The organism is Streptomyces sp. UW30 (genome assembly GCF_008042075.1).
Lineage (GTDB): Bacteria > Actinomycetota > Actinomycetes > Streptomycetales > Streptomycetaceae > Streptomyces.
In genome coordinates this window covers 761,471-803,643 of the sequence record NZ_RDBN01000005.1, presented here as the reverse complement: position 1 = coordinate 803,643, position 42,173 = coordinate 761,471, and the positions used below count along the sequence as shown (strand labels likewise).

General features: G+C 70.0%; 39 protein-coding genes and 1 pseudogene. 15 read left to right on the top strand and 25 right to left on the bottom strand.

Going from position 1 to position 42,173, the window contains the following annotated elements; genetic code table 11:
• Positions 1–19 precede the first annotated feature (19 nt).
• The gene (glgB, locus tag EAO75_RS05355; protein ID WP_147993815.1) at positions 20–2,659 is read left to right on the top strand and encodes a 1,4-alpha-glucan branching enzyme; all 2,640 of its coding nucleotides are present in this window, start codon (positions 20–22) and stop codon (positions 2,657–2,659) included.
• A 66-nt stretch (positions 2,660–2,725) separates the two neighbouring features.
• Here the strand turns inward: glgB and EAO75_RS05350 are convergent, their stop codons facing one another.
• The 4 genes from EAO75_RS05350 to EAO75_RS05335 form a co-directional block, all read right to left on the bottom strand.
• Positions 2,726–4,942 (bottom strand): HelD family protein, encoded by a 2,217-nt coding sequence (locus tag EAO75_RS05350; protein ID WP_187284312.1) that lies wholly within the window; start codon positions 4,940–4,942, stop codon positions 2,726–2,728.
• 168 nt (positions 4,943–5,110) lie between these two features.
• Positions 5,111–5,425 (bottom strand): thioredoxin family protein, encoded by a 315-nt coding sequence (locus EAO75_RS05345; protein ID WP_147994301.1) that lies wholly within the window; start codon positions 5,423–5,425, stop codon positions 5,111–5,113.
• A gap of 14 nt (positions 5,426–5,439) precedes the next feature.
• Positions 5,440–5,829, bottom strand: a complete 390-nt coding sequence (locus EAO75_RS05340; protein ID WP_147993813.1) for a MerR family transcriptional regulator — start codon at positions 5,827–5,829, stop codon at positions 5,440–5,442.
• A gap of 29 nt (positions 5,830–5,858) precedes the next feature.
• On the bottom strand, positions 5,859–6,377 hold the full coding sequence (locus EAO75_RS05335) for an Lrp/AsnC family transcriptional regulator (RefSeq protein ID WP_187284311.1): 519 nt from the start codon (positions 6,375–6,377) through the stop codon (positions 5,859–5,861).
• A gap of 45 nt (positions 6,378–6,422) precedes the next feature.
• Between EAO75_RS05335 and EAO75_RS05330 the strand changes: the two genes are divergently transcribed.
• Positions 6,423–7,337, top strand: a complete 915-nt coding sequence (locus EAO75_RS05330) for an NAD-dependent epimerase/dehydratase family protein (protein ID WP_147993812.1) — start codon at positions 6,423–6,425, stop codon at positions 7,335–7,337.
• A 1-nt stretch (position 7,338) separates the two neighbouring features.
• Positions 7,339–8,235, top strand: coding sequence for an aldo/keto reductase (locus EAO75_RS05325; RefSeq protein WP_147993811.1), 897 nt, complete (start codon positions 7,339–7,341; stop codon positions 8,233–8,235).
• A gap of 286 nt (positions 8,236–8,521) precedes the next feature.
• Here EAO75_RS05325 and EAO75_RS05320 read toward each other — a convergent pair whose 3' ends face one another.
• Positions 8,522–9,910: a cation:dicarboxylate symporter family transporter gene (locus EAO75_RS05320; protein ID WP_147993810.1), complete on the bottom strand. Its 1,389-nt coding sequence runs from the start codon at positions 9,908–9,910 to the stop codon at positions 8,522–8,524.
• A gap of 207 nt (positions 9,911–10,117) precedes the next feature.
• Between EAO75_RS05320 and EAO75_RS05315 the strand changes: the two genes are divergently transcribed.
• The 4 genes from EAO75_RS05315 to EAO75_RS05300 all read left to right on the top strand — a co-directional run bounded on the left by EAO75_RS05315 (position 10,118) and on the right by EAO75_RS05300 (position 15,328).
• Positions 10,118–11,941: a sensor histidine kinase gene (locus EAO75_RS05315; RefSeq protein ID WP_261989150.1), complete on the top strand. Its 1,824-nt coding sequence runs from the start codon at positions 10,118–10,120 to the stop codon at positions 11,939–11,941.
• 285 nt (positions 11,942–12,226) lie between these two features.
• On the top strand, positions 12,227–13,603 hold the full coding sequence (locus EAO75_RS05310; RefSeq protein ID WP_147993809.1) for an extracellular solute-binding protein: 1,377 nt from the start codon (positions 12,227–12,229) through the stop codon (positions 13,601–13,603).
• Positions 13,604–13,613: 10 nt separating this feature from the next.
• Positions 13,614–14,483: a carbohydrate ABC transporter permease gene (locus tag EAO75_RS05305; protein ID WP_147993808.1), complete on the top strand. Its 870-nt coding sequence runs from the start codon at positions 13,614–13,616 to the stop codon at positions 14,481–14,483.
• Complete coding sequence (locus EAO75_RS05300) at positions 14,480–15,328, top strand: carbohydrate ABC transporter permease (RefSeq protein WP_410092211.1); 849 nt, start codon at positions 14,480–14,482, stop codon at positions 15,326–15,328. Before EAO75_RS05305 ends, EAO75_RS05300 begins: the two co-directional genes overlap by 4 nt.
• Here EAO75_RS05300 and EAO75_RS05295 read toward each other — a convergent pair.
• On the bottom strand, positions 15,318–15,764 hold the full coding sequence (locus EAO75_RS05295; RefSeq protein ID WP_147993806.1) for a PPOX class F420-dependent oxidoreductase: 447 nt from the start codon (positions 15,762–15,764) through the stop codon (positions 15,318–15,320). The genes EAO75_RS05300 and EAO75_RS05295 overlap by 11 nt on opposite strands.
• 177 nt (positions 15,765–15,941) lie before the next feature.
• On the opposite strand from EAO75_RS05295, the gene EAO75_RS05290 reads away from it, so the two are divergent.
• Positions 15,942–16,688 (top strand): helix-turn-helix domain-containing protein, encoded by a 747-nt coding sequence (locus EAO75_RS05290; protein ID WP_410092202.1) that lies wholly within the window; start codon positions 15,942–15,944, stop codon positions 16,686–16,688.
• Between the two features lie 34 nt (positions 16,689–16,722).
• On the opposite strand, the gene EAO75_RS05285 is transcribed toward EAO75_RS05290, so the two are convergent.
• Positions 16,723–17,748, bottom strand: coding sequence for an ATP-dependent 6-phosphofructokinase (locus EAO75_RS05285; protein WP_147993805.1), 1,026 nt, complete (start codon positions 17,746–17,748; stop codon positions 16,723–16,725).
• Positions 17,749–17,965: 217 nt separating this feature from the next.
• Between EAO75_RS05285 and pta the strand changes: the two are divergent.
• From pta to pyk, 3 genes and pseudogenes are all read left to right on the top strand, one after another.
• A pseudogene (pta, locus tag EAO75_RS47020) lies at positions 17,966–20,044 on the top strand (phosphate acetyltransferase); the annotation flags it as partial.
• Positions 20,045–20,086: 42 nt separating this feature from the next.
• Positions 20,087–21,325 carry an acetate kinase gene (locus tag EAO75_RS47015; RefSeq protein ID WP_261989186.1) on the top strand — a complete coding sequence of 413 codons (1,239 nt, stop codon included), beginning with the start codon at positions 20,087–20,089 and terminating at the stop codon, positions 21,323–21,325.
• Positions 21,326–21,411: 86 nt separating this feature from the next.
• Positions 21,412–22,842, top strand: coding sequence for a pyruvate kinase (pyk, locus tag EAO75_RS05275; RefSeq protein WP_147993803.1), 1,431 nt, complete (start codon positions 21,412–21,414; stop codon positions 22,840–22,842).
• 122 nt (positions 22,843–22,964) lie between these two features.
• On the opposite strand, the gene EAO75_RS05270 is transcribed toward pyk, so the two are convergent.
• The 4 genes from EAO75_RS05270 to EAO75_RS05255 all read right to left on the bottom strand — a co-directional run bounded on the left by EAO75_RS05270 (position 22,965) and on the right by EAO75_RS05255 (position 27,345).
• Positions 22,965–24,344 (bottom strand): hypothetical protein, encoded by a 1,380-nt coding sequence (locus EAO75_RS05270; RefSeq protein WP_147993802.1) that lies wholly within the window; start codon positions 24,342–24,344, stop codon positions 22,965–22,967.
• Positions 24,334–24,924, bottom strand: coding sequence for a DUF6114 domain-containing protein (locus EAO75_RS05265; RefSeq protein WP_147993801.1), 591 nt, complete (start codon positions 24,922–24,924; stop codon positions 24,334–24,336). The genes EAO75_RS05270 and EAO75_RS05265 overlap by 11 nt, the downstream gene beginning before the upstream one ends.
• A gap of 149 nt (positions 24,925–25,073) precedes the next feature.
• Complete coding sequence (locus EAO75_RS05260; RefSeq protein WP_147993800.1) at positions 25,074–25,709, bottom strand: DUF6230 family protein; 636 nt, start codon at positions 25,707–25,709, stop codon at positions 25,074–25,076.
• 661 nt (positions 25,710–26,370) lie between these two features.
• The gene (locus EAO75_RS05255; protein ID WP_147993799.1) at positions 26,371–27,345 is read right to left on the bottom strand and encodes a tetratricopeptide repeat protein; all 975 of its coding nucleotides are present in this window, start codon (positions 27,343–27,345) and stop codon (positions 26,371–26,373) included.
• A gap of 223 nt (positions 27,346–27,568) precedes the next feature.
• On the opposite strand from EAO75_RS05255, the gene EAO75_RS05250 reads away from it, so the two are divergent.
• Positions 27,569–28,204 carry a TetR/AcrR family transcriptional regulator gene (locus tag EAO75_RS05250; RefSeq protein WP_147993798.1) on the top strand — a complete coding sequence of 212 codons (636 nt, stop codon included), beginning with the start codon at positions 27,569–27,571 and terminating at the stop codon, positions 28,202–28,204.
• Between the two features lie 56 nt (positions 28,205–28,260).
• On the opposite strand, the gene EAO75_RS05245 is transcribed toward EAO75_RS05250, so the two are convergent.
• The 5 genes from EAO75_RS05245 to EAO75_RS05225 all read right to left on the bottom strand — a co-directional run bounded on the left by EAO75_RS05245 (position 28,261) and on the right by EAO75_RS05225 (position 32,678).
• Positions 28,261–29,961 carry a methylmalonyl-CoA mutase gene (locus EAO75_RS05245; RefSeq protein ID WP_147993797.1) on the bottom strand — a complete coding sequence of 567 codons (1,701 nt, stop codon included), beginning with the start codon at positions 29,959–29,961 and terminating at the stop codon, positions 28,261–28,263.
• A 151-nt stretch (positions 29,962–30,112) separates the two neighbouring features.
• A complete protein-coding gene (locus EAO75_RS05240) occupies positions 30,113–30,451 on the bottom strand; it encodes a DUF3817 domain-containing protein (RefSeq protein WP_147993796.1) in 339 nt (112 codons plus the stop codon).
• 43 nt (positions 30,452–30,494) lie between these two features.
• Positions 30,495–31,004, bottom strand: coding sequence for a MarR family winged helix-turn-helix transcriptional regulator (locus tag EAO75_RS05235; RefSeq protein WP_147993795.1), 510 nt, complete (start codon positions 31,002–31,004; stop codon positions 30,495–30,497).
• An 82-nt stretch (positions 31,005–31,086) separates the two neighbouring features.
• Positions 31,087–31,413 (bottom strand): antibiotic biosynthesis monooxygenase family protein, encoded by a 327-nt coding sequence (locus tag EAO75_RS05230; protein WP_147993794.1) that lies wholly within the window; start codon positions 31,411–31,413, stop codon positions 31,087–31,089.
• The gene (locus EAO75_RS05225; protein WP_147993793.1) at positions 31,410–32,678 is read right to left on the bottom strand and encodes a cytochrome P450 family protein; all 1,269 of its coding nucleotides are present in this window, start codon (positions 32,676–32,678) and stop codon (positions 31,410–31,412) included. The genes EAO75_RS05230 and EAO75_RS05225 overlap by 4 nt, the downstream gene beginning before the upstream one ends.
• A 198-nt stretch (positions 32,679–32,876) precedes the next feature.
• Between EAO75_RS05225 and EAO75_RS05220 the strand changes: the two genes are divergently transcribed.
• Positions 32,877–34,454 (top strand): FAD-dependent oxidoreductase, encoded by a 1,578-nt coding sequence (locus EAO75_RS05220; protein WP_410092201.1) that lies wholly within the window; start codon positions 32,877–32,879, stop codon positions 34,452–34,454.
• A gap of 37 nt (positions 34,455–34,491) precedes the next feature.
• On the top strand, positions 34,492–35,457 hold the full coding sequence (locus tag EAO75_RS05215) for an amidohydrolase family protein (protein ID WP_147993791.1): 966 nt from the start codon (positions 34,492–34,494) through the stop codon (positions 35,455–35,457).
• 60 nt (positions 35,458–35,517) lie between these two features.
• On the opposite strand, the gene EAO75_RS05210 is transcribed toward EAO75_RS05215, so the two are convergent.
• The 9 genes from EAO75_RS05210 to EAO75_RS05170 all read right to left on the bottom strand — a co-directional run bounded on the left by EAO75_RS05210 (position 35,518) and on the right by EAO75_RS05170 (position 41,710).
• Entirely contained in the window at positions 35,518–35,841 is a 324-nt protein-coding gene (locus EAO75_RS05210) for a TcmI family type II polyketide cyclase (RefSeq protein ID WP_147993790.1), read from the bottom strand.
• Positions 35,826–36,281 (bottom strand): SRPBCC family protein, encoded by a 456-nt coding sequence (locus EAO75_RS05205; RefSeq protein WP_147993789.1) that lies wholly within the window; start codon positions 36,279–36,281, stop codon positions 35,826–35,828. Before EAO75_RS05205 ends, EAO75_RS05210 begins: the two co-directional genes overlap by 16 nt.
• 1 nt (position 36,282) lies before the next feature.
• Positions 36,283–36,549 carry an acyl carrier protein gene (locus tag EAO75_RS05200; protein ID WP_147993788.1) on the bottom strand — a complete coding sequence of 89 codons (267 nt, stop codon included), beginning with the start codon at positions 36,547–36,549 and terminating at the stop codon, positions 36,283–36,285.
• Between the two features lie 18 nt (positions 36,550–36,567).
• On the bottom strand, positions 36,568–37,818 hold the full coding sequence (locus tag EAO75_RS05195; protein ID WP_147993787.1) for a ketosynthase chain-length factor: 1,251 nt from the start codon (positions 37,816–37,818) through the stop codon (positions 36,568–36,570).
• On the bottom strand, positions 37,815–39,086 hold the full coding sequence (locus EAO75_RS05190; protein ID WP_147993786.1) for a beta-ketoacyl-[acyl-carrier-protein] synthase family protein: 1,272 nt from the start codon (positions 39,084–39,086) through the stop codon (positions 37,815–37,817). Before EAO75_RS05190 ends, EAO75_RS05195 begins: the two co-directional genes overlap by 4 nt.
• Positions 39,083–39,547, bottom strand: coding sequence for a cupin domain-containing protein (locus EAO75_RS05185; protein WP_147993785.1), 465 nt, complete (start codon positions 39,545–39,547; stop codon positions 39,083–39,085). Before EAO75_RS05185 ends, EAO75_RS05190 begins: the two co-directional genes overlap by 4 nt.
• Positions 39,548–39,592: 45 nt before the next feature.
• On the bottom strand, positions 39,593–40,702 hold the full coding sequence (locus tag EAO75_RS05180) for a SchA/CurD-like domain-containing protein (RefSeq protein WP_147993784.1): 1,110 nt from the start codon (positions 40,700–40,702) through the stop codon (positions 39,593–39,595).
• Positions 40,703–41,075: 373 nt separating this feature from the next.
• Positions 41,076–41,369 (bottom strand): MTH1187 family thiamine-binding protein, encoded by a 294-nt coding sequence (locus EAO75_RS05175; protein ID WP_147993783.1) that lies wholly within the window; start codon positions 41,367–41,369, stop codon positions 41,076–41,078.
• Positions 41,366–41,710, bottom strand: a complete 345-nt coding sequence (locus EAO75_RS05170) for a DUF3817 domain-containing protein (RefSeq protein WP_147993782.1) — start codon at positions 41,708–41,710, stop codon at positions 41,366–41,368. Before EAO75_RS05170 ends, EAO75_RS05175 begins: the two co-directional genes overlap by 4 nt.
• Before the next feature lie 276 nt (positions 41,711–41,986).
• Between EAO75_RS05170 and EAO75_RS05165 the strand changes: the two genes are divergently transcribed.
• Positions 41,987–42,173, top strand: a 187-nt coding sequence (locus tag EAO75_RS05165) for an AIM24 family protein (RefSeq protein WP_147994298.1), incomplete at its 3' end; no start/stop codon positions are given.

The following is a 42,173-nucleotide window of genomic DNA, read 5'->3' as shown; positions in this document are numbered from 1 at the left end:
CGCCTAGGAGGCCCCGCCCGTGACCCCCCGCACCACTCCCTCCAGCGGCTCGGAAGCCGAGAACACGACCGAGCAGTCGGTCGAGACGACGAGCGTCGCCAAAAGGGCGACGACCAAGGCCGCCGAGGCCGCGGAGGCCGTGCGGAAGGGGACGGCGAAGAAGGCGGCGGCGAAGGCCGCCGGGCAGAAGAAGGCTGCCGCGAAGCGGACGGCCGAGAAGAAGGCCCCGGCGAAGAAGGCGGCCGCCGAGAAGGCCGTCGCGAAGAAGGCGGGGGCGAAGAAGGCCACCGCGAAGACGACGGCCTCGAAGAACACGGCCTCGAAGAGCACGGCGGCGAAGAGCACCGCCTCCAAGAGCACCGCCGCCAAGAAGGCCGCCGGCAAGAAGATCCCCGCGCAGAAGGCGACGCAGAAGAAGATCCCCGCGCAGAAGGCCGTCACGAGGCCGGCCGAGCCCGTGGAGGTCGCCGTCTCCCCCGCCCTCGACGCGGCCGACCGCGACCGGCTGCTCACCGGCACGCACCACGACCCGCACTCCGTCCTCGGCGCGCATCCGGTGCCCGGCGGTGTCGCCTTCCGGGCGTTGCGGCCGTACGCCCTGTCGGTGACCGTCGTCGCGGGGAGCCTGCGGGCCGAACTGCACGACGACGGGGAGGGATTCTTCTCGGGGCTGCTGCCGCTGCTGGAGGTGCCGGCGGACTACCGGCTCCTCGTCGCGTACGAGGGGTCGGTGCGGGAGACCGAGGACGCGTACCGCTTCCTGCCGGCGCTCGGCGAGCTCGATCTGCATCTGATCGGTGAGGGACGGCACGAGGAGCTGTGGCGTGCCCTCGGCGCCGAGCCGATGACCCACATGGGCGTGACCGGCACCCGCTTCACGGTGTGGGCGCCGAACGCCCGGGGCGTGTCCCTGGCCGGGACCTTCAACTTCTGGGACGGCACGGGGTATCCGATGCGCTCGCTCGGCGGCACCGGTGTGTGGGAGCTGTTCGTGCCCGAAATCGGCGAGGGCGAACTGTACAAGTTCGAGATCACCCGGCCCGACGGCTCCAAGACGCTGCGCGCCGACCCGCTGGCCCGCCATACGGAGGCCCCGCCCAACACTTCGTCCGTCGTGTACGCCTCGCGGCACGAGTGGGGCGACGCGGCGTGGCTGGCCAGGCGCGGGCAGGTCCCGACGCATGAGGCACCCTTCTCGGCGTACGAGGTTCATCTGGCCTCCTGGCGACCCGGTCTGACCTACCGCCAGCTGGCCGAACAGCTCCCCGCGTACGTCAAGGACCTGGGCTTCACGCACGTCGAGCTGATGCCGGTCGCCGAGCACCCCTTCGGCGGCTCGTGGGGCTACCAGGTGACCGGCTTCTACGCGCCCACGGCCCGGCTCGGCACGCCGGACGACTTCAAGTTCCTGGTCGACGCGCTGCACCAGGCGGGGATCGGCGTGCTGATGGACTGGGTGCCGGCGCACTTCCCGCGCGACGACTGGGCGCTGGCCGAGTTCGACGGGCGTCCGCTGTACGAGCACGAGGATCCGCTGCGGTCCGCGCACCCCGACTGGGGCACGCTGGAGTTCGACTTCGGCCGGCGCGAGGTGCGCAACTTCCTGGTCGCCAACGCCCTGTACTGGTGCGAGGAGTTCCACATCGACGGGCTCCGGGTGGACGCGGTGGCGTCGATGCTCTACCTGGACTACTCGCGCGAGCCGGGCCAGTGGGTGCCGAACGAGCACGGCGGGCGGGAGAACCTGGACGCGGTGGCGTTCCTGCAGGAGATGAACGCGACGGTGTACCGGCGGGTGCCGGGGGTCGTGACGATCGCGGAGGAGTCGACGGCCTGGGACGGCGTGACGCGCCCGACGCACGTGTCCGGTCCCGGCGGTTTCGGCGGCCTGGGCTTCGGGCTGAAGTGGAACATGGGCTGGATGCACGACTCGCTGGAGTACATCGCCAAGGAGCCGGTGCACCGCAGGTACCACCACAACGAGATGACGTTCTCGATGGTGTACGCCTACAGCGAGAACTACGTCCTGCCCATCTCCCACGACGAGGTCGTCCACGGCAAGCGGTCGCTGGTGTCGAAGATGCCGGGCGACTGGTGGCAGCAGCGCGCCAACCACCGTGCCTACCTGGGCTTCATGTGGGCCCACCCGGGCAAGCAACTGCTCTTCATGGGGCAGGAGTTCGCGCAGGGCGCCGAGTGGTCGGAGGCGCACGGGCCGGACTGGTGGCTGCTGGACCCGGCGTACGGGGCGGAGCCGGACCACCGGGGAGTGCGGGACCTGGTCCGCGACCTGAACACGGTCTACGTCCACACGCCGGCCCTCTGGCAGCGGGACACCGACCCTTCGGGCTTCCAGTGGGTGGTCGGGGACGCCGCCGACGACAACGTCTTCGCGTTCCTGCGCTACGACGCGGAGGGGGCTCCGCTGCTGGCGGTGTCGAATCTGTCGCCGGTCGTCCGGCACGAGTACCGGCTCGGGGTGCCCGATGATGTCCCGGCATGGCACGAGACGCTGAACACGGATGCGGGGCGGTACGGCGGCAGCGACGTCACCAACCCCGACCCGATCAAGCCGGAGCCCGTGGCCTGGCACGGCCGTCCGGCCAGCATCCGGCTGACGTTGCCTCCGCTGGCGACGGTCTGGCTGCGGCCGGCTTAGTTTTTCGCCCCCGCCGCTCCTCGAACGCCGGAGGGGCTGAWWTCAGCCCCTCCGGCGTTTCACGTTTCAGGCGGTGGTCAGCGCCTTCGGCAACCGCCCTGTATGCAGCACGCCCAACCGCTGCGTAGCCCGCGTCAGCGCCACATAGAGATCGCTGGTGCCGTACAACCCCGGTTCCACCACCAGCACGGAGTCGAACTCCAGGCCCTTCGACTGGCGGGGGTCGAGGAGGACGACCGACTGGGTGAGGTCGGGCTCCGTCCCCGCCGTCACCCCGTCAAGCCGCGCCGCCAGCTTGCCGTGCAGATGGCGCGGGGCGATGACCGCGAGTCGGCCCTCGGCAGGCGTGAGCTCCTCTGCGGCCTTGGCCACCGCGCCGGGCAGGTCGTCGGTGGCGCGCACCCAGGGACGTACACCTGTGGACCGTACGGAACTCGGCGGTTCGAAGTCCGGGTTCTCCGCCCGGACGACCGCCGCCGCCAGCTCCATGATCTCAGCCGGTGTGCGGTAGTTGACGCCGAGGCGGGTGTGCTCCCAGCGGTCCTCGACGTACGGCTGAAGGATCTTCTGCCACGAGCCGACGCCCGCCGCCTCCGCCGTCTGGGCCGGGTCGCCGACCAGGGTCATCGAGCGGGTGGGGGTGCGCCGCATCAGCAGCCGCCAGGCCATCGGCGACAGCTCCTGCGCCTCGTCGACGATGATGTGCCCGAACGCCCAGGTGCGGTCGGCCGCCGCGCGCTCGGCGGCGCTGCGGTGGTCGTCCTGCTCCTGGCGCTCGGCGAACCGCTCGGCGTCGATGATGTCGTGCGCGGACAGGACCTCGGAGTCCTCCTCGTCCTTGTCCTCGAACTCATAGGTGCGCGAGGCGTACGAGACGTCCAGCACGCCCTGTGCGTACGCGACCTGCGTCTCCCGCTCCCGCTCGGCCAGCGCCCGCTTCACCCGGTCGTCCTCGCCGAGCAGTTCGGCCGCTTCGTCGAGCAGCGGTACGTCCGCCACCGTCCATGCCCGTGTCACGGGCCGGCGGATCGCGGCCACGTCCTCGTCGGGCAGATAGCCGACGGGGTCGGCGAGGAAGTCCGCGACCAGGCGTTGCGGGGTCAGCCGCGGCCACAGCTGGTCGACGGCCGCCCACACCTCGGGGTTCTCGGCGAGCTCGTCGCGGATCTGGGTGACGTCGGTGGTGTCGAGGAGGCTGCTGCCGTCGTACGGGTCGGTGCCGACGCGCTCGGCGTACAACTCGGTGAGGGTGTTGAGGATGTGGCCCTCGAAGTGCTCCCGCGCCGCGTTGTGCGGCAGCCGCGCGGCACGGGCCCTCTCGCGCGCCACCTTCACCAGGCCGTCGTCGAGCATCAGGATCTCGCGGTCGTGCTCGATCGCGATCACCGGGTCGGGCAGCGCCTGCCAGTCCCGTACGACCTCGGCGAGCACGTCCGCCATAGCGGCGCGGCCCTTCACCGCGGCCGCCTCCCGGGTGTCGGTGGCCGTCGCCTTCACGCCGGGGAACAGCTCGCCGACGGTGGCCAGCAGCACGCCCGTCTCGCCCAGCGAGGGCAGGACCTCGCCGATGTAGCCGAGGAAGGCGGGGTTGGGGCCGACGATCAGGACCGCGCGCTTGGCGAGCAGTTCACGGTGTTCGTAGAGGAGGTAGGCGGCGCGGTGCAGGGCGACGGCCGTCTTGCCGGTGCCCGGACCGCCCTCCACGACCAGCACGCCGCGGTGCGGCGCCCGGATGATCTCGTCCTGCTCGGCCTGGATGGTCTGCACGATGTCGTTCATCCGGCCGGTGCGCGCGGAGTTCAGCGCGGCGAGCAGGACCGCGTCGCCCGTCGGGTCCTCGTGCCCGGTGCGCTCGCGGTCCCCGAGGTCGAGGATCTCGTCGTGCAGGGCGGTGACCGTACGGCCGCCGGTGGTGATGTGCCGCCGGCGCCTGAGCCCCATCGGGGTGTGGCCGGTGGCCAGGTAGAAGGGCCGGGCGACGTCCGCCCGCCAGTCGACGAGGATCGGCGTGCGGTCGGCGTCGTCGGTGCGCAGGCCGATCCGGCCGATGTGGTGGGCGACGCCCGAGGAGAGGTCGATCCGGCCGAAGCACAGCGATCCGTCCACGCCGTTCAGCGCGGCCAGCAGCCCCGAGCGCTCGGCGACGAGGATGTCCCGCTCCAGCCGGGCCTGCATGGGCGTGTTGCCCTGGGCGAGCGCGTCCGTGACGGAGTTCTCGGTGTCACCGCGCAACGCGTCCACGCGCGCGTACAGGTCGTCGATGAATTCCTGCTCGCGCCGCATTTCACCGTCTTGAAATTCGGTGTTTGACAATTCTGCTCCCGCCCGGATATACTGTGCTCACTGAACTTCACCGCGACCGAATTCACGCGAAGTCGCGAACCATTGAATATACGCAAAGAAATCCCCCGAGCGCAATTGCTCGGGGGATTTCTTGTGTTCCGCGCGGAATCACAGCACGTCGGCGAGCTCCTCCAGCAGTCGCCGCTTGGGCCGGGCGCCCACCATCGCCTTCACCGGCTCACCGCCCCGGAAGACCATGAAGGTCGGCATCGACAGCACCTTGTATGCGTTGGTGGTGTCCGGGTTGGTGTCCACGTCCAGCTGCACGACCTTCAGCCGCTCGCCCTCTTCCGCGGCCAGGGCGCTGAGCACCGGCCCCATCTGACGGCACGGCGGGCACCAGTCGGCGGTGAACTCCACCAGCACCGGCAGCTCCGCCCCGATCACCTCCGCCTCGAAGTCCGCGTCCGTCACCTCGGCCACGCCCGCCGCTCTGATCACAGCTCCTGCCCTCCCAGTTCGCACAACGGTGGTGGTTCCCCCTCGGCCATCGCCAGCCGCAGGCCGATCTTGACCCGCACGGCCTGCAACTCGCCGATCAGCGCGTCGAGCTCGTCCAGCTTGCGCCGGTAGACCGCGAGCGAGGCGGGACACGAGTCGCCCTCCGGGTGCCCGGCCCGCAGACACTCCACGAAGGGCCGGGTCTCCTCCAGGTCGAACCCGAAGTCCTGCAAGGTCCTGATCTGCCGCAGCAGCTTCAGGTCGTCCTCGTCGTACGTCCGATACCCGTTGCCGCCGCGCCGCGCGGGCAACAGCCCCCGCGACTCGTAGTAGCGCAAGGTGCGCGTCGTGGTCCCGGCCCGCGCGGCCAGCTCGCCGATTCGCATGCCTACGAACGTAATCCTTGACGCCGACGTCAGGGCAACCGCGGCAGGAGCGGCTTTCCCGGCAGCGGGGAGGACAGCACGATCGACGTCGTCGTCCTGCCCAGCGCCGAGATCTGTTCGAGGATCTCCTCCAGGTGGACGGTGTCCTCGACGGCGACCTTGAGGATCCAGCAGTCCTCTCCGACGACGTGATGGACCTCGACGATCTCGGGGCGGTCGATCAGCTCCAGGGTGCGGGGATGACGCAGGGTGTAGCCGCCGTGCGGGTTGACCCGGATGAAGGCCTGGATGCCGTAGCCGAGCCGGGCGGGGGCGATCCGCGCGCCGTATCCCGTGATCGCGCCCGCCGCCTCCAGCCGCCGCACCCGCTCGGTGACCGCCGCCGGGCTGAGGCGTACCCGCCGGCCGAGCTCGCTGAGCTTGATCCGGCCGTCGGTCTGGAGGAGCTCCAGGATCTGCCGGTCGAGGGCGTCGAAGGCCACCGATGTTTCGGCGGCGGACGGGCGCAACTGCCGTTGTTCTTTCGGCGCGGTGACCGGATCTCCCATGTCTTCCCCTTCAGGACGTGGTGCATGGCCGGGAGAATTATGGTCATGGGAAGCGCACGAGAGGTACTGGTCATCGGCGGCAGCCGCTACTTCGGCAAGCGACTGATCGCACGGCTGCTGGCCGCCGGGGACCGGGTGACGGTGCTCAACCGCGGGTCGTCGGCGCCGCCGCCTGGCGTGGTTCATCTGGTCGCCGACCGCGACGACGAGAAGTCCCTGACGGCGGCGCTGGGTTCGCGGACCTTCGACACCGTGGTCGACCAGGTCTGCTACACCCCGCGCCAGGCGGCGATCGCCCGCCGGGTGTTCGCCGGCCGCACCCGTCGCTATGTGCTGACGTCGACCGTGGAGGTGTACGAGTACGAGGACTCGATCGCCCCCGTGCGCGAGACGGACGTGGACCCGCTGGGCGTACCCGTCGACCTCGAACTCCCCTGGGACGACCCGGAGTTCCTCGACCATCACTACGGCGAGGGCAAGCGGCAGGCGGAGGCGGTGTTCGCCGCCGACCCGGCGTTTCCGTACACGGCGGTGCGGGTCGCCCATGTGCTGGGCGGGGACGACGACTTCACGGGCCGTATGGCGCACTACGCGAGCCGCATCCGCGCCGGCGCGCCGATCGCCGTACCGGCGGTGAACCATCCGGCGACGTACATCCATGTCGAGGAGATCGCGGACTTCCTGTTCTGGGCGGTGGGCCAGGATTTCACCGGCCCGGTCAACGCGGCCTCGCACGGTCTGCTCACCACCGAGGAGCTGTGCGCCGAGATCGCCGCGCACCACCCGGACGGGCGGACCGTCTTCCAGCCCGTCGAGGTCGGCGAGGTCTCCCCCTTCTCCTTCACCCGCGCCTACGGCATGGACAACTCCCGCGCCACACGGCTCGGTTTCCGCTTCACGCCCGCCCGGCAGTGGCTCCCGAAGGCCGTCGCCGAGACCCTCGGAAAGGACGGCGGCTGACATGCGCCACCGCACGCTCGGTTCCCTGCGCGTGAGCGCGATCGGCCTCGGCGCGATGCCGCTGTCCATCGAGGGGCGCCCCGACGAGCGGCGCGCCCTGGCCACCGTGCACGCCGCCCTCGACTCGGGGGTGACACTCCTGGACACGGCGGACTCCTACCATCTGCCCGGCGCCGAGCCCGGCCACAACGAACTTCTCGTGGCCCGCGCGCTGGCCGCGTACGGCGTCGACACGGACGACGTGCTGGTGGCCACCAAGGGTGGCCGGGGCCGACCGGCCGACGGCAGCTGGACGGTGTACGGCGACCCGCGCCGGCTGAAGTCCGCCGCCGAGGCGTCGCTGCGGCGGCTCGGCGTCGAGGCGATCGGGCTCTACCAGCTCCACAAGCCCGATCCGGCCGTTGCGTTCGAGGAGTCGGTCGGCGCGCTGCGCGAGCTGCTCGACGAGGGCAAGATCCGCCTGGCCGGCGTCTCGAACACGGACGTGGACCAGATCCGAACGGCCCACCGGATCCTCGGCGACCGGCTGGTGTCGGTGCAGAACCGGTACTCGCCCGCCGTACGGGACAGCGAGGCCGAGCTCCGCCTGTGCGCGGAGCTCGGGCTGGCGTTCCTGCCGTGGAGCCCGCTCGGCGGCATCTCGCGCAGCTCGCTGGACGGGCCGTCGGGGTGCGAGGAGGACACGCGCCTCGGTGCCTTCCGTGCCGTGGCGCAGGCGCACGGTGTCAGCCCCCAGCGGGCGGCCCTGGCCTGGCTGCTGGCCCGGTCTCCCGCCGTGATCCCGATTCCGGGTGCGAGCCGCCCGGAGACGATCCGGGACTCGGCGGCCGCGGCCGACCTGGTGCTGAGCGCTCAGGAGCTGGAACGGCTCGACGGTGCGACGGTTTCCGCCGGTTGACGCCAGCCGTCCTCGTCACGGTTCTCCTCCACTCTCCGCCACGCCGAGCAGGCGGCGGGTGAGGTGGCGCACCGATGACCGGGCGGCTGAGTGACGGGGGAACAACTCAGCCGCCCGGCGCCATGGCCGGACGCCCGGCCCCGGTTCAGGCGGGGCCGGACGTCCGGAGTTCTGTGGGGCCGAAGGCCCCCTCAAGGGGCGCGGGGAACTGCGCGACCAGCCACGAACACCCCGCAGCCTGCCACCGACAGGACCCCCCGAGCTCCATTCGGTCCCGGCGGAGCACCTACGCCTTGGCGAGCTCCTTGTCACCGCCCTGCTCCGGCACATCCGCCGGAGCCGCATCGTGGGCGTCGTCCAAGAGCGTCGCCTCGTCGAACGGGATCTGGCCGGCGAGCACCTGGTCGACCCGCCCGCGGTCGATCTCCTTCGTCCAGGTACCGATCAGCACCGTGGCGACGGCGTTGCCCGCGAAGTTCGTCAGGGCGCGCGCCTCGCTCATGAAGCGGTCGATGCCGACGATGAGGCCGATGCCGTCCACCAGGGCGGGCTTGTGCGACTGGAGGCCGCCCGCCAGGGTGGCCAGGCCCGCGCCCGTCACACCGGCCGCGCCCTTCGAGGCGACCAGCAGGAAGAGCAGCAGCGGGATCTGCTCGCCGATCGACATCGGCGTACCCATGGCGTCGGCGATGAACAGGGACGCCATGGTCATGTAGATCATGGTGCCGTCGAGGTTGAAGGAGTAGCCGGTCGGGACGGTGATGCCGACCACCGGCTTGCTCACGCCGAGGTGCTCCATCTTCGCGATGAGGCGGGGCAGCGCCGACTCGGAGGAGGACGTCGACAGGATCAGCAGGAACTCACGGCCCAGGTACTTGAAGAACGTGAGGATGTTCAGGCCGGCGACGATCCGCAGCAGCGTGCCGAGCACGATGAAGACGAAGAGGAAGCAGGTGACGTAGAAGCCGAGCATCAGCACCGCGAGGCTCTTCAGCGCCTCCAGACCGGCGGAACCGGTGACGGCGGCGATGGCGCCGAAGGCACCGATCGGCGCGGCCCACATCACCATGCCGAGGATGCGGAAGACGAGCCGCTGGATGTGCTGCACACCGCGCAGGATCGGCTCCCCGGACGAGCCCATGGCCTGGAGCGCGAAACCGGCGAGCAGGGCGACGAGCAGGGTCTGCAGGACCGATTCCGAGGTGAAGGCGGAGACGATCGTGGTCGGGATGATGCCGAGCAGGAACTCGGTGGTGTCCTTGGCCTCGGCGTCGACCTGCGCATGACCGGCGTCCTTGACGGCGTCGGTGACCGCGAGGCCGGTGCCCGGCTCCAGGATGTTGCCCACGACGAGACCGATGGCGAGGGCGACCAGCGACATCGCGAGGAAGTAGACCAGCGCGATACCGCCGACGGCGCCGACCTTGGCGGCCTTCCGTACCGAGCCGATACCCAGGACGATCGTGCAGAAGATGATCGGCGAGATCATCATCTTGATCAGGGCCACGAAGCCCGTACCGATGGGCTTCAGCTCGACAGCGAAGTCGGGAGCGGCGAGACCCACGGTGATACCGAGGGCGACCGCGATGATCACCGCGATGTAGAGGTAGTGCGTGCGGTCGCGTTTGGCGACGGGTGCGGCAGGTGCCGTATCGGGGGAACTGGCGGCGGCCACGGCTGCCCTCCTTGACGTCTTCGTCGGTTTCTCACCGGCGTGCGGCTCACGTCCGGGGTGGGGGGTTCGCTGATCGGCTGCCGAGCCCCGGGGGGACGAGGGGGACGGGGTCGTATTCAGCGATGCGGTGACTATCTCCCGCCGTGTGAGGGCGGTCACCCTTCCGTTCATTTAGTTCACAATCAGCCATGGAGGCAGACTGACGACATGCGCATCCCCGTCCCGAGACCCCGCAGCCTGGCCGGCCAGCTCTTCGCGATGCAGGCCGTGCTCATAGCGGTGCTCGTCGCCGGGTACGCGGTGTTCACCTACGTCAGCGACACCGGCCAGGCCGAGGACGCCGCGGGGCGCCAGGCGAAGGCGGTGGCCCAGTCGATCGCCGACGCCCCGTCCGTGCGGGAGGCGATCCGCACCGCCGACCCGACGGCCGAGCTCCAGCCGTACGCGCTGCGAGTCCAGCGCGACGCCGAGGTCGACTTCGTCACGATCATGAACACCAAGGGGATCCGCTGGACGCATCCCGACGAGAAGCAGATCGGCCAGCACTTCCGCGGCCACACCCAGCGCGCCCTGCGGGGGGAGCCCTTCACCGAGACGTACACCGGCACGCTGGGGTCGTCCGTGCGGGCGGTCGTGCCGATCTACGACGGAGGGCGGGACCCTGCCCACATCGTGGGGCTGGTCAGCGCGGGTATCCGGGTCGAGGCGATCAGCAAGCGGGTGCAGGACCAGCTGACGGCACTGATCGGCGTCGCTGCGGGCGCCCTCACGCTGGGCGCGATCGGTACGTACGTCATCAACGCGCGGCTGCGCCGGCACACCCACGGCATGAACGCGGCCGAGCTGAGCCGGATGCACGACTACCACCAGGCCGCGTTGCACGCGGTGCGCGAGGGGCTGCTGATGCTGGACGGGCAGTTCCGGGTGGCGCTGATCAACGACGGCGGGCGGGAGCTGCTCGGGGTGGCCGGGGACGTGGTGGGGCGGTCGGTCGCTGAGCTCGGGCTGCCGGCCCCGCTGACCGGGGCGCTGCTGGCGTCCGAGCCGCGGGTGGACGAGGTGTATCTGACGTCGGAGCGGGTGCTGGTGGTGAACACCTCGCCGGTGTCGGGCGGTGAGCGGCGCGGCACGGTGGTGACACTGCGGGACGTCACCGAACTGCAGTCCCTGATGGGCGAGTTGGACTCCGAGCGCGGCTTCACGCAGGCCCTCCGCTCCCAGGCGCACGAGGCGGCGAACCGCCTGCACACGGTCGTGTCGCTGATCGAGCTGGGGCGGGCGCACGAAGCGGTGGAGTTCGCGACGGCGGAGTTGGAACTGGCCCAGGCGCTCACCGACCAGGTCGTCGCGGCGGTGAGCGAGCCGGTGCTGGCGGCGCTGCTGCTGGGGAAGACCGCCCAGGCGAACGAGCGGGGCGTCGAGCTGGTGGTGTCGGAGGACAGCCGGCTGGACGACAGCCTGCTGCCGGACGACCTGCCCGCCCGGGATCTCGTGACGATACTGGGCAACCTGATCGACAACGCGGTCGACGCGGCGCAGGGAAGTGTGGGGGCACGGGTGACGGTGACGGCGTACGCCGAGGGCGGCGAGCTGGTGCTCCGGGTCTCGGACACCGGCGCCGGGGTGGATCCCGCACTCGGCGAGGCGGTCTTCCAGCGCGGCTTCTCGACCAAGCCGGCCGGCCCCGGCGGCCGCGGCCTGGGACTGGCCCTGGTACGACAGGCCGCGATCCGACACCAAGGCGTGCTGTCGGTGGCGGAGGCCGACGGGGGTGGAGCGGTATTCGAGGTACGACTGCCACTGGCGGAGGGCGCGGGCACCGCGGAGGGCGCGGGCACCGCGGACGGGGCGGGGGCCGCGCCCGCCCGACGTACATCATGTGCGCGTCCGCCGCCACCGGGTCGTCCTCCACGACCAGAACACGAATCGCCTGCTCGGCCGTCATACGTCACCTCTCGAAACCGCCGCGCCATGGGCACCGGCACCGTCCACCGAGCCACTTCCCCCGCCGGAACCGGTGCCTTCGCCTGAACCCGCCTGGTCCGCGGGGCCGGATCCTTGAGCGCTGCCGGACCCGCGGGCGGAGCGTGCCCGGTCAGCGGAGTCTGCCTGGTCCGTGGGGCCGCGTCCTTCACCGGTGCCGGACCCGTGGGCGGGGACGGGACGATAGGGCCGSGACACCGCTTCCGTCGGCCGCACCTCCTCGAAACCGCCAACGCCAAACCCTCGCACAGGCATTGACCTGACTAGACCACTCAACCTACGTTCACCGGGCAGCCATCCCCGCGCCACGACGAAGTGCGCCCGCAGGAGGTCATGCCCGTGCGCCCCACCGCCTCCCTCCCCACACTCCTCGCCCTGACCCTCGCCGCCTCAGCCACGCTCACCGCGTGCGGCGGCGGCTCCGGCAGTGACCCGGACACCATCAAGGTCTCCTTCAAACAGTCCACGGACAACTCCATCAAGGTGATGGACACCTTCCTCGCGGACATCAAGAAGCAGTTCGAGAAGGCGAACCCCGGCAAGAAGGTCGAGTTCGTCCCCATCAAGGCCCCGGACTCGGAGTACTACACCAAGCTCCAGCAGATGCTCCGCTCCCCCAAGACCGCCCCCGACCTGGTCTACGAGGACACCTTCCTCATCAACTCGGACATCACCAGCGGGTACTTGAAGCCTCTCGACCCGTATCTCGCCAAGTGGCAGGACTGGAACCAGTTCATCGACACGGCGCAGGCCGCGGCCAAGGGCGAGGACGGCAAGACGTACGGCGTCCCGGACGGCACCGACACCCGGGGGCTGTGGTTCAGCAAGGACGTCTTCGAGAAGGCCGGCCTGCCCGCCGACTGGCAGCCGAAGACCTGGGACGACGTCCTGGACGCCGCCCGCACGATCAAGGACAAGGTCCCCGACGCCATCCCGCTCAACGTGTACACGGGCAAGCCCGTCGGCGAGGCCGCCACCATGCAGACCTTCGAGATGCTGCTGTACGGCACGAACGACGGTACGGCGGACCCGCTCTACGACAAGTCCGCCAAGAAATGGGTCGCCGGCAGCCAGGGCTTCAAGGACTCCTTGTCGTTCGTCGAGACCGTCTACAAGGAGAAGCTCGGCCCGGACGTCTCCGACGCCCTCGACCCGAACGTCGGGACCCGCGTGCGCGGCGAGTGGCTGCCGCAGGGCAAGCTCGGCATCGCCCTGGACGGCTCCTGGCTCCCGCAGGACTGGCTCCCCGGCAGCGGTCACGAGTGGCCCGAGTGGTCCGACGAGCTCGGCCTCGCCGCCATGCCGACGCAGAACGGCCAGGCCCCCGGCAAGGTGAGCATGTCCGGCGGCTGGACCTGGTCCATCCCGGCCAAGGCGGGCAACCCGGACCTGGCCTTCGAGTTCATCAAGACCATGCAGACGAAGGCGAACGCCCAGAAGTGGTACGTCGCCAACTCCGGCATCGCCGTACGCGAGGACGTCGCGGGCGACCCGTCGTACATCGATGCCCAACCCGGCATCAAGTTCTTCACGGACCTGGTCGCCAGCACCCACTACCGCCCAGCGTTCCCGGCGTACCCGAAGGTCTCCACCGCGGTCCAGGAGGCGATGGAGGGTGTGACGACGGGCGACATGTCGGTGGACGACGCGGCCAAGGGCTACGACGAGGAGCTGAAGTCGGCGACGGACGACCAGGTGATCGAGAAGTGAGCCCCTGTTCATGACGACGGTCCGAGCCCGCACCCTCGCCCGAGCCCTCCCCGTCTCCCCCGCCGTCGTCCTCCTGCTCCTCTTCCTCGCCGGCCCCATCGCCTACTGCGCCTTCATCGCGTTCACCGACCTCCAACTCACCGGCCAGGCCGAGGAGTCGTTCGTCGGCGTCGACAACTTCCGTACGGCGTTCGGTGACGAGGCGTTCCTGAACGCGGTCTGGCTCACGCTCGTCTTCACCGTCATCTCGGCGCTGGTCGGCCAGAACACGCTGGGGCTGGGCCTGGCGATGCTGATGCAGCGTGCCTCGAAGCCCGTCCGCACGCTCACCGGCGGCATCGTCATCACGGCGTGGGTCCTGCCGGAGGTGGTCGCCGGTTTCCTGCTCTACGCCTTCTTCCGCCGCGAGGGCACCCTGAACGCCATCCTGGACTGGCTCCGACTCCCCACCCAGAACTGGCTGTTCACCCTGCCGATCCTGGCGGTGTCGTTCGCGAACGTGTGGCGGGGGACGGCGTTCTCGATGCTCGTCTACTCGGCGGCCCTGAACGAGATCCCCAAGGAGATCACCGAGGCGGCACAGGTCGACGGCGCCGGCGGCTGGCGTCGTCTGTGGCACATCACGCTGCCGATGATCCGCCGCTCCATCGGCACGAACCTCATGCTCATCACCCTCCAGACGCTGTCCGTCTTCGGCCTGATCTGGGTGATGACGAGGGGCGGCCCGGGCGGCAAGAGCCAGACGCTGCCGCTGTTCATGTACGAGGAGGCGTTCCAGAAGAGCATGATCGGCTACGGCACCGCGGTCGCCCTGCTGCTGTTGGTGGTGGGCTCGCTGTTCTCGCTGGTCTACCTGCGTCTGCTGCGAACGGAGGTCTGACGCCCGTGCCCCGCCCTCTCTCCGCCCGCACCAGCACCCACCGCCTGGCCGCCGACGCCGGCCTGCTCGTGCTCGCCGCCGCGTTCGTGCTCCCGCTCGCCTGGGTGGTGCTCTCCGCGCTCGACCCGCACGCCAACCTCCAGGTGAAGCTCCCGGACGGCCTCACCTTGGACAACTTCGACGCGGTCCTGACTCCGGAGATCACCTTCACGCCGCTGCTCAACAGCCTGCTGCTGTGCGGCGGCGGGACAGCTCTGACGGTGGCGTGCGCGGCGCTCGCCGCCTATCCGCTGTCCCGGTTCCGGTCGCGCCTCAACCGCCCGTTCCTGCTCACGATCCTGTTCGCGACGAGCCTGCCCATCACGGCGATCATGGTGCCGGTGTACGCCCTGTTCGTGCGGGTCAACCTGATCGACACCATGCAGGGCACGATCTTCTTCTTCGCCGCCTCCCAACTGCCGTTCGCCATCTGGCTGATGAAGAACTTCATGGACGGGGTGCCGAAAGAGCTGGAGGAGGCCGCCTGGACGGACGGGGCGTCCTCGCTCCAGTCGCTGGTGCGGATCGTGCTGCCGCTGATGGGCCCGGGAGTCGCCGTCGTCACGGTGTTCTCGTTCGTGATGATGTGGGGGAACTTCTTCGTCCCCTTCATGCTGCTCCTGACGCCCGACCAGATGCCGGCCGCCGTCAGCATCAACGAGTTCTTCGGGAACCGGGGGATGGTGGCGTACGGGCAGTTGGCCGCGTTCTCGATCGTGTACTCGACGCCGGTGATCCTGCTGTACGTGCTGATCGCCCGGCGGCTGGGCAGCGGGTTCGCGCTGGGCGGGGCGGTCAAGGGGTGACGTCCGGCAGTACGCCCGCGCGGAACGCCTCCACGCCCACGACCCTGCGCACCCGCAGTGGCTCGATCAGCAGCATCACGCGCCGCTCTCCGGGCAGCAGCCACGGATAGCGCTCCTCCCCGATGTACTTCTGCGCGAGCCGGTCCATCGCCCGTTCCGCCGTCTCCCCCTCCACGAACCGTACGACCCGCCCCCGGATCTCGGCACGGTCGTACGGGTTCTCCGGGTCGTGGTGGCTCAGCGAGACGGCTGGATTGAGCCGCAGGTTGTCCACCTTCACGCGCCCCATGGAGGTGTTGACCATGACGTACTGGTCTTCGATGTCCGCCCACATGGGCGAAACTTGCGGCATCCCGTCGGGGTCCACCGTCGCGAGGTGCCAGAAGTTCGGCGCGAGGAGACGCTCGCGAATATGCCCGTTGAGCTTGCCGTTCACCGGCGGTCACCACCTTCCGGGGCCGCCACGGTGACGCCCCGGCGCCATCCTGGCCGCCGCCCCGCCGGGTCGACAGACGATCTTCGGCCAGCGGCGAACCGGCCAGTAGCCGTAGCTTCCTACAATCCGTGATCCTGGCTGAACAGACCGTAGTCACCCCACCTCGTCGGCTCTACGTTGTGGCGCGTGCGTCGACCCCCAGCTCAACCGAACCAGCCACCCAACCGCTCCAGCCACCGCAATCCGCCCACTCCCCCGTTCAACGCCCCCGCCGCCCGCAGACTCCGCGCGGCCCTCAGCATGGGCCCCGGACACGTCGCCTACGGCATGCGCGTCTCGTACGGCCTCCCCTATGTCACCGAGGACCTCGTCATCGCCTGGGAACGCGAGCTCGCCTCCCCCAGCAGCAGCGAGCTCACCGCCCTCGCCGGCGTGCTGTGGTGCTCGCCCGGTGAACTGCTCGGCAAGCCGCGGACCCTGCGCGAGCACCGCATCGCGCGCGGTCTCGCGCCGGAGGACGTGGCCCGTGCCGTCGGGCACGAGGTGCTCACGTATCTGCGCATGGAGGAGAACGACGACTGGCGTGGCACCGACCGCCAGTCCGCCGCCCTCGCCGAGGTCCTCGGCCTGACCATCCCCGACTTCATCACCGTCACCGGCCGCGAGACCCGGCTCGCCGAGATGCTGCGCAGTGCCGTGACGACGCGCTGGCAGGCGTATGTCCGCCCGGTCGGCAAGATGGTGCTCCTGGACCGGCGCCTGCTGGAGACAGCGCTCCAGGAGCTGCACCAGAACTATCAGGGGCAGATGACCGCCACCCTCAGCTGGGGCGGCGGCAACGGCGACTCCAGCGCGGCCGGCCGTGAGTTCCTGGACCGGATCGTGGAGCGCTTCTGGGCGACGGTCCAGGAGTACGGCCCGTGATCGCCCAGTGGCCGTTCGCCAGAAGGCGGAGGTGTTAGAACACCGACTCCGCCTCGTCCATCCGGTCCTTCGGCACCGTCTTCAGCTCGGTGACCGCCTCGGCCAGCGGCACCATCACGATGTCCGTGCCGCGCAGCGCGGTCATCTTCCCGAACTCGCCCTGGTGCGCGGCCTCCACCGCGTGCCAGCCGAAGCGGGTGGCGAGCACACGGTCGTACGCGGTCGGCGTGCCGCCGCGCTGGACGTGGCCGAGAATGACCGGCTTGGCCTCTTTGCCGAGGCGGCGCTCCAGCTCGAAGGCGAGTGCCGTGCCGATGCCCTGGAAGCGCTCGTGACCGTACTGGTCGATGTCGCCCTTGCCGTAGTCCATGCTGCCGTCGGCCGGGTGGGCGCCCTCGGCGACGCAGATCACCGCGAACTTCTTGCCGCGCGAGAAGCGCTCCTCGACCATCTTCACGAGGTCGGCGGGGTCGAACGGGCGCTCCGGCAGACAGATGCCGTGCGCGCCGGCGGCCATGCCGGACTCCAGCGCGATCCAGCCCGCGTGGCGGCCCATGACCTCGACGACCATCACGCGCTGGTGGGACTCCGCCGTGGTCTTCAGGCGGTCCATGGCCTCCGTGGCGACCCCTACGGCCGTGTCGAAGCCGAACGTGCGGTCCGTCGAGGAGATGTCGTTGTCGATCGTCTTCGGCACGCCGACGACGGGCAGGCCGGCGTCGGACAGCATGCGCGCCGCGGTCAGCGTGCCCTCGCCGCCGATCGGGATCAGGGCGTCGATGCCGAAGGCACGGGCGATGTCGGGGGCGTTCTCACAGGCCTCGCGCAGCCGGCCCCGCTCCAGTCGCGACGAGCCGAGGATCGTGCCGCCGCGGGCCAGGATGCCGCTGACGCCCTCCAGGTCGAGGTGGCGGTAGTGGCCGTCGAGCAGGCCGGCGAATCCGTCCTCGAAGCCGATCACGTCGTCGCCGTACTGGGCGACGGCTCGGTGCACGACCGACCGGATCACGGCGTTCAGGCCGGGGCAGTCGCCGCCTGCGGTGAGAACTCCGATACGCATCGTGCTGTGTCTCCTGCTCGCTGTTGACACCGGTGAGCCAGTCCGATTGTTTCACGTCCCCGAGGACCCTGTCCGACCCCCGATCCTGACGGGCGCCTTATCCACCGCCAAAGGTATTGTCAAGAGGGTTTCGCCAAGCCCGCTGGGCGTTTTTGCGACCCTGGAACCCGCCCCGGGAACCCGTCCGGACCACCACACGACGAAACGGAGAGCACACGTGACGCGCAGCGTGTACGTGACCGGTATCGACCGCGGCGACGGCCGGCAGGTCGTCGAACTGGGAGTCATGGAGCTCCTGACCCGGCAGGTCGACCGGGTGGGGGTGTTCCGGCCGCTGGTGCACCACTCCCCGGACCGGCTGTTCGAGCTGTTGCGCGCCCGCTACCGCCTCTCCCAGGACCCGGCGACGGTCTACGGCATGGACTACCACGAGGCGTCCGCCCTCCAGGCCGAGCGTGGCACCGACGAGCTGGTCTCCACCCTCGTCGACCGGTTCCACGCCGTCGCCCGCGACTACGACGTCGTCCTCGTCCTCGGCACCGACTACGCCGACACCCAGCTCCCGGACGAGCTGTCCCTCAACGCCCGGCTCGCCAACGAGTTCGGCGCGTCCGTGATATCCGTCGTGGGCGGCCGCAAGCAGACGACCGAGTCGGTGCTCGCCGAGACGCGCAACGCCTACCGGGCGTACGAGAACCTGGGCTGCGACGTGCTGGCGATGGTCGCCAACCGGGTCGCCCGCGCCGACCGGGACGAGATCGCCCGGCAGTTGGAGTCAAGGCTGCCCGTGCCCTGCTACGTCGTCCCGGACGAGCCCGCCCTGTCCGCGCCGACGCTCGCGCAGATCGCCCAGACCCTGGACGCGAAGGTCCTGCTCGGCGACGACTCGGGGCTCGCGCGCGACGCCCTGGACTTCGTGTTCGGCGGCGCGATGCTGCCGAACTTCCTGACCGCCCTGACCCCGGGCTGCCTGGTCGTCACCCCGGGAGACCGCGCCGACCTGGTCGTCGGCTCGCTGGCCGCGCACAGCGCCGGCACCCCGCCGATCGCCGGTCTGCTGCTCACCCTGGACGAGCGTCCCGGCGACGAGATCCTCACCCTCGCCGCGCGCCTGGCCCCCGGCACTCCGGTGCTGTCGGTGCCCGGCTACAGCTTCCCCACCGCCGAGCAGCTCTTCTCCCTGGAGGGGAAGCTGAACGCGGCCACCCCGCGCAAGGCGGAGACCGCGCTCGGCCTCTTCGAGCGGTACGTCGACACCGGCGAGCTGCTGGGGCGGGTCTCGGCGCCGAGCTCCGACCGGGTCACGCCGATGATGTTCGAGCACAAGCTGCTGGAGCAGGCCCGCTCGAACCTGCGCCGCATCGTGCTGCCCGAGGGCACCGAGCCGCGCGTCCTGCACGCGGCCGAGGTGCTGCTGCGGCGCGGGGTGTGCGAACTGACCCTCCTCGGGCCGGTCGACCAGATCCGCAAGCGGGCCGCCGACCTCGGCATCGACCTGGGCGACACCCAGCTGATCGACCCGGCCACCAGCGAGCTGCGCGACTCCTTCGCCCAGAAGTACGCCGAGCTGCGCGCCCACAAGGGGGTCACCGTCGAGCTGGCCTACGACGTCGTCTCGGACGTGAACTACTTCGGGACCCTGATGGTGCAGGAGGGGCTGGCCGACGGCATGGTGTCGGGGTCCGTCCACTCGACCGCGGCCACCATCCGGCCCGCCTTCGAGATCATCAAGACCAGGCCGGACGCCGGCATCGTCTCGTCCGTCTTCTTCATGTGCCTCGCCGACAAGGTCCTCGTCTACGGCGACTGCGCGGTGAACCCGGACCCGAACGCCGAGCAGCTGGCCGACATCGCCATCCAGTCGGCGGCCACCGCCGAGGGGTTCGGCGTGGAGCCGCGCATCGCGATGCTGTCGTACTCGACGGGTACCTCGGGTTCGGGCGCCGATGTGGACAAGGTCCGGGAGGCGACCGAGCTGGTGCGCCGGCGGCGGCCCGATCTGAGCGTCGAGGGGCCCATCCAGTACGACGCCGCCGTGGAGCCGTCCGTCGCGGCGACCAAGCTGCCGGAATCCGAAGTGGCCGGGCAGGCAACGGTTCTGATCTTCCCGGACCTCAATACAGGTAACAACACCTACAAGGCCGTGCAGCGCTCGGCCGGCGCGATCGCCGTCGGCCCGGTGCTCCAGGGTCTGCGCAAGCCGGTCAACGACCTGTCCCGGGGCGCCCTCGTCCAGGACATCGTCACGACCGTCGCCATCACGGCGATCCAGTCCCAGCCCCCCCGCCCCGTCCCTCCACGCCCCCGCCCCGTCCCTCCACGAGAAGGCCGTCGCCCAGTGAGCTCGTCCCGCGTCCTCGTCCTCAACTCCGGCTCCTCGTCGGTGAAGTACCAGCTGCTGGACATGCGTGACAGCAGCCGGCTGGCCATGGGCCTCGTCGAGCGCATCGGCGAGCAGGTCTCCCGGCTCAAGCACACCCCGCTGGCGGGCGGCGGCGGGAGCCGCGAGTGGACCGGCCCGATCGCCGACCACGACGCCGCCCTGAAGGCCGTGGCGGCGGAGCTGGCCAAGGACGGCCTCGGGCTCGGCTCCCCCGAGCTGGCCGCGATCGGCCACCGGGTGGTGCACGGCGGCAAGCACTTCACGGAGCCGACCGTGGTCGACGACGCGGTGCTCGCCGAGATCGAGCGGCTCATCCCGGTGGCCCCGCTGCACAACCCGGCCAACCTCACGGGGATCCGCACGGCGCAGGCGCTGCGCCCCGACCTGCCCCAGGTCGCCGTCTTCGACACCGCGTTCCACACGACGATGCCGGAGTCGGCCGCCCGCTACGCGATCGACGTGGAGACCGCGGACCGGCACCGCATACGCCGGTACGGCTTCCACGGCACGTCGCACGCGTATGTCTCCCGGGCCACCGCGAAGCTGCTGGGCAAGGCGCCCGAAGAGGTGAACGTGATCGTGCTGCACCTCGGCAACGGCGCGTCCGCCTCGGCCGTGCGGGGCGGCAAGTGCGTGGACACCTCCATGGGGCTGACGCCCTTGGAGGGGCTCGTGATGGGTACGCGATCGGGTGACCTGGATCCCGCTGTCATCTTCCATTTGGCGCGTGTTGGCGATATGTCCATCGCGGAAATCGACACTCTTCTCAACAAGAAGAGCGGATTGATCGGCCTGTGCGGCGACAACGACATGCGGGAGATCCGTCGCCGGATCGACGAAGGTGACGAGCGGGCCCAATTGGCCTTCGACATCTACATTCACCGGCTGAAGAAGTACATCGGCGCCTATTACGCCGTGCTCGGCCGGGTGGACGCGATCGCGTTCACGGCCGGCGTCGGCGAGAACGCGGCACCGGTGCGGGAAGCCGCCGTGGCGGGCCTGGAACAGCTGGGCCTGGCGGTGGACGCGGAACTGAACGCCGTACGCGGTGACGAGCCGCGGCTGATCTCACCCGCGGGCGCGAGGGTGGCGGTCGCCGTGGTGCCGACGGATGAGGAACTGGAGATCGCGACGCAGACCTACGCACTGGTCGGCCGCACCGATATGCGGGACCGCGGCGTGGGCAACGACTGAGTAACACGGCTGAGCAAAGCACAGCTCATTTGTATCTTCCACCAGACGGAATATTCCGCGGCGAAACAAACCGATAGGATCGTCCCATGCGCCGTTCGAAAATCGTTTGTACTCTCGGCCCCGCGGTCGACTCCCATGAACAGCTTGTCTCGCTGATCGAGGCGGGCATGAATGTGGCCCGCTTCAACTTCAGCCACGGCACGCACGAGGACCACCAGGGGCGGTACGAGCGCCTGCGGGCCGCCGCCGCGGAGACCGGGCGTGCCATCGGTGTGCTCGCCGACCTCCAGGGGCCGAAGATCCGCCTGGAGACCTTCGCCGAGGGCCCGGTGGAGCTGGAGCGCGGTGACGAGTTCGTCATCACGACCGAGGACGTCCCGGGTGACAAGCACATCTGCGGAACGACCTACAAGGGCCTGCCCGGCGACGTCGACAAGGGCGACCAGATCCTCATCAACGACGGCAACGTCGAGCTGAAGGTCACCGAGGTCGAGGGTCCCCGCGTACGGACGATCGTCATCGAGGGCGGCGTCGTCTCCGACCACAAGGGCATCAACCTGCCCGGCGCGGCCGTGAACGTGCCGGCGCTGTCGGAGAAGGACGTCGAGGACCTGCGGTTCGCGCTGGGCATGGGCTGCGACATGGTCGCGCTGTCCTTCGTCCGTGACGCGAACGACGTGCAGGACGTGCACAAGGTCATGGACGAGGTCGGCCGCCGCGTCCCGGTCATCGCCAAGGTGGAGAAGCCGCAGGCGGTGGCCAACATGGAGGACGTCGTGCTGGCGTTCGACGCCGTGATGGTCGCGCGTGGCGACCTGGCCGTCGAGTACCCGCTCGAGAAGGTCCCGATGGTGCAGAAGCGCCTCATCGAGCTGTGCCGCCGCAACGCCAAGCCGGTGATCGTGGCGACCCAGATGATGGAGTCGATGATCACCAACTCCCGCCCGACCCGCGCCGAGGCCTCCGACGTGGCCAACGCGATCCTGGACGGCGCCGACGCGGTCATGCTGTCCGCCGAGTCGAGCGTGGGCGCGTACCCGATCGAGACCGTCAAGACGATGTCGAAGATCGTCACCGCGGCCGAGCAGGAGCTGCTCTCCAAGGGCCTGCAGCCGCTGGTGCCGGGCAAGAAGCCCCGTACGCAGGGTGGTTCGGTGGCCCGTGCCGCCTGCGAGATCGCCGACTTCCTCGGCGGCAAGGGCCTGGTCGCCTTCACCCAGTCCGGCGACACCGCCCGCCGGCTGTGCCGCTACCGGGCGGCCCAGCAGATCATCGCGTTCACCACGGACGAGTCGACCCGCAACCAGATGACGCTCAGCTGGGGCGTCGAGCCGCATGTGGTGCCGTTCGTCAACAGCACCGACGAGATGGTCGACCTGGTGGACCAGGAGATCGTCAAGCTCGGCCTGTTCAACGAGGGCGACATCGTGGTCATCACGGCCGGCTCCCCGCCCGGCGTCCCCGGCACCACCAACATGGTCCGCGTCCACCACCTCGGCGGCGGCGCCCGGGACTGACCCCGAGGCGCCCGCAAGGGCCTTGTACGACGCTGAGGGCGCCCCCTGTGACAAGGGGGCGCCCTCAGCGCTTGTGCGGCTCCCGAACGGGCTTGTGGGGGCGTCTGATCGAGACGCCCGGCTCAGTCGGTCGTGAAGTTGTGCAGCCCGGGCACGTGCAGGGTGCCGCCGAACTGACCGGCCTGAGTGACCTTCACCTTCGTGAAGTAGATCAGCGGGATGTTCAGCGGCGGCGGGTGCTCCGGGTCGAACGTGATCGGGATCAGACCGAGCAGGTTCCCGGAGATGCTCTCCGTGTACATCACCGTCTTGCCGTTGCGGATCGTGGACGTCGATCCCGCGGCCGCCTGCACGTGGTAGGTCTTGCCGGACTGCTTGTCCTGGACCGTCTGGTGCAGGTCGCCGATGTCGGTGCCGTCGGAGATGACGTACTTCAGCACCTTCTTCTTGGTGCCGTTGGCCGTCTTCACCTCGACGATGCCCTGGTAGTCGGCGCCCTTCAGCAGCAGCGAGCTGGCGTTCAGGTACCACGGGTCGTCGGGCAGCGGCACCGTGTTGTCGACGCCGCCCTCCTCGTCCGTGGCGACCGGGCAGTCGTCCGGGTCCGTGGTGGAGCTCGCGGACGGGCTCGGCGTGGCGGTGGCCTCGTCGGTCGCGTCCTCGGTCGCCTCGGTGGCGTCCTTCGCCGCCTCGGACGCCTTGTCGGTGGCGCCGTCGACGGTGTCCTTGACCGTGTCGGTGACCTTGTCGGTGGTCTCCTTCACGGGGTCGGACGCCTCGGAGGAGTCCTCGCCGGACGAGTCCGAGGATCCGGACGCCGCCTCCTCGCTCGCGCTCGCGGAGGGGGTCGGCGTCGGGCTCGCGCTCTCTGAGGCGCCTGAGCCGCCGCCGGTGAAGATGCCCTCGATGGCGTCGCCGATGTCCTCCAGCAGGTTGCCGCCGCTCTCGGACGGCGAGGGGGACGCCGTGGCGCTGTCGCCGGACTGGGCCTCGCTCGACTTGCTCGCGGAGGGCGAGGGCGTGGGCTCGGCCGCGTCGTCGGAACCTGAATCCGACGAGGAGGAGTCGCCCGCGGAGCCCGAACCCGACGAGTCCGAAGAGCCGGAGGAATCCGAGGAGTCGGAGGAGTCCGAGGAGTCCTGGTCGTCGGAGGCCGACGGGCTGGGCTCCGCCGTCTCGTCCTTGTCCGCGGACTCACTGGCGCTCGGGGACGGGGACGCCGAGGCGTCGTCCGTCAGCGCCGCCACACAGTCCTTGTACTCGTCCGCCGTCAGGCTGTTGGACGTCGGCTTCGTGGCGTTGTCGCTGTCGGCCTGGGCGAGCGTGGGCGTGAACCCCATTCCCATGAGGACCGCGGTCGGCATCGCCGCCAGGGCTATCGCCTTGCCTGCCGGCATGTGGAACCTGGTGAACAGCGGCTTCTTGGGCGCCGCGTGTCGCGGCCCGGTTCTCACACGGGACTTGTCCACCTCAGTCCCGTGGGTCACCTCGTCAGCCGGCACTGTGCCTCCCGTTCGCCCCGTTCGCCGGGCTCGTTCCTGACAGATCGTTCGGCTCGCCCACCACAGGCTTCAGGATCGTCGTGTCGGGGTCCGTGGCACCTTCGGGTGCGCCCGCACCCTGGGGTGCGCTCCCCGCGCCCGTGTTGTCCGTCTTCGCCGGCTGCGCGTCGTCGTCTCCGCCGGGCACCCATGCCACGGCCATCGCCCCGCCCAGGAGGGCGAAGAGGAAGCCGATGAGGAAGCCACCGAGGTTGGACAGCGGGATGGACACGAGTGCCAGCAGGATCGCCGCGACGCCCGCGAAGGTGCGGACGTGCTTCTGGAACCAGAGAGTGAAGCCAAGGACGACGAGCAGCACACCGATGATCAGGGAGCTGGAGCCGCCCGCGGTCTGCATCGCCAGCGTCAGATGGCCGATCTGGAGGTTCGCGTACGGGAAGTAGGCGATGGGGAGTCCGCCGAGCATGACGAACAGACCGGCCCAGAAGGGCCGCGTACCGCGCCAGGCGCGGAAGTTCCGCCGAAAGACCCGGAGATAGTGCTCGTCATGACCGGGCGCGGCAGGAGTCTCGGCGCTCATCGAAAACAGCTCCCTGGTACGGCTTTGCTGTGGTGGTGGTGCAAAGGTGATGCAGTGATGTGTCGCGGCCCTGTGACCACATGTGAAGAAAGCGGGCGGAGAGTGGACGGGCGGGGGCGCCATCGGCTCCCCCGCCCGTCAGAGAGTGCTTAGTAGCACTCCTTGACACCCGTCGACAGCGACATCTTCAGACCGCTGAGCTTGAAGGTTCCGGCGGTGGTCGCCCACGCCGTCTGCTTCACGTTGCTCAGCGTGGCCTTGTCGGCCTGCTGGGCGAACCCGAAGGGGTTGGCCTGCTCGCCGCCGCCCTTCATGCCCGGACCCTTGTTGGCGTCCTTGGCAGCCACACCGATGTCGATGTTCTCGAACGTCGCGTCGGCCTCGAGGTCGGCGACGTCGATGTAGAGGTTCTTGGCCTCGACCGGAGTGTCTCCCTGGCCGGCCCGCAGGATCAGGCTGACGCTCCCGAGGATCGGGATGTCGGGGGTGACCACGGACTGGCACATGTTGCTGATCGTCGCGGACTTGAAACCCGAGACGGCGACGGGGTGAACCGTCTTCTTGCCGGAGAGCGTGTAGCCCTCGTCAAGAGCGCCGTACTGCGAGAAACCCGTACCGACGAGCTTGTCGGTGGTCACCTTGAACGACTGACCGGAGACACTGAACGACGCGGCGAGAGCGCCCTGCGCGAGGGCGACACCTATCGCAGCCGTGGCGGCGACGCTGGGCACCATGACCACAGCGAACCGCTTCCATCTGGTCCCGCCACGCACCTGGGACTCCATATTTCCTCCTTCTCGGACGTACATCTCCTGACCCTGGCTGCCGCTGTCGGCTCGACGGCTCAGCCGGTCAGAGATGGGAGAAGTGCTACGTCCTCGGGAAGGAGAGCGCCTGTACTCGGAGGCGCGAATCGCACCCGAATCACCGGCGATCACCCCCGAGCGACAACCACTGGTCGCGCCTGACACGCATCACGCACAACCTTGCTGGACAGGCTTCGCCGGATGAGCGAAGACCCCCCTGTCCAAGAGCCGGCGCCACTGCCGCCGACTCTGCTCGGTGGGGACCCAGGAACTCCCGCGACCCAACCGGCTGTCGGGGTACGGGAACGGACCGAGCGTGGCCGATCGTGGTGCATTCTCGCCGCCCGCACAAGGGGCTTCGTTACTCAGTAGTAACGGCCGGATAACCGAACAACGACCCGCCGGTCTCGGTCGGCGACGCAGGGTGTCTTCAGGCGACCGGACAAATCCAGGAATCACCAGACAGAAACCGACAGAACGACGCCTGCGACTTACCCGCAGTAACTGCGGCCGCGATTACCAAGATTTGGTAAAGCGCGGCCGCTCTGATGCTCTGTCGACAAATCTTTCACTCGCGCAACACGCGCCGGTGCGTTTAGTGACTGGTCAGAACGGGGCTGTCGCCCCGCTCACGGCACCATCAGAACAACGCACGCGCCAACGCCCTGCGGGCCGCTGCGACCCGGGGGTCGTCGCCGCCCACGACTTCGAACAGCTCCAGCAGCCGAAGTCGTACGGTGTCCCGGTCGTCACCGAACGTGCGCTGCACGGTCTCGATGAGCCGGCCGAAAGCGTCCTCGACGTGACCGCCCACCAGATCCAGGTCGGCCGCGGTGATCTGCGCCCGCACGTCGGTGGGCCGGTCGGCGGCGTCCTTGCGCACCTGCTGCGGGTCGGCACCCTCCACGCGCTGGAGCAACTCGGCCTGGGCGAGCCCGAGTTTGGCCTCCGAGTTCACCGGATCCTCGCTCAGCACGGCCTTGTACGCCTGGACGGCACCGGCCAAGTCGCCCGCGTCCAGCGCCTGTACGGCGGCCTCCAGCAGGGCGTCGTAGGGTCCGGCCGGCATCGCGGGAGCGGCCGGTGCGGCGCCCGGCTCGGCGTCCGGGTCGACCGTCAGGCCGGTCAGGCCGAACCGCTGCTCGGCGACGGTGACGAGTTGGTCGAGCGTCTGGCGGATCTGCGTCTCGTCGGCCGCCCCCTGGAAGAGCGGCAGCGCCTGCCCGGCGACGACGGCGAAGACGGCCGGGATCCCCTGCACGCCGAACTGCTGCATCAGCATCTGGTTGGCGTCGACGTCGATCTTGGCGAGGAGGAGGCGGCCGTTGTACTCGACGGTGAGGCGCTCCAGCACGGGGCTCAGCTGCTTGCAGGGCTGGCACCACTCGGCCCAGAAGTCGATGACGACGGGCACCTCGGCGGAGCGCTGAATGACGTCCCGCTCGAAGCCCGCCTCATCCACATCGATGACGAGGTCGGCGGGGGACACGGCGCCCGGTCCGCCCTGCCGGGCGGCTTCGGCACGCGCCTGCTCCGCCTTCGCCTTGGCCTCCTGGGCCGCCTTCACCGCGGCGAGGTCGACGACTCCGCTCATGGACATGTTCCGTGGCTGCATGCGTCTATCCTCCCCCGTTCGGCGCGCACTGTGAAAAGCGGTCTGAAAAGCGGTCTGAAAGCCGGGGCCGGCCGGTGCTGTTCGGCGCCGGGTCCCCACCCCACGCCTGTGGTCGTCGCTTTCGCTACGAGTCGTAGCGTAATGGCAGCGGAGCCCCGCGGAACACCGCCCTCCCGTGATCTCCCTCACGACCGCACAGGAACCCCCCGGTTATGGTCATGGGATGCAGAGCCGCACCGCCGCCACCCGTCCCGGACGCCCGCGCAGCGCCGCCGCTGACGCCGCGATTCTGGCGGCGACGCGGCAGGCGCTGGTCGAACTGGGGTGGTCCAAGCTCACCCTGGGAGACGTGGCCACGCGCGCGGGGGTTGCAAAGACGACCCTCTATCGGCGCTGGTCGGGAAAGAACGAGCTGGTCGTCGATGCCGTGGCCGAGCTCTTCGACGAGCTGAGGCTGCCCGACCTGGGCAGCCTCGCCGCGGACATCGAGGGCGTCGTGCTCCAGTTCGCGGCGATCCTGGCCCGGCCGGAGGCGAAGAGTGGCCTGATGGCGGTGGTCGCGGAGTCGACCCGGGACGACGCGTTGCGCGAGCGGATCCGCGCGTCGATCGTCGACCGCCAGAAGCGGCTGGTGGTGGAGGGCCGGGTCCGCGCCCAGTGCCGGGGCGAACTCCCCCCGGAGACGGACCCTTCGGAGTCCACCCGCACCGTCGACCTCATCTTCGACATGGTGGCCGGAGCGGTGGTCCACCGCACGCTCGTGAGCAGCCACCCGGCGGACGAGGAGTGGGTACGCGGCTTCACCCAGGTACTGCTCCTGGGCCTGACCGGCGCCGCCACGGAGGCCGCCGAGGGGTGAGGCGACGACGGGGAGCCGGTTCCGGCATCCCGGAACCGGCTCCCCGTCAGGGTTTCTCAGAAGCCCGCCGGCTCCGTGTACACCCCCCACTCGTCCCGCAGCGCGTCGCAGATCTCGCCGAGGGTCGCCTCGGCGCGTACGGCCTCCAGCATCGGCTCGATCATGTTGGCGCCGCTGCGGGCCGCGGCCAGCATGGCGTCGAGCGCGGTGCGCACCGCGGCGTCGTCGCGGGCCGCCTTGCGCGCGGCCAGCGTCCGCACCTGCTCGCGCTCCACCTCGTGGCTGACGCGGAGGATCTCCAGGTCACCGGTGACCGACCCGTGGTGGACGTTGACGCCGACGACCCGCTTGTCGCCCTTCTCCAGGGACCGCTGGTACTGGAAGGCCGACTCGGCGATCTCGCCGGTGAACCAGCCGTCTTCGATGCCGCGCAGGATTCCGGACGTGATCGGCCCGATGGGGTGCTGTCCGTCCGGGTGCGCGCGCAGGCCGCGTTCCTTTATCTGCTCGAAGATCTTCTCGGCGTCGGCCTCGATCCGGTCGGTCAGCTGCTCGACGTACCACGCACCGCCCAGCGGATCGGCCACATTGGCGACCCCGGTCTCCTCCATCAGGACCTGCTGGGTGCGCAGGGCGATCTCCGCGGCCTGCTCGGAGGGCAGCGCGAGGGTTTCGTCGAGGGCGTTGGTGTGCAGCGAGTTCGTCCCGCCGAGCACGGCCGCGAGCGCCTCCACGGCCGTACGCACCACGTTGTTGTACGGCTGCTGGGCGGTCAGCGAGACACCGGCGGTCTGGGTGTGGAACCGCAGCCACTGCGCCTTGTCGCTCTGCGCGCCGTACACGTCCCGCATCCAGCGCGCCCAGATGCGCCGGGCGGCGCGGAACTTGGCGATCTCCTCGAAGAAGTCGAGGTGCGCGTCGAAGAAGAAGGAGAGGCCCGGCGCGAAGACGTCGACGTCCAGGCCGCGCGACAGCCCCAGCTCGACGTACCCGAACCCGTCGGCCAGCGTGTACGCAAGCTCCTGCGCGGCCGTCGCTCCGGCCTCGCGGATGTGGTAGCCGGAGACGGACAGCGGCTTGTAGGCGGGGATGCCGGCCGCGCAGTGCTCCATGAGGTCGCCGATGAGGCGCAGGTGCGGCTCGGGCTGGAAGAGCCACTCCTTCTGGGCGATGTACTCCTTGAAGATGTCGGTCTGGAGCGTGCCGTTGAGGACGCCCGGATCGACGCCCTGGCGCTCCGCCGCGACCAGGTACATGCAGAAGACCGGCACGGCCGGACCGCTGATGGTCATGGACGTCGTCACGTCGCCCAGCGGGATGTCCTTGAACAGGACCTCCATGTCGGCGGCCGAGTCGATGGCCACACCGCAGTGCCCGACCTCGCCGAGCGAGCGCTGGTCGTCGGAGTCGCGGCCCATGAGCGTCGGCATGTCGAAGGCGACCGAGAGACCGCCTCCGCCGTTGCCGAGGATCATCTTGTACCGCTCGTTGGTCTGCTCGGCGTTCCCGAACCCGGCGAACTGCCGGATGGTCCACGTCCGCCCTCGGTAGCCGGTCGGGTACAGGCCACGTGTGAAGGGGTACTCCCCCGGCCACCCGATCCGCTCGAAGCCCTCGTAGCCGTCGCCCGGCCGGGGCCCGTACACCGGCTCCACGGAGTCCCCGGAGAGCGTGGTGAAGTCAGCGTCGCGCTTGCGCGCGGCGTCGTACCGGGCCTGCCAGCGGCGGCGGCCCTCCTCGATGGCGTCAGCGTCCATACCGTCAAATTTACTTGGACGTCCTAGTAAATGTCGATGGCTGGCGGAGATTAACTAGGACGTCCWAGTAAAACTGCCAGAAAAAACGCCTCGACAACCGCCGCGAAGCGAGCTCCGCGGCGGTACCGGTCGAGGCCTGCGGCAGCTGCGGTCAGGCCTTGGCGACCGCGGCCGCCTCGTCGGCGACCTTGGCCTCCAGCTCGTGCGTGACCTTGCGCTCCACGAAGAAGGCGGCCGTCGGGATCGTCCCGGCCAGCAGCACCCACAGCTGTCGCTTGACCGGCCACTTCGCCTTGGAGCCCAGGTCGAAGGCGAAGACCAGGTAGAGGACGTAGAGCCAGCCGTGCGCGATGCCGACGACGCTGGTGAAGCCGTCGGCGCCGTCCATCTTCAGCAGGTACTTGGCGATGACGCCCAGCGTGAGCAGGACGAGTAGCACACCGGTCACGTAGGCCATGACGCGGTAGCGCGTCAGCACGCTCTTCTTCATGCGTACGAGCGTAACCACCCGTTCCGGCAGATCTTGCCCCGGGTCAGCTCTCGTCGAAGTCGTGTGCCGCGACCCGGAGCGGGCGCAGCATCGCGAAGATCTCCGCGCACTCCTCGGCGTCGTAGGCCCCGAGCCCGAAGTCCATGGCCATCAGGTCGCTGGTGGCGGCCTCGACCACCTCGCGGCCCTTGGCGGTGATGGACGCGAGCGTGCCGCGCCCGTCGTTCGGGTTGGGCCGCTTGTCCACGAGACCGGACCTGACGAGGCGGTCCACGGTGTTCGTCACGGACGTGGGGTGCACCATGAGCCGCTCGCCGATCTTCGACATCGGCAGCTCGCCGGCCTTGGAGAAGTTCAGCAGCACGAGCGCCTCGTAGCGCGCGAAGGTCAGGCCGTACGGCTTGACCACCGCGTCGACCTCGGCGAGCAGGATCTGCTGGGCGCGCATGATCGAGGTGATGGCGGCCATGGAGGGCACGTTTCCCCAGCGCTGCTTCCAGAGTTCGTCGGCGCGTGCGATGGGATCGAAGGGAAGACTGAGCGGCTTCGGCACGCGACCGACCTTACCGGCCGGTCACATGCTGGTCAGCCCCGTCTCGCCTTTCGGTCGGATCGGCACCGCCCGGTGCCACGGCTCACCGCGGGGCCGTCTCCCGGACCTGGAACACCCCCGTCCACCGGTCGTCGTGCAGGCAGGCGTTCATCGGCTCGACCAGGGTCCGGTGGGCGTCGCCGGTGCGCCAGCGGCGGATGGCGTCGAGGTCGGCCCACTCGCTGGTGAGCAGCCACTGGGCGGGGTCGTCCAGGGAGCGGCACAGCTGTTCGCCGAGGTGCCCCGCGAACCCCTCGGCCCCCGCTCGTACGCCCTCGTAGGAACGCACGAACTCCGCCTCCATCCCGTCCCGTACGCGCAGCAGCCGGATCACGCGCACCCGCGCAGGGGCCGAGGTGGCGGCGGTCATGACGGGTCGAGGACGACGGGCAGCTCCGCCAGTCCGCGGAAGGCGGGGAACGGCACGGTCATCCAGCGCGCGTCCTCGGGGGCCACGGCGAGGGCCATGCGSGGGTGGCGGGCGAAGAGCGTGCCCAGGGCGATCTGCATCTCCAGCCGGGCCAGGGGCGCGCCGACGCAGTAGTGCGGGCCGTAGCCGAAGGCGAGATGCGTGGCCTGGACGTTCGGGCGCTGGACGTCCAGCTCGTTCGGCGCGGTGAACATCTCCGGGTCACGGTTGGCCCCGGTGATCGAGATCTGGACGAGCGCGCCCTTGGGGATGAGCACGTCCCGGATCACGACGTCCTCCTTCGCGTGACGGAACGTGGAGTTCTCCACGGACGTCTCGAAGCGGAAGATCTCCTCGATGGCCGCGTTCATCGCGTTCGCGTCCCGCAGGGCCAGCTCCTTCTGGTCCGGCCGGCTGAGCAGGTGGTAGACCGCGTTCCCGATCTGGTACGCCGTCGACTTGTGGCCCGCGAAGAGGAGCACCCAGGCCGTCGAGACGAGTTCGTGGTCGGTGAGCGAGCCCTCCTGGTCCTGGGCGGTGACGAGCGCGCTGAGCAGACCCGAGTCCGGCTCGCTGCGCTTGCGTGCGCACAGGTCCACCAGATAGTCGCGCAGATTTCCCTCGGCGATCTCCAGTTTCGCGCGCGCCTCCGGCCCGAATCCGGTCTGAGCGACGGTGGCGGACCATTCCTGCGCCTGTTTCCGCTCGTTCTCCGGAACGCCCAGGAGTTCACAGATCACCTGGAGCGGCAGCGGGAAGCAGAATTCCGGGAGCAGATTCACCGGCCCGGCCGTCGGGCACTGGTCGAGCAGTTCGTCGGTGATCTGCTGGACGCGCATCCGCAGCGATTCCACCCGCTTCGGGGTGAAGGTGTTGCCGACGATCCGGCGGAGCCTGGTGTGCTTCGGCGGGTCCGAGAACAGCATGTTGTCGTCCAGCGCGATCGACGAGTCACCGAAGATGCGGTGGTAGGCGTCGATGGCGCCGTACATGTCCTTGCTCAGCCGGGGGTCGGCCAGCGCGGCACGGGCGTCGTCATAACGCGTGATCAGGTACGTCTCCACCCCGTGGGGCGGCGACAGCGGGCACACGGGCGCCGCCTCGCGCAGCGCGGCGTAGACGGGGTGCGGGTTGGCGCGGAACTCCCGGCTGCACGACGAGGCCGCAGCCGCGGCCTCTTGCGACGACAGTGCCTCGGATTCCTCGGATGCGAACGCTTGCGTCATGACTGGTCCCCGGGTCGGCGTGAATTTCGATGGTCAGAGCCACCGTTTCCCGGGCCGTACCGCGCCGCAAACGGCGCTGCGCCATATGGGTCGGGTCGCCGCAACACGTGTGTGTCGCAGCCCGGCTTGGTAAACATCGACGACGTGAGCGGACACCAAGCGGAATCTGTACCTGTTCTCATCGTCGGCGGATCCCTGGTGGGTCTTTCCACTTCGGTTTTCCTGGGCCGCCTCGGTATCGAGCACATGGTCGTGGAACGCCATGCCGCAACATCGACGCACCCGCGTGGCCGCGGCAACAACGTGCGCACCATGGAGATCTACCGGACCGCCGGACTGGAGTCACGGATCCGGGCCGCGGCCCGAGTGCTCGCCGGGAACGACGGCATCCTCCAGGTGGACACCCTCGCCGGGGAGCAGCGCCGCTGGATCGTCGGGGACATCTCCGGCGGCATGGACATCACCCGGGTGAGTTCCTCCGACTGGTGCCTGTGCAGCCAGAACGATCTCGAACCGGTGCTGCTGGACTACGCCCGCGAGCAGGGCGCCGACATCCGCTTCAACGCGGAGATGCTCTCCTTCACCGAGCACGGGGACGGCGTACGGGCCGAGGTCAGAAACCGCGACACCGGTGAGATCCACACCGTGAACGCCGACTACCTGGTGGCCGCCGACGGCCCCCGCAGCCCCGTCCGCACCCATCTGGGGATCGGTCAGTCGGGGCCGGGCGAGCTGTTCCACAACGTCAGCGTCACGTTCCGCAGCAGGACCCTGAAGAACCACGTCGGAAAGAAACGATTCGTCGTCTGCTACGTCACCGACCCCCAGGGCGAGGGCGCCCTGCTGCCGGTGGACAACGAGGAGCGCTGGGTGATCCACGTTCCCTGGTACCCCGACCGGCAGGAGGAGCTGGAGGACTTCACCGACGAGCGGCTCGCGGCACACATCCGGGCCGCCGTCGGTGTGGCGGACATCGACGTCGAGATCACCGGCAGGGCGCCCTGGCACGCCTCGAAGCGGGTCGCGGACAGCTACGGCGAGGGCCGCGTCTTCCTGGCCGGCGACTCGGCCCACGAGATGCCGCCCACCGGGGCGTTCGGCTCCAACACCGGTATCCAGGACGCTCACAACCTCGCCTGGAAGCTGGCCGCGGTGCTGCGCGGCTGGGCCTGCCCGTCGCTGCTCGACAGCTACGAGCTCGAACGCCGGCCCGTCGCCCTCGCCACCGGCACGCGCGCGTGCGTGCAGGCGGCCGACGAACAGCACCCGGGCTTCAGCCCCGGCGCCGGCCGCAACAACGATCCGGCGGACCTGATGACCGTCGCCCTGTGCTACCGGTACGCGTCGAGCGCCGTGGTGGGCGCCCCGCCGGAGCGGCCGATCGTCCCCGACGCCTTCCACCTCGGCGGCGAGCCGGGAAGCCGCGCGCCCCACATGTGGGTCATGCGGGGCGACTCCAGGATCTCCACGCTCGACCTGTACGAGCGTTCCTTCGTGCTGCTCGCCGGGTCCGGGGGGCAGAAGTGGCGGGCCGCGGTGGAGAAGGCCGCCCTCAGCCTCGGCGTCCCCATCGAGGCGTACCTCGTCGGAACGGGACCCGATCACGACCTCGCCCCCGAACGGGACGCCGACTGGGCCGAGTTGCACGGCACGGCCGAGGACGGCGCCGTGCTCGTACGCCCCGACGGATTCGTCGCCTGGCGGGCGGACGCCGCGATGCCGGACGCCGACCGCGTCCTGACGAACGTGCTGCAGAGCGTGCTCTGCCGCGACTGAACCCCGCTGCCCCCCACCGAACGACGAGGACACCCCCATGACCCTTGCCGGACGCATCGACGTCCACCATCACTTCACCGCCCCGGCCTGGCTGGACTGGGCGCAGGAACGAGGTGTGGTCAACCGCGAGAAGCTGCCCTGGTGGACCCGCTGGGACCTGAACACGGCACTGGAGGTCATGGACAAGACGGGGATCGGCACCTCCGTCATGACCGTGGCGATGCTGGGCCGGCTCCGGGAGCGGGCCGAGCGTCAGGAGAGCGCGCGGGTCGCCCTGCGGGCTGCGGCCGACGTCGTGGAGGCCAACCCCGCGCGCTTCGCCTTCTTCACCCCCGTCTTCCTCGACGACCTGGAGCTGTCCTCCTGGAGCGTCGGGTACGGCCTCGACGAGCTCGGTGCCATCGGGGTGAGCACGCGCACGAGCATGGACGGCGTCTTCCTCGGCGACGCCTCGCACGACCGACTGCTCCAGGAGCTGAACGAGCGGTCCGCGGTCATCAGCACGCACCCCATGGACGTACCGGCGGGCAAGGACGGCGCCCCGGGGCTGCCGGGGATGCCGCCCTTCGTCTGCGACTTCCTCCTGGACACCACGCGCGCGGCCATCAACCTCATCCGCAACGGCACCCTGGACCGCTATCCGAACCTCAGTTTCATCCTGCCGCACGGAGGGGGCTTCCTGCCCTACATGGCCACCCGGCTCGAACTGTTCGGCGGACGTATCGATCCGCCGATCGAGCCCGCGCGGGTCCGTGACTACCTGCACCGGTTCTACTTCGACACGGCCGGCCCCATGTCGACCTCGGCCACGCCCACCCTGCTGGCGACGGTCGACCCGGACCGCATCCTCTTCGGCACCGACTGGCCGCCCACCCCCGCCCACGTCATCGTCGACAGCGTGACGCCCGCGCTGGACGGCGACCCCTTCCTCTCCGAGGAGCAACTCCAGGGCATCAACCGGGAGAACGCGCTGCGGCTGATGCCGGGGCTCGCGCGTTCGTGACCGCACACATGAGAAGGCCGCCGCCCGCGCTCGGTCAGCGCGGGCGGCGGCCTTTTTCGCTCAGTTCCTCTCCCAGCGGTAGAAGCACCTCGCCATCGCGTCCTTCGGACTCCGCCAGGTCTGCGGGTCGTACGGGCTGACGAACGTCTCCAGCTTCCTGCTGATGTCGACGAACTCGGGGTGCCCGGTCACCTTCGCGATGGCCGGTCCCGGGTCCTGCTCGGCCTCGATGAAGTGCATGTACACATCGCCGAACTGGAACAGCGAGCGCTGGGTCACCCCGACGAGGTGCGGCAGTTCCCCGCGGTCGGACGCCGCGAAGACACCGGCGATGTCCTTGGCCGACTCGGGGGCCATCCTGGCGACGATCAGTGCGTGGTGCATGCTGCCTCCACACGGTCACGGATGAGGGCCAGCTGGATGGGCGAGTTGCGGTTGATGATGTCCGTCATGCCGGCGTCGTCGACCGGCGCCTCGGGCTTCATGGCGAAGTCCTGCGTCCAGTGCATCCGGACGCCGGCCGGGGTCTCCTCGTACTCCCACACGATGTTCATGTAGGCGAAGGGGCCCGTCTCGACCCGGCGGGCGCGGACGATGAGCTTGTCGCGGTCGGCGGCCCGTTCCGAGACCCAGCTCCACACCTTGCCGTTCTCGTCGGGGTGCATGGTCAGGCGGAAGGTCACCACGTCGTCCTCGCGGGACAGCACCTCGCAGGAGGCGTACTCGCTGAAGAGCTGGGGCCAGCGCTCCAGGTCGTTCGTCATGTCCCAGACGAGGTCGAGGGGAGCGGCGATGGTGATCTCGTTCTCGGTGTGTCCGGCCACTTCAGGCTCCTGTCGTGAGGGCGCCGTTGACGAGGGTGAGGAAGGCACGAGGGCTCTTGCAGCGCTCGGCGTCGGTGGGCAGCGCCCAGCCGTGCCGGTTCTCCAGCTCGCCCACGATGCCGAGGAGGCCGAGCGAGTCCAGTCCGAACTCGGCGAAGGGGCTGTCCGCCCGGCGTTCGAGGTCGTGCGCGTCGACGGTCACGCCCGCGGCCTTCTTCATCAGTGCGGCCAGTTCCTCGAAGGTCACTTCGGTCACTTCGGTGGTCATGAGGTTCTCCTTGTCTTTCTAGGCGGCGGTCGCAGGGCCCTTGCGCAGGACGAGCGCCGCGTTTGAGCCCATGAGTCCCCGGCTGAGGACCAGGGCCGTGCGCAGCTCGGCCGGGCGCGCGGTGGCGGTCACCAGGTCGATGTCGTGGCAGATGTCGAAGACGCCCGGCGTCGGCGGGATCTGCCCGTGTTCCATGGCCTGCACCGCGGCCACGATGTCCAGCAGGGGCGCCCCGCAGTACGACCGCCCGATGCCGCTCTTGGGAGCGGTGACCGGCACGCGGGTGCCGTGCGGGCCGAGGGCGTCGGCGAGTGCGAGGGCCTCGGCGCGGTCCGCCTCGGGGACGCCCATCGCGTCGGCGAAGACCACGTCGATCTCCTCCGGCGCACAGCCGGCCTCGTCGAGGGCGCCGCGGATGGCGTGCGCGAGGCCCTCCCGCGACCGGTCCCACTGCGAGGCGCCGGTGAAGGTGGCGGCGTGTCCGGCCACGGTGGCCCGGACGACCGCGTCCCGGCGCCGGGCGCGGTCCAGGTCCTCCACGACGAGCACGGCGCCGCCCTCGGCGGGCACGAAACCGCAGGCCGCCGAGGTGAAGGGGCGGTAGGCGCGGGCGGGGTCCTCGACGGTGCTGAGCTCGGGGTAGCCGAGCTGGCAGACCCCCGAGTACGGGGCGAGCGGCGCCTCGGCGGCTCCGACCACGACCACGTCCGTCCCGCGCCGCACGGTCCGGGCGGCGTGCGCGACGGCGTCCAGGCCGCCTGCCTCGTCGCTGGCCACCACACCGCAGGGGCCCTTGAAGCCCTTGCGGATGGATATCTGGCCGGTGCTGGCGGCGTAGAACCAGGCGATGGACTGGTAGGGCCCGACGAACCGGGAGCCCTGTCCCCACAGTTTCTGCAGTTCCCGCTGGCCGAACTCGCCGCCGCCGGACCCGGCCGCGGTGACGACTCCGACGGAGTACGGCGCGTCGGCCCAGGCGCTCTCGCTCAGCCCCGCGTCCTTCAGTGCGGCGTCGGCGGCGGCCAGCGCGAAGTGGGTGAACTTGTCGGTCTGGACGAGGAAGGTCTCCTCGATCAGCGCCGTCGGGTCGAATCCCCGGACCTCGCCGGCGACGCGCAGCGGCAGGTGCTCGCAGCCCTCGCGGGTGACCCGGTCGAGGACGCTCGCGCCCTCCTGGACGTTCTTCCAGTAGGTGTCGGCGTGCAGGCCGTTGGGCGCGACCACGCCGACGCCCGTGACGGCGGTCTGCCGGGCGTGTGGACCACTCATCGTCGTCTCCTCCCACTCGGCCCCGTCAGGAGCACCGCGGACTGGAACCCGCCGAAGCCGCTGCCCACCGAGAGCACGTTGTCGAGCCGGCGGGAGCGTGCGGTGCGCGGGACGTAGTCCAGGTCGCACTCGGGGTCCGGGGTCTCGTAGTTCGCCGTCGGCGGCACCACCTGGCGGGCCAGCGCGAGCACACAGGCGACGACCTCGATCGCGCCGATCGCGCCGAGCGAGTGGCCCACCATGGACTTGATCGAGCTCATGGGCGTGTCGTAGGCGTGGGAGCCCAGCGACTTCTTGACGGCGGCGGTCTCGTGCCGGTCGTTCTGGCGGGTGCCCGAGCCGTGCGCGTTGACGTAGTCGATCTCGGTGGGATCCACGCGCGCGTGGTCGAGCGCGTCGTCGATGGCCCGCGCCATCTCCAGGCCCTCACTGGTCAGACCGGTCATGTGGTAGGCGTTGCCGAAGGTGGCGTAGCCGCCGATCTCGCAGTAGACGTGCGCGCCGCGCGCGCGGGCGTGCTCCAGGTCCTCCAGCACGAGGACGGCGGCGCCCTCGCCCATCACGAAGCCGTCGCGGCGGGCGTCGAAGGGGCGGGAGGCGTGCTCGGGGTCGTCGTTGTTGGGCGATGTCGCCTTGATGGCGTCGAAGCAGGCCATGGTGATCGGGGAGATCGGCGAGTCCGACGCCCCGGTGATGCAGATGTCGGCGCGGCCCTCCTGGACGGTGTGGAAGGCGTAGCCCACGGCGTCCAGTCCGGAGGTGCAGCCGGTGGACACGGTCTGCACCGGGCCCTGGGCACCGAACCGTTCGGCGACGTCGGCCGCGAGCGTGCTGGGCGAGAACGCCCGGTGCAGCTGGGGCTCGGCGCTGCGATGGTCGACGTCCCAGCGCTGCCCGTGCTCGCTGACCAGGACGTAGTCGTGTTCGAGCCGGGTCGTGCCGCCCACCGCGCTGCCCAGGGACACGGCCACGCGCCAGGGGTCCTCGATACCGAAGTCGACACCGCTGTCGGTCACCGCCTCCCGCGCGGCGGCCAGGGCGAACTGTATGTACCGGTCGGCGCGTTCGACGTCGTCCGGGTCGAGGCCGTGCGCGAGCGGGTCGAAGTCGCACTCGGCGGCTATGCGGGAGCGCAGCCCCTCGGGGTCGAACAGGGTGATGCCGCGGGTCGCCGTGCGGCCGTTGGACAGGAGGTCCCAGAACGCCGGAACTCCGATCCCGCCGGGGGCGACCACGCCTATGCCGGTGACCGCCACGCGCCGGCTCATGACAGCACCCCTGGGCGTTCCGGCTGCGCGCCCTCCGCCTGGACGAGCGGGTACGGCTTGATGTCGTCGCTGATCTCCGGGGCCTCGGTGTCGACGTGGCCGAGCTTGGGGTCCGGCGCGAGCGGGGCCAGATGGAAGACCATCCGGGCCTCCTCGTCACCGACGTTGCGGAAGCGGTGCCGCATGTCGATGGGGATCATGAGGCCCTGGTCGGCCCGGAGAGGAAACGTTTCGCCATCCAGGTCGACCTCCAGCCGGCCCTCGACGACGTAGATGAACTCCTCGGAGTACGGGTGGTAGTGCTCGCTGATGCGTTCGCCGGGCCGCATGATGGCCAGGCCCATGAAGCCGCTCGTCGCACCCACCGTGACCGGGGTGAGCAGGGTGCGAAGGTCGCCGCCGCGCTTGCGGTTGGGCTCGATCTCGTTGACGTCCACGACGCGCGGGCGCATCTTGTCCATGGTTCTGTCTCCAGGTCGTTCGATGAGGTGTCGGTCCCTGCGCCGTCAGGATTGCGCGGCCCTGCGGTCGGTGATCAGCGCCATGTCGGCGTGCGCCAGGAGGCGGTTGGCGTCCCGTCCGCCGGTGAGCGGGCCGGTGACGCCGAGTGCCTCCCCGTCGAGCAGACGTGCCAGGACGGCGGCCTTCCTGGGGCCGTGGATGCCGAGCGCCATGACCGGATCGGTCTCGGGATCGCCCTGTACGTCGATGAGGCGGACGACGATGTCCTCGCGTTGGAAGACGGTGCTGCGGTGCACGGGGGACGCGGGGTCGGCCGCGGCCGTCTCGTCCTGCCGGGCGAGCAGCCGGGCCAGCGCCATCCCGCAGCCCTGTTTGGCCGGGTAGTACAGGGCCTTGCGCCGCAGTTCGCCGGGTTCCGCGCCGCCGCGCGCCAGGTGGTGGACGGGCGGCATGGCGGCACGGATGAAGAAGGTCCGGGCGGACTCGGGATCGGAGAGGTCCCGGTCCTGCTCCAGATACGGGTTGATGGCCTCCTCGACGGCCCGCACCTCGGGCTGGCGGGAGACATGGCGCAGCGCCGCGGTCAGGTCGCCCTCGACCTCGACGGTGCGCACCACCCGGTTGCCGTGCATGAACAAGGTGGTGCGGCGCAGCCGCGTGGTGGCGTCCACGCGGGCCTCGGGCGGCGCGTAGCCGGCCAGGATCTCCGCGACCTTGGACTCGGAGCCGGGCTTGACGGTGAAGGTCAGGGCATGGCGGATCACGCCGTCGCCCTCGCGCGGCGCCGACTGGAGCGTGCCGGCCCGGGGGCGGTCGCCGCCGGTCTCCCGGACGATGCCGTAGCGCATCGAGCGGAGCTCACGCACGCAGTTCTGCAGCGGCCGGACCGTCTCCAGGTGCTCGTCGCTGTTCACCCAGGCGAGGTACGGCGGGGCGGTCGCCCATTCGCTGGTGATGACCCACTGGGAGGGGTTCTCCACGGACTGGCACAACTGGTCACCGAGGTGACCGGGCACCGAGGCGACTCGGTCACGCATCTGCTCGTACGCGTCCAGGAACTGTTGCTGGGCACCCTCGTGGAGGTCGACGAGCAGGAGGACGCGCATCCTGGAGCCGTCGAACGCCGACTGTGACGTGTAGGGCGAAGTGGTCATCCGGCAGACCCTTCCTTCGCGGGAGCAAGCGGCGGCCGTCCCTGTTCACCAGCGCGAACGCGGGTTTCGGCCCTGAGCCTTCATCGTGGGTCAGGGCCCTGACCTCCGCGAGCCACGCGGGCCAATTGAGGGAACTGCCCGCCGGGCAGGCCGGAATGCGTTTCCGCGAGCACAGCCGTACGGCGCCGAACGCCCACCTGCGGAGGGGGCCGACACCACGTCAGGCACGTCTCGGGGCGGCTGGGACGGCAGGGGCGCCCATCGCGCCGAGGGCGTCCCGCGACCGGTAAAACGCCGAAGTCCCCGCTCGATGGCGGGGACTTGGAGGTGACGGAGGCCAAAAGGGCCGTCGGACGACGCCAGGTGCGCCCGGCTATTCGGCCAGGTGGCGCTCCACCGTCTCCACCTTGGAGGTGAGGCCGTCCGTCACGCCGGGGCGGATGTCCGCCTTGAGGACCAGGGACACCCGCGGCGCGCGTGCCTCGACGGCGGCGACGGCGCGCCTGACGACGTCCATGACCTCGTTCCACTCGCCCTCGACCGAGGTGAACATCGCGTCGGTGCGGTGGGGCAGACCTGACTCACGGACCACACGGACGGCGTCGGCGACGTACTCCCCCACGTCCTCGCCGACGCCGAGCGGCGTCACGGAAAACGCGACGATCATGCGCCCACGATTCCTTCCTTGCGGGCGCGGGAGGCGATCACCGCGTCCTCGGCCTCGCGCTTGAGCTTGCGGTCGGCGAAGAAGCCGCCGGTCGGCAGGACGGACAGGACGAAGTAGAGCGCGGCGGTCTTCAGCGGCCACTTGGCGCGGTTCCAGGCGTCCGCCCAGAAGATCACGTACAGGACGAAGAGCACGCCGTGGACCATGCCCATCACGGGCACCGCGTTGAAGTCCGTGGTCCGCTTCAGCACCGAGCAGAGGAGCAGGAGCAGGAACGACACCGCCTCGGGGGCCGAGACGAGGCGGAGGCGGCGGAGGGCGGTGGCGGTCTTGATGTCCACGGGTCACCTTCGGTGGGTTCGGTGGGAGAGCGTCGGTCGGCTCGGATCAGCTTGTGAACGCAAGCACAAACGTCCGCCCATTGTGGCAAACCCCGACGGGCGGTCCGGTCCCGGGGTCACGGTGCCCACCGGCGAGCCGCGCAGTGGAACCCGAGTGGAACCCGAGTGAGTGACAACGGCCCTCTCGCCGCCGCTCCTAGGGGTCCCGTCAGGGATGAAGTCAACCTTTGGGATCTGTTGGCGGCAGGCGGCTGCGGTTACCTTCACTGCGTGGCGATGTTCCGACTCCAAGGCAGCAAGGTGCTCGCCGTCGACATGACCGGGGACGCCGTGAAGGCGAAGAACGGCTCGATGGTCGCGTACGACGGACAGATGGCCTTCAAGAAGATGAGCGGCGGCGGTGAGGGCATCCGGGGGATGGTCACCCGGCGGCTCACTGGTGAGCAGATGACGGTGATGGAGG

Coding starts and splice junctions, on each gene's coding strand:
- EAO75_RS05350 (WP_187284312.1), bottom strand. CDS start 4,942: ATGCGGCGCGAGCAGGAATTCATCGACGACCTGTACGCGCGCGTGGAC.
- EAO75_RS05340 (WP_147993813.1), bottom strand. CDS start 5,829: ATGCGAATCGGCGAGCTGGCCGCGCGGGCCGGGACCACGACGCGCACC.
- EAO75_RS05335 (WP_187284311.1), bottom strand. CDS start 6,377: ATGGGAGATCCGGTCACCGCGCCGAAAGAACAACGGCAGTTGCGCCCG.
- EAO75_RS05330 (WP_147993812.1), top strand. CDS start 6,423: ATGGGAAGCGCACGAGAGGTACTGGTCATCGGCGGCAGCCGCTACTTC.
- EAO75_RS05325 (WP_147993811.1), top strand. CDS start 7,339: ATGCGCCACCGCACGCTCGGTTCCCTGCGCGTGAGCGCGATCGGCCTC.
- EAO75_RS05315 (WP_261989150.1), top strand. CDS start 10,118: ATGCGCATCCCCGTCCCGAGACCCCGCAGCCTGGCCGGCCAGCTCTTC.
- EAO75_RS05310 (WP_147993809.1), top strand. CDS start 12,227: ATGCCCGTGCGCCCCACCGCCTCCCTCCCCACACTCCTCGCCCTGACC.
- EAO75_RS05305 (WP_147993808.1), top strand. CDS start 13,614: ATGACGACGGTCCGAGCCCGCACCCTCGCCCGAGCCCTCCCCGTCTCC.
- EAO75_RS05285 (WP_147993805.1), bottom strand. CDS start 17,748: ATGCGTATCGGAGTTCTCACCGCAGGCGGCGACTGCCCCGGCCTGAAC.
- pyk (WP_147993803.1), top strand. CDS start 21,412: ATGCGCCGTTCGAAAATCGTTTGTACTCTCGGCCCCGCGGTCGACTCC.
- EAO75_RS05265 (WP_147993801.1), bottom strand. CDS start 24,924: ATGAGCGCCGAGACTCCTGCCGCGCCCGGTCATGACGAGCACTATCTC.
- EAO75_RS05260 (WP_147993800.1), bottom strand. CDS start 25,709: ATGGAGTCCCAGGTGCGTGGCGGGACCAGATGGAAGCGGTTCGCTGTG.
- EAO75_RS05255 (WP_147993799.1), bottom strand. CDS start 27,345: ATGCAGCCACGGAACATGTCCATGAGCGGAGTCGTCGACCTCGCCGCG.
- EAO75_RS05250 (WP_147993798.1), top strand. CDS start 27,569: ATGCAGAGCCGCACCGCCGCCACCCGTCCCGGACGCCCGCGCAGCGCC.
- EAO75_RS05245 (WP_147993797.1), bottom strand. CDS start 29,961: ATGGACGCTGACGCCATCGAGGAGGGCCGCCGCCGCTGGCAGGCCCGG.
- EAO75_RS05240 (WP_147993796.1), bottom strand. CDS start 30,451: ATGAAGAAGAGCGTGCTGACGCGCTACCGCGTCATGGCCTACGTGACC.
- EAO75_RS05230 (WP_147993794.1), bottom strand. CDS start 31,413: ATGACCGCCGCCACCTCGGCCCCTGCGCGGGTGCGCGTGATCCGGCTG.
- EAO75_RS05215 (WP_147993791.1), top strand. CDS start 34,492: ATGACCCTTGCCGGACGCATCGACGTCCACCATCACTTCACCGCCCCG.
- EAO75_RS05210 (WP_147993790.1), bottom strand. CDS start 35,841: ATGCACCACGCACTGATCGTCGCCAGGATGGCCCCCGAGTCGGCCAAG.
- EAO75_RS05200 (WP_147993788.1), bottom strand. CDS start 36,549: ATGACCACCGAAGTGACCGAAGTGACCTTCGAGGAACTGGCCGCACTG.
- EAO75_RS05195 (WP_147993787.1), bottom strand. CDS start 37,818: ATGAGTGGTCCACACGCCCGGCAGACCGCCGTCACGGGCGTCGGCGTG.
- EAO75_RS05190 (WP_147993786.1), bottom strand. CDS start 39,086: ATGAGCCGGCGCGTGGCGGTCACCGGCATAGGCGTGGTCGCCCCCGGC.
- EAO75_RS05185 (WP_147993785.1), bottom strand. CDS start 39,547: ATGGACAAGATGCGCCCGCGCGTCGTGGACGTCAACGAGATCGAGCCC.
- EAO75_RS05180 (WP_147993784.1), bottom strand. CDS start 40,702: ATGACCACTTCGCCCTACACGTCACAGTCGGCGTTCGACGGCTCCAGG.
- EAO75_RS05175 (WP_147993783.1), bottom strand. CDS start 41,369: ATGATCGTCGCGTTTTCCGTGACGCCGCTCGGCGTCGGCGAGGACGTG.